Consider the following 56,144-nt stretch of genomic DNA (forward strand, 5'->3'; position numbering starts at 1 on the left):
TGGATGTGCGTGTGAAGCCGTGCGTGCAGCAGCATCAGCAGTCTTACCGAGCCGAGCGTCATCAGCGCGGCGGCGAGCGTTTCGAGCGCGTATGGCCGCGCCTGCTGTGCGTACTCGATGCTGCCTTTGTTGATCGCGAACAGGAACGCGGCGAGCAGCGCGATGCGGTCGCCGTCCGGCCCCGCACGCAGCAGCTTGCCGCTGACGGCGAGCAGCACGACGGTCAGCACGCTCGCGATTACCGACGGCATCCGCAGCGCCGCTTCGGTCGTGCCCGCGATCAGCATCCATCCGTGCAGCAACGTGTAGTAGAACGGCGGATGCGTCTCGTAGTACGGCACGTCGTGCCACAGCGTGTGCAGCGTCTGCGATGCGAACCAGAAGCTGTAGCCTTCGTCGGTCCACAACGAGCGGCTCGACAGCGTGACGAGCCGCAATGCGACCGCGAGTACCGCGATCGTCGCGACCGCCAGCCAGAACGCGACGTGACTGGACGCGGCACGTTCGCGCGGCGATGTGCGAAGCCGCTCGACGAGCGCGGCGGCGATACGATGCGACTCCGGCTCGGTCGTGTCGGTGAGGTCCATGCGTTGTCCCCGGGGGTGAGCGGTCAGCGTGTCGTCGTGTCGGCCGACACGTGTGTGGGTGGTCGTGGGTCGGAGCGTTGCCGGAACGTCCACGCTGAGTTGACGGTGTACGTCATCGCGAGCGTCAGCGCGGTCGCGATCAACTGCGCAATGAGCACGGGTACGTGCAGGCGCTGCGTCATCGCGTGCATCGCAAGCCATGTGAGCGCGACGCCGGCGAGCGCAGTGACGGCGAACTTCGGTATCGATGCGACGTGATCACGCGTGCGGTTGTGTGCTTCGCTAAACGTTACGCGATGATTGAGCCAGTAGTTGACCACCGCGCCGAGTGCGGCGCCGATGGCCGACGCGGTTGCGGGTGTCGCCCAGCCGGTCGAGGTGCCCGCGAACAGCACCGCATACTGCACGGCGGTGCCCGCCGCGCCGACCGCGACGTAGGCGGCGAACCGCTTCAGGCCGGCCGCGTCACGCATCGGAACGTTTCTGGTAGCGCGAGCGGATCAGATAGACCGGCCGCTTCTTCGACTCGGCATAGATCCGGCCGATGTATTCGCCGAGCACGCCGATGCCGACCAGCTGCACGCCGCCGAGCATCAGCACGGCGGTAAACACCGACGCATAGCCGGGTACGTCGATGCCGCGAATCCACGTGCGCAGCACCAGATAGAGCGCATAGCAGAACGCCACCGACGCGACGCCACTACCGATATACGTCCACACCCGAAGCGGCAGCGTGCTGAAACTGGTAAAGCCTTCGAGCGCGAAATTCCACAGCTTCCAGCCGGAGAATTTGCTCGTGCCGGCGATACGCGCTTCGCGCACATAGTCGATCGTCGCGGTGCGGTAGCCGACCCACGCGAACAGTCCTTTCATGAAGCGGCGCGTCTCGGGCAACTGCTTCAGCGCATCCGCGACTTCGCGCGTGAAAAGACGAAAGTCACCGACGTCCTCGGGGATCGAGATGTCGGACACCGCGTTGTGCGCGCGGTAGAACCACCTCGCGGTCTGCCGCTTCAGGTAAGAATCGGTCGAGCGGTTGGAGCGTCGCGCGAGCACGACGTCGTGACCTTCGCGCCATTTCTGCACGAGCTGCGGAATCACAGCGGGCGGGTCCTGCAGATCGGCGTCGAACGGCACGATGATCGAGCCGCTCGCTTCGTCGAGTCCGGCGGTCAGCGCGGCTTCCTTGCCGAAGTTGCGCGTGAGGTCGATCACACGGATGCGCGCATCGCGGCTCGCTTCGAGCGTCAGCAACGCGAGTGTACGGTCGCGGCTGCCGTCGTTCACGCAGACGATCTCGAACTCCGTCGACGGGATGCTTTCGAGCACCGGTATCACCGTCGAGAAGAACTGCCGGATCACGTCTTCTTCGTTGTAGAACGGCACGACCAGCGAAAGCAGGCACACGTCCCTGACTTCCCGACGCTCGTAGGGCGAATCGACCGGCAGACTCGCTTGCCCGCCTGCACCCTTGTCCGAGAAAAAAGATTCCATGCTGGCTCCCGTCGCCGTTGCGTCCGTCATTGCTTGAGACCCTCACCGCTCGTTGCCGTGCTTTTCTTGTGACGCGGTATACGTCAGATCAATGCGGACGTGGCGCGCCGCGGGCTGAACATCGCTCGTCGGATGCGATTGCTGTGGAGGTCTTTCAGGTACGTGTCAAAACTATCATCGGAACAACGATGTAGTAGGTTCGGTATCGCACGAAGCGCTTCGACGCGAGGCGTCGGCGAAGTGGTGATTGCGCTCGACCAGGGTTTAGCCCGATGAGTGCGGACGCGCACATCCGAAACTCCATCAGGTCGAACAGGAATGAGCGAACCGATGAATCATCGAACAGCAGGCCCGGGGATGCGCGGTGCAGGCGCTTCAATCCGACGTCGGAATCTACTCGGTGCGTCGTCAATTCTGCCGTCGCGTCGCCCATTGATCGAAGCGGCTGGTGGCTGCACGTCCACCGGCTCGCTTCGGGTGAATCAGTTCGACACGCCATTTCTCGCCGTGAGTGCGAGACACGACGATGGGGCGACGGTGCGTCCCGCAGCGAACGAGATCTTTTTCGATCTGCCGTTGTCCGCCGGAAACTGGACAATTCACGTCAGACAGAGAACCTGGATGGAACTCATGGCGATCGCATGGACGAGCAGGCTCGCGCATCGCAGCTGTACCATCAATTCACACGAATGCTAAAGTGACGCCGAACCCCGCCGCGATCTTCAAGCCCAGAAGGAGCCCACGTTCCATGCCCCTCACAGCCAACCCGACACTCGACGTCCTGCGCGATCTGCTCGCCGACGTCGAAGCGTTGCGCGACCGTCTGCGCAACCCAGGCGCACCGCTCGACCGCACTGCAGCCGATGACGAACTCACCACGCTCGCGCGACGCGCGCACGCGCTATGGATTACGGGTTCGCAAGACGTCGCGAGCGCTGCGTTCGACGACATGGTGACGGTCAAGGCAGCGATCCAGAACGCGACGGCCGAATGCCGGCAAGCGCTCGGCACATCCAACGTGTGACACCCATCAATCGATACCGAAGACCCGCATGAAGCTACTGAAGCACGCACTGCACGCACTAACGCTCGCGCTGACCGTCTGCGCCATCGCCGCACACGCACAGAGCACCGACTTCACACTCGACATCACCGGCAACATCTCCCACCCCACCGACGCCGCCACACACACCTACCGCTTCACGCGACAGGACCTGCTCGCGCTGCCTGCAAAAACCATCCGCACGTCGTCGAACTGGACGCCGGTCAGTGTGTGGCGCGGACCGACGTTGAAGAGTCTGCTGGAGAAGGCCGGCGCGCAGGGCAAATCGATGCGCGTCGATGCGCTCGATCATTATTCGCACGTGATTCCGGTATCGGACGCGGATCAGTACGGTGTGATCGTCGCGTACGAGCGGGACGGCAAGCCGCTGGAAGACAAGGGCTTCGGTCCGCTGATGCTGATCTATCCGCGCGACGCGCTACCCGACGACGCAAATCGCAAGGTGATCGATTCGCGCTTCGTGTGGCAGACGTACCGGATCGAGATCCAGTAGGCCGCGCAGGCAACGGCTGAATTTATACCGCGTCCTCGAACCGCACCGCGATGCTCGTTCCCACGGTAAGCCGGTTGACGCCGATCGCCCAGCCGTGCGCGATCGCAATCTCGCGGCAGATCGCGAGGCCGAGACCCGCGCCGCGATAGCGCGCACCCGGCGCGCGCCAGAAGCGCTTGAAAATGAATGGCACGTGCGCCGCGTCGATGCCTGGTCCTTCGTCGCGCACCTGGATCGACTGCGCATCGACGATCACCCGCACACTGCCGTCCGGCGGCGATACGTTGATCGCGTTCTCGACGAGATTCTTCAACAGGATGAACAGCGCGCTGCGATCCGCCCAGATCGACGACGACGCGTGCGAGCCATCCAGCTGCTCCAGATGCAGACCGACGTGCATCGTTTCGGCCTTGCGCGCGAGATACGCGAGCACGTCCTGCGCGACGTCGGTGGGGGCGATGTCGGCGAAGCTGAAATTCTGCGCCTCGCTGACTTCCGCGAGATGGAGCAGTTGCCGCACCTGCCGCGCCATCAGATCGATCTCGCGCAGCAGCGCGTCCTTGTCGTGGATATCGGGCTGCAGTTCGATCTGTCCGCGAATCAGTGTGAGCGGAGTCTGCAACTCGTGCGCCGCCGACGCGAGAAACTGCTGCTGCACGGTGAAGCCGTTTTCGAGCCGGTCGAGTGCTTCGTTGAAACCGTCGATCAGCGGACGGATTTCGTGCGGCAAGCCGTTCGGCGACAGTCGTGCGGTGAGGTTGCGCGGCGAGATCAGCGCGGCCGCTTCCGACACCTGACGCAGCGGCCTGAGCACGCGGCGCAGCATCAGCGTGAGCGACAGTCCGAAGATGATCGTCGCGATGAAGAACACCACGTTGACGATGCGCATCAACGCGCGGATCCTTTCCTGCGCGAGGATCGTCGTGAAGCGCGCGCTTGCCGCCGTCTGCACGCGCAGCGTGTGGCCTGCATGCGCGATACGCAGCGTCGCGATGTAGAACGCCCGGCCGTTCAGCGTCATTTCGCCGATCGCCGGTTTATCGATCGGGCGCAGCCGGTCGATCCACAGGCTATCGTCCGCGCCCGGCGACGCGAGCAGCACGGTGCCGTGCTCGTCGGTCACGCGGTATTTCAGTTCGGTGGGCATCGCCTCGAACATCCACGCGGTGGGGTCGTGCAACTGGACGCCGACGGGTCGGCCATCGGCATCGTAGACGAGCGCGTCGACGACGTGTCGCACGATTTCGATCTGCGAATGACGGCCCACAGCCTGCTGCGGAAACGTGTTCAACAGATGCACGCCGACGATCGCGAGCAGGCTCAGACACGCGGCAAGTGCCGCGACGCTCGTCAGCCACAGTCTTGCGGAGAGACCCTGAAACCAGCGCGGCGCGCTGCCGCGTGTCGCGACAGCACCGAAGGGACCGCAGCGACGCGGCGCGCGTTCAGACATCGACGGCATGCAGTGCGAATCCGGCGCCGCGAACGTTGACGAGCCGCGCGGGCGCACCGAGCGTCGACAGCTTCTTGCGCAGACGATGCAGCGTGACTTCGAGCGCATTCGGCGTGACTGCTTCGCCGAGACCCCATGCCGCATGTTCGAGCGCTGCGTGACGCACGGTGCGTCCCGACGCGCGGAGCAGGCACAGCATGATCTGCAGTTCGGCTGGCGCGAGCATCACCGAATCCGTGCCGCACGACAGCGCACGTTGCGCGGGATCGACGGCGAGGCCTGCGAACGACACGACCAGTTCGGTCAGCGCAGGCGGGCGGCGCATCAACGTGCGCACGCGCGCGACCAGCTCGCTGATCGCGAACGGTTTGGTCAGGTAGTCGTCGGCGCCGCTTTCCAGCCCATCGACGCGATCGTGCAACGCATCGCGTGCGGTCAGGATCAGGCATGGCGTCATGTCGCCGGCTGCGCGCAGCGTGCGCAGGAACGCGAGGCCGTCGCCGTCGGGCAAGCCACGATCGACGAGCAGCACCGCGTACGCGGCGAGGTCGAGTCCATGTCGCGCCTCGGACACGCTACGAAAATGATCGGCCTCGATGCCCGCGCCGGACAGCGCGTCGCGCACCATCGCGGCGAGTCGTTCGTGGTCTTCGATCAGGGCGACTCGCGACATGACACCGGTTTAGTTGAATCGATAGAGGTAGCCGACGATCGCGCGCGGCACGAATTTGCGGCCGACGATCGGGCTGTCGGTGATGCCGCCGCCGAGATGCGTGACGCCGACGTCGAGGGTCGCCGACTGGTGCGCGGTGAAGTTGTAGCTGACCCGCGTGCCGAGTTCGACGTCGATCGTCGACGTGCCGGTATACGCGGCACGGCTGGCGGTCGCTTCGGATTGCCGCACGCCGTAATAGTAATCGACGTAGTTGTGGCTCAACCATTCGGCGCCGATGTGCGGTTCGACCGACAGTCTGCCGAAGCCGAACGACTTGCCGAACGACAGGTGCGCCTGCTGTCCCTTGTTGCCGCCCGTCAGCACGTCGCCGGACAGCGTGCCGAAGCCGGTGTCCCACGCGAATGCCGGACCGAACCAGAACGCGCCGTGGCGGTTCTGCATGCCGTTCAGGATCGGCGCGTCGGAACCTTTGTAGCCGTCGCCGAGTGCGTACTTGCCGCGCAGCGTGACCGACACGCCGTCCCATTTGCCGACTTTCAGATCGAGCGTCGTGCCGAGCGCGTGAACCCACTTGTCGTCGAAGAAGATCAGCGGGATCGGCGTGTACCTTGTGCGGTCGCCCGAGTACTCCGACGGCGCGACGCCGGCACCGACGCCGAGTCCCCAGTGCGTGACGTTGGTCGCATTGCTCAGGATGGTGAAGCCGGAATCGTCGGTTGACGGCGCAGTGGTTTCGTCTGCGCGGGCCTGCGTGGCATGGAGACAGAGGGCAGTCGCGGCGAACAGTAGCGGCTGCAGTCGGGAAAGCGCTTTTTTCACGGGGAGTCCTGAAGTCGACGGTGCCGGCGACTGTAGGACCTCGCGACTTACCGGTCACTTACTGGCGATCGGGCGCTTAAAACGAACTGGCTTACGGACGTTTACGACATGTTGCTCAGCGCGGCGACGCAGTTCGGTCGCTCAGTTCAGTCGCTTAGATCTCCTCGGCGAATTCGTCGAGCAGGCGTCGCAGCCGTTCCTGGCGCAGCACCGCGATCCGTGCACCGGCCGCCGTTTGAAATCCCGACGCGAGCTTGAACAGCTTCGTGTGGAAGTGATCGATTGCGTAGCGCGTGTCGTCGTACGCGCGGTTGTGTGCGTGCGGGTCGGCGAAATCGTAGAGCGCGCTGCCCATGCGTCCCGCGACGTAGAAACAGCGCGCCGCGCCGACGATGCCGATCGCATCGAGCCGGTCCGCGTCCTGAAGAATTTTGGCTTCGAGCGTGAGCGGTGAGATGCCTGCTGAGTAACTGTGAGCTTCGATCGCGTGTGCGGCGGCGCGGACCTTGTCGTCCGTCCAGCCGAGCTCCGCGAGGATGCGCGATGCGGTCTGCGCGGAAAGCCGCGACGCCTGCGCGCGCAGCGGCGAATTCTTCTCGACGTTCACGCAGTCGTGCAGTACTGTCGCTGCCAGCAAGACCTGTGCATCGCCGCCTTCTTCTGCATGGATCGCCGCCGCGTTTTTCCAGACGCGCTGCAGGTGCGCGACGTCGTGCGAACCGTCGTCCGCGTTGTGGCTCACGTGATGCAGCAGCGCATCGGCGAGCGGTTCGAACGGTGCGAAAGCGGTGGACGCATGCGATGCGTTGGATGCGTTGGGTGCGGAAGAGGTTGCGGTCATGTTGGTCGGGCAGGGATGTGAAATACAACGAGGGTGGGATTATCACCCGTCGGCCACCATCGAGGGCATCACTTTAAAAAGGAATCACCATGCAGACTTTCCGGATCAGGATGCTCGTCGCATCGCTGTCGTTCGTTGCGCTTACCGCTTGCCAGGTGGCCGGTCATCCGGCGCAGTCCGGTGCAGCGACCGACGCGCAGGGCGACGCCGAAACGACCGGTGCCGCAGCGGCCACCGGTGCATCGGACGCGGCACCGACCGCGCAATCGCTGTGCGCGAAGATCAGCGGAACGAAGGAGATCACCGCCGACCTGCTGTTCGGTCGCGATGTGAAGGGACGGCGTCCGGTGTCGGACAAGGAGATCAAGCAGTTTCTCGCGGACGTCGTGACGCCGCGCTTCCCCGACGGCTTCACGACGTGGCGCACGCAGGGCCAGTGGCTCGACTCCGACACGAAGCACGTCGTGCGCGAAGACAGCTTCGTCGTGCGGATCGTCACGAACGGTGCGTCCGATACGATGGATCATCTCGGCGAAGTGCGCAGCGAGTACATCAAGCGGTTTCATCAGCAGGCAGTGGGGCTGGTGCTGACGAATGCGTGTGCGTCGTTTTGATGCTTGAGGGGTGATGTTTGAGGTGTGGCGCACCGCGATGTGCGGGCGCCGTACACAACCGCACAACGCTATTTCAACCGTGCAAGCGTGATCGCCCGTTCCGGGCACGCCGTCACGCACAACCCGCACGAGCGGCACGCGTCGGCGTTCGGCGTGTACGCGACCTTCATGCCGTGCACGCGGATCTTGAAGCGATCGAACGCGCCGAGCTGCTGGTAGTCCGTATCGTCGATGCGGCGAATCTCGAACACGTTCTCAGGGCAGACTTCTGCGCAGTCGCCCTTACCCTCACAGCGCTTCAGGTTGACGACCGGGACGATCACGCCCGCGGGTTGTTTGCAGACGGCTGGCGCGGCGTGGCTCATCAGAAGTTCTCCGGGCGATTGTCGGGCGACGGTGCGGCAGACGAAGGTGCATCGCTCGCTTGCGGCGCGTACTTCTGGAAGCGCTCGCGTTCTTCCGGCGTCATGCGTTCCCAGCGACGCGCCCATCGACGACAGTGACGGCGTTCATGCCAGCGGCCCCGACCGCGTCCGCGAAAGCCGCCGAACAGGATGCGGCTCAGCACCAGCAACCCGAACGCATGCGGCAGATCGATCGTGCGTGCGCCGACGAACAGCGCGGGCATCACCCAGTTCCATAGCGTCATCACCATCCATCCCAGCACCACGATAATCAGCAGTACCAGCACGACCTTGGCGACGCATTTCAGCCAGAATTTCATTGACCTGCTCCTTCTAGAGATCCAGTTCGTCGTACACGTCACGCAGACGCGCACGCAGATGCAGCACCGCGTACCGTTTGCGGCCGAGCAGCGTATTCACGCTCACACCGCTCGCAGCCGCGAGTTCCTTGAAACTTTGCCCTTCGAGTTCGTGCGCGACGAACACTTCGCGTTGCTCCTTCGGCAGATCGTCGAGTGCTTCCTGCAACGCCTGCAGCAGTACCGAACGCGCGTATGCGGCTTCGGGTCCCGCATCCGACGAGGGGAGTGCGAGGTCGAGACGGTAGTGTTCGTCGTCGTCTTCTGTTGCCGGCGCAAACTCGGCGACCGGTTGCTCGCGCCGTTTGCGAAAGCGATCGACGATCCGGTTGCGCGCGACGCGAAACAGCCACGCGCTGACCTGCTCGATCGGCGCGGGCAGCCGGTACGCCTGGACGAATTCGTACAGCACGTCCTGCAGGATGTCCTCGGCGTCGCCGGGGTCGCGCACGCGTCGCCCGATGAAGCGCCCGAGCCGACCGCGCTCGCGCAGCACGGCTTCGGCGATCTCGCTGTTTCGTTCCTGGCCGTGCGCCTGTTCCCGCTCCTGTTGCTGAGCGGGCAATGTGGCGTGCGGGTCCGGAGAAGTCGGCGGGTTGTGAGAGGACGGCGGTTCCATGCGTCTGAAGACGTTTGGCAGAGGGGGATATTGTGGGCGGACGAAAAAATTTGTTATGGGAAGGGTCTGCTTTGGAGTCTACGCGTGCCGCACGCGCGCAGCGAAGGAGAGCGGGAGGTGGGGAAAAGGGAGAAAGGGAGGAAGCGGGCGCGAGCGCGACCGCTGGAACGGCAGCAGTGGCGTCGAACGCGCCAAGTAGCGCGAGCGCGGAGAGTCATCGTAGTCCGAAGCGGTGAAGGTGAGAGGACGCGGAAGGGGACGGAGGGTCGCCGCCTTCACGTAGGGCGCCATGGTTATGGCGACGGCGCACGTCAATAATCAAGCGCTTACGGGTAGCCGCGCCACGAATGCTTGGGCTAGTGCGTCGAAGTTCTTGCGACCGGCCGGCGTCCGCGCCAAAGCCTTAGCATCTTTCAGATGTGATTGGCTGTAGCCGACCCTCAAGGGACGGTCGCGGTTAGCGGAAGCGGACGTTGGGGAGGAGCGCTGAAGGCCCCTGATGCTCTCGTGCCACAATGGCAGCATCTCGTACTGCCCGCGACGACGTATGACTCTCACTCAACCAGCCGTGAACACGGCCCAATTCGGTTCGTTGATAGCGGCTTTTCCGGAGGCCTTGCGCTCCGATGTGGGTGTCGTCGCGAACTTTATCGGAGGTGGCAACGCGACCGATCGTGGATTGCCGGTCGTTGTTCGAGGCGAATCGCTCAATATCCCATATCGGATTTACGACGATCCCGACGAAACGCTGTTGGCATGTCTGAATGAAACTCAAGCCATCGTATATGCGTGCTTGTTAACGAGGCACCATGATGGGCATGTACGCCAGCGCCAGATCGAACGGCTGGTAGCGTCATCTGAACCTTGGGTTGCACCATTCGTTATGCAACTCTGCGGCGACTATGTCATTGAGATTCTCGATGCGGTCGAAGCGCACTTGTCGTCCATGGATCAACGCACCTACGGGGCGTTCTTCCGAGAGAATTCGTTATTTTTCCAAAGGACGCGCGATCGAATGATCAGCTACTGGGATTGCTACTACCGTTGGCTATACAAGCGAGAAGCCGACTATGTTGGCTTCCGATTATTCGATCGGTTCCGCGAATGGAGTGCTGCCGAGTAAGCCGATCCTCCACTAGTGATCGTCAACGATTCTTGTCACAGGGACGAAAGTCCGTTCCTGGCCGACAGCGGCCCGAACAGGAGATTGGTGGTCACTACTTCGCCGGGTCTATCCATCCCGGGCGAAGTCCGCGAACGTGCTCTTCTCACACTTGCTCGATCGACTCCGAGTTGCCTAGGTCGGCCTCCATCTCGCCGACGCAACCCCAGCAGTCGCCGCCACAGTTCATCGACAAGGGGTCGTCGCGCCGATCGAGCGTTCGGTTACATATCCTACATTTCATCGCTCGGCTTCCAAGATGTGAATTCGCCAAATTGTCAGCGATTTACGCCGGTAAGTCGAACGGCCCGTTGTGGCCGACCACTGCCCGATGTGGTTGGTAGTCGCCGCCCCTTGCTGCCGGTCGGGTCGTTGCAATTCCGCTGGCAGTGAGTCATAGATCTAAAGGTACTCGACGTGCGTTCCCAAGCGTACATAGCCATAGACCTTGAAGCCCGCCTCCGTTGCCTCACCTGGAACGTGAACACGGCGGAGAATCTGCAACACAGCCTCGCGCTGAGCTGAAGAGGTTACGGCAATCTCAATCCATTCATCGTCTTCATGACGGCCGAAGAAGTGATAAAACCATTCTCGATCCCACGCGCTGACACCTCCACTCTGAAGGTTCCGAACACGGAATCGTGGTGACAGCTCCCCGAGTCCATGCATACCCATTCGCAGTTCTGCCCATTTCGTATTGTTCATGACAGGAATCATAGGTTGAACTCAAATGTCGAAAAGCCGGTTGTAGGGATTCGCGCCCGCCGCCCCCTGCTCGAATTGTTGACGATTCTCGCGTCGGCGTCGAATGACCGGTTGTGGCCGACATCTGCCTAATTGACGTTACCGAAAAATTGCTGATGCATCTTCGAGAATGCAGCAGGGGTCGGTCGGCTCCGTAACCACTCCAGAACCAACTGCGCACAATCAGAGGCGCTCGAAGACGACGTGTCCACGACGTGATCGTAGTGCCGGTTAGCATGAATGGAGTCGAATTGAGACTTGGCCGTTCCGATCTTACGGTCGCCACGGGTAAGCTCACGTGCGATCAGAATTTCGAGCGAACAAAAGACGCCGACGATGAAGACCGGGAGGCCGATCAGGTCTTCGAGCATGTAGTGCCACGCATCCGATGAAAGGACGTGATCGACGATCACAGCCTGACCGTGCCTGGAAAAGGTCGCGGCAGTGGCATTTATTGCTCTGCATAGCGCGGCCACGCGAACCTGGATCACCTGCTTCTCGACATCCCAATAGTTTGCAGGTTCCATGTTTCGGAACGCGTCCAGCTCGATGTGCAAATGATGCTCAACCAGGTTCTCGCACAAATACTTGGAAAGCGTACTTTTGCCGGTACTGCTCGGACCGTTGAGCACGACGATGGTCCCGTATGGCGGCTGCAGCATTTCGGTGATCGGCATTGAGGTACCCGTCGATGGCCTGCAAATGGATCAGTGTTTCCGCGTTGACGTCGACTTGTTGTTGCGGGGCTTTTGCACACCGGATGGCTGACCGCTGGCGACGCGGGTGCCTTTACCCGAGGCCAAAGCGCGCTGCGCTGCAGGCTTGCGTTTGCTTTCGCCGATTTGCGGCCTCTGCTTTTTGCCGGGCACCTGGATGGCGCCCGGCGCAGCTTGCGGTACCTTGGGCTTTTTGGGTTTCTTGGGTTTCCTGATGATCTCGCCCGTCGCGCTGGTTTGCGGCACGCGGTGTTCGGCTTCAAAACCCGGCTCTTCTTCACGGGGCAGCGTTTGCCGGATCAGCGCTTCGATCGCGGCCAGTTGCGGCGCTTCGTCGGCACACACAAGGGACACCGCCACGCCGCTGGCGCCCGCGCGACCGGTACGGCCAATACGGTGCACATAGTCTTGCGCCACGATCGGCAGATCGACGTTGATCACCAGCGGCAGGTCGTCGATATCCAGACCGCGCGCAGCCACATCGGTGGCTACCAGCATGTGTACTTCGCCCGTCTTGAAGCGTTCCAGCGCACGCATGCGCGCAGGTTGCGGTTTGTCGCCGTGGATAGTGTCGACCGCATAGCCCGCTTCATCCAGCATCGCGGCAAGGTAGTCCACGCCATTGCGGGTTTTGACGAACACCAGCGCGTGCTCCCACTTGTTCGCAGCCACAAGGTGCATGAAGAGATCAGGCTTGTTCTTTTTATCCACCGGCACTACCCACTGCCTGATCCTGCTGGCCGTGGCATTGGGCGGGCTGACGCTGATATTGATTGGGTCGCGCAGGATGCCCGCCGCCATGGCGCGGATGTCATCGGTAAACGTGGCAGAGAACAACAGGGTCTGGCGCTGGGCGGGCAACGCAGCAAAGACGGCATTCAGCTCGCGCGCAAAGCCCAGATCCAGCATGCGGTCGGCCTCATCCAGCACCAGCGTTTGCACCTGATCGAACTGCACTGCGTTCTGGCGATTGAGGTCCAGCAAACGGCCCGGCGTGGCGACGAGCACATCGACGCCTTTGCGCAACGCCATCATTTGAGGGTTGATACTCACACCGCCGTAGGCGGCCAGAAATCGTAAGTCGAGGCCTTTGCCGTATTCGATAAAGCTTCGCAGCACCTGTTCCGCCAGCTCACGCGTCGGCACCAGCACCAGAACACGCGCGCGGTTGCTGGACACCGCCGCGCCGTGTTGCACCAGCCGTTGCAGCAGCGGCAGCGCAAAACCCGCCGTTTTGCCCGTGCCGGTCTGTGCCGCAGCGATGACGTCCTTGCCATCGAGCACGGCAGGAATCGTCCTGGCCTGTATTGGCGTAGGTGTCTGGTAATCGAGGTCCCGCACATTACGCAGCAACGGATCGATCAGGCCAAGCGAGGCAAAAGACATGGACGTATTCGGGGCTAAAGCCGCAATTCTAGCGGTTACCGCGAGGCCCCACGTGCTAACCGGCTTGCGTCGCGCGTTACTGACGCGCCTGCGGACAAGCCTCCCGCGCAGCCTGAAGTCCCTCGGCATACGCCGCGTCAAACTTCGCACCCGTCATACTCGCACCGAATTTTGCCTGCAGCCGCTCTCGCGACCACTTGCCGTTCCCCGCCGCTGCCGCGAGCAGATCGAATGCAAGCGCCTGCGACGGATCCTGCGCGTTGAATTTCCCCGAGCTGTAGCTGGTGGCCAGCAATCCCGCAGCAAGCGGATTGCATTTTCCGGCCGCATCCTTCAGATGATCGAGCGCGTCATTCTTCCAGCGTTCGACGTCCGCGCTATCCGGGTCCGCTCCATCTGACTTAACGGAGCCCATCCCATCCGGTCCTTCCAGATAGAAATCGACCTGTGCATCGGCGTGACCGGTTCGCGCGGCCAGCTCGAGAAAATGGAGGCGCTCCTGCACTTCTGCAGGCGTTACCCCCGCGCACAGATGTGCAGGCGAAGGCGCGTGATCGCCTCGCGCGCTATCGCGTGAACCGGAATCCGGTGCACACAGCGATTCGGCCAGATAGACCTTGTACGCGGCGTCTGCATCGCCGAGACGCGCGGCACCCTGGTACTGCGCGACATACTGCGCGACCGTCTTGCCGCCGAGATCGATCACGCGTCCGCTGCTGCCGATCAGCGAAGGCGATGCATCTTTGTCACTCGCTGCCCCACCCGATTGCGGCGATTGCGAAAAAGCCGAAGCGCCGCCACGATCGGTTCGCAAGTCTCGAGCATGCACAGCGGTCGGCGCGACGGGCATCGACTCACCGGCAGTGAAATGAACAGCGGCCACGACCGTACCCGCGAATCCAGCCGCGACGAGAAGCGTGCGCGTCATGTTCATCGGGATGCTCCGGTCATGGCCTCGGGCACGGTCTACTGCCACAGATAGCAGTACGTCTCGTTGCTCTCGAGATTGTTGCCGAGCGCCGGCTGCGACAGGTCTTTCGTCCAGCCGTTCGGATCGGTCGGCGTCGGCGTGTCGCCGCAGTTCGTGTGGACCCAGTGGATGCCGACGTCGCCGCCCGTATAAAGCTCGCCGCAGAGTTCGAGTTGATCGCCGACGCGAATCTTCGTCAACGGATCGGGGATGCTGTTCTGGTTGCGGCTATAACCGTTCGCGAACACGTTATCCATCGCGACGTCGTAGGTGTTGCCATCGGTGCCGCGCAAACTCACGTGCGTGTGATCCAGATAGATGCCGTTGAGCTTCGACCCTGACTTGAACACGGGCGCCGTCAGAACGGTGCCGGTCAGCAACGTTCCGCCCTGGCAAACGTCGGCTGCGAACGCGGGAAGGGATGCAGCGGATAACGCCAGAACCAGAAGAATCTTCTTCAATTTAACTCCCCTCGAAGTTGAATGAAATATGCGAACGGGATCTCGTTGAAATCCCGCGATTCACGATACAGAAGGGACTATGAAGAAGGGATGAAATCTCCGGACGTAGAGATTCTTTGAGATTCTGATGACATGCCCTGCGCATGACGCAGCGCTGGCAGCAATTGCACGCTCGTTGTCCTTCCCGCCACGCATGATCGCGCTTCAATGGATCCTGACGCCCACGAACCTCCATCGACGAGAACCGCCATGTCCGATACCCCCGTCCGCACCGCCGGCTTTCTGCTGTATCCGAATCTCACGCAACTCGATCTGACCGGACCCTTCGAAGTGATCGGGCGATTGCCCGGCTGGAAGACGGAACTGGTCGCGGCATCGCGTGCGCCGGTGCGTTCCGATCGCGGGCTCGTGTTTCAGCCCGATACGTCGTTTGCCGAAGCCGGCGACTACGACCTGTTCGTCGTGCCCGGCGGCCCAGGCACCGACGACGCGATGCTCGATGCCGCGACCGTCGCGTTCATCCGCGAGCGCGCGCAGCGTGCACGCTACGTGTTCGGTATCTGCACCGGTTCGCTGCTGCTCGGTGCAGCCGGTGTGCTGCGCGGACGGCATGCAGGCACGCACTGGCAATCGCGCGATCTGCTCGCGAAGTTCGGCGCGATTCCGAGCGCGGCGCGTCTGACGGTGGACGGCAATCTGTTCACGTCGGGCGGCGTGACGGCGGGCATCGATATGGCGCTGCGCGTCGCAGCCGAAGTGGCCGGCGACGACGTCGCGCAGCAGATCCAGTTGTGGATCGAGTACAACCCGGAGCCGCCGTTCAACGCGGGTTCGCCGGAGACCGCGCCGCGTGCGGTCGTCGAGCAGGTGGTGGCGGCGTCGGCGCAGCGGATGGCGATTCGCAGGGCGGCGGTCGAACGTGCGGCTGCGGCGTTGGGGTAGTGAACTGTGTGCCGCGTGCGTAACGACGCACGCGAGCACGCCCCCATCAAAACCGATGCCGGATCCCCGCCACCGCGCCCAACTGATTCTCCCCCGCGACGATATTCGTACCGATCCCATCGATACCCAGGTTCGACCCGTCGCGGTTCTGCGCATACGATGCGTTCACGTAAAGGTCCGTGCGCTTCGACAGGTAGTAGTCGAGCGACAGCACATACGACGTCGGGTCCTGGCCCGTGCCGCGCACGTCGGTGTGATACGCGACCGCCGACACCTGAAGCGCCGGCGTGAAGTGCTGCGTCGCGCCGAGCCAGAACAGGTTCGCATGCGTTTGCGCAGCGCCGACGGTTTGCTGTAGCAAACGCCACGCAGCGTACAACTCGGTTTTGGCGAACTTGTAGCTCGCGCCGATGCTCAGGCGCCGCGCGGTGTCGTCGGCGCTGGCGATCGACGTGCCCTGGCGCTGGTCGTACACGAGCGCAACGTCGAACGGTCCTGCCGCATAGCGCGCACCCGCACCGTACTCGCGACCGACCTTCGTGTGGCCCGGCACCTGCGCGCCGCCCGTGATCGTCGAGTCGTAGCCGTTGCTGTACATCGCCGCGAGCGTAACGCCGCTGAATTCGACCATGTACTTGGCCGAGTTGTCGGCGCGTCCGGTGAGCACTGCGTCGTGTGCGATTGCCGAATACGACGAGCCGAAGCGCATCGGGTCGTAGCGGATGATCATGTCGTACAGCAGGTTCTGCTGACGCCCGAGCGTGACGGTGCCGTAGCGGCCCTGCAAACCGACATACGCCTGCCGTCCAAATTCTCTACCGCTCTGGCCGAGCGTACCGGTGTTCACGTTGAAGCCGTTCTCCAGCACGAAGATCGCTTTCAGTCCGCCGCCGAGATCTTCGACGCCGCGAAATCCCCAGCGCGAACCGGACAGGTTGCCCGATGCTTCGCGCACGACGGTGCCGCTGCCTTTGCTGCTGGTCGGCACGTGGTTCACGGCTTCGATGCCGACGTCGACGATGCCGTATAGCGTGACGCTCGATTGCGCGTGGGCGGCCGGCGCGGCGATCAGCAGGGTTGCGGCGGCGGGCAGGCTTAGACGGATGAGTCTCGATTTCATGGCGGTCTCTCTGCGGTTGAAATGGAAGAACTGGTGAACTTCGGACGAACGCGGTCGCCGGCCTGGGTGTGCCCAGGACGTCGGAGAAGATGCAGGGGAGTAAAGCGATAAAGCGCTAAGCCGACCGCTTGCGACGATTAAGGTCCATCGCGCACGGCCACACGATGCGACGCATCGCCCGCCATCACATCGACAAGCGTGCAGCGCGCGAGTGTTTCCGTGGAAGAACCACTACGCTGCGTTTCCGCATCGAAGTACGCACGCGGCACCGTATCGTCGGGCACGTCGCGCGTCTGCACGGTAAAGCCGTTCTCACGATCGCCGCGCAATTCGGGAACGGCTTGCAGCAACCGCTGCGTGTACGGATGACGCGGCGCGTCGAACACCGCATCGCGCGAGCCTTCCTCGACGACATGCCCGCGCAGCATCACGATCACGCGATCCGCGATCTGCTCGACGACGCCGAGATCGTGCGAGATCAGCAGACACGCGAAGCGATAACGCGCCTGCAGTGCGACGAGCATATCGAGCACCTGCTTCTGCACGGTGACGTCGAGCGCGGATACGGGTTCGTCGGCGATGATGACCGCAGGGCGACTCACCAGTGCGCGAGCAATCGCGACGCGTTGACGCTGTCCGCCCGAGAGTTCGTGCACATACCGCTTTCCGTAGCCGTCGAGGCCGACGTCGGCGAGCGCTTCGACGACCCGCGCGCGTTTCGCGGCGGCATCGAGTGTGGGATCGGGCCGCAGTCCCTCGCGCACGAGTTCGTCGACACGCATCCGTGGATCGAGCGACGAGTACGGGTCCTGAAAGACGATCTGGATCGCGCGACGCGCACGGCGCAGCGCATCGCGACCCGCATCGAGAAAAGGCTCGCCGTGCAGCAGCACGTCGCCTTCCGCACGCTCGACGAGTCCCATCAGCGCCTTCGTCACGCTCGTCTTGCCGCTACCCGACTCACCGACGATCGCGAGCGTCTGCCCCGCATGCAGCGCGAACGACAGCGGGTGCACCGCGCGCATCTGCGTCTTCGTGAACCAGCGACCCGGCACGGTGTAGTCGACGGCGAGACCGCGCACGTCGAGCACGGGCGTCTCTGCAACGGGCGTTGTCAAAGCATCGGCGACTTCATCAGAATCCGGAGCACGTCGCGGCAACGCTTCGAGCAGCTTCAGCGTGTAGTCATGCGCGGGCCGCATCAGCACACGCGCAACCAGACCGCTTTCGACAGCAACGCCACGCCGCATCACCAGTACGCGCTCGGTGTACGCGGCGACGAGCGCGAGGTTGTGGCTGATAAAAATCAGCGCGGTGCCTTCCTCGCGCGTCAGCGACAGCATCAGGTCGAGCACTTCTTTCTGGACGACGCAGTCGAGCGCGGTGGTCGGCTCGTCGGCGATCAAGAGACGCGGGCGCAGCAGCATCACTGCAGCGAGCATGATCCGTTGCCGCATGCCGCCGGAGAACTCGTGCGGATAGCGCTTCATGCAACCCTGCGGATCGCGCACACGCACGCGTTCGAGCATCGCGACGGCCTGCGTCCACGCCTGCTGTTTGGGAACGCCGCGACGCCGGACGAGCGCCTCGGTCAACTGCTCACCGACGCGAAACGCCGGGTTCAGCGACACCATCGGCTCCTGAAACACCATGCCGATGCCGGTGCCGCGCAGCGCACGCCATTGCGCAGACGTACCACCGAGCAGTTCGCGACCGTCGAAGCGCGCGCTACCGGACAGCACGCGCGCAGCATCGGGCAGTAGTCCGAGCAGCGCTTTGCCGATCATCGTCTTGCCGCTGCCCGACTCGCCGACGATCGCAAGCGTCTCGCCCGCATGCACGTCGAAGCCGACCTGCTGCACGACGGGTTGCGCATCGCCTGCGCGATTCGGGAACGCGATCGTGAGATCACGCAGTGCAAGCAACGGCGCTGAAGACGATGACGAGATCTCGACGCAAGAAGACGCAGACACTTCGACCCGGTTCATGCATTCACCCCCTTCATCCGCGGATCGAGCAGATCGCGCAACGCGTCGCCGAACAGGTTGATGCCGAGCAGCGCGAGTGAGATCGTCGCGCCCGGAAAGATCGCGAGCCAGATCGCGTGATCCATTGCGTTGCGGCTGTCGGCGAGCATGCCGCCCCACGTCGGCGACGGAGGTGGCACGCCGAGGCCCAGAAAGCTCAGCGCGCTTTCGGCGAGCAGTGCGGAGCCGAACAGCGTCGTTGCGAAGATCAACAGTGGCGCCGCGCAGTTCGGCAGCACGTGACGAAACAGCGTCCACGTCCCGCCGTTACCCATCGCCCGCGACGCGACGACGAAATCGCGTTGCCGCAGCGACAATGCACCGGCACGCGCGAGTCGCGTCACCGACGGCGTGTACGCAAGACCGAGTGCCAGCACGACGCCCCAGCGCGACGGTCCGAGCACGGTCATGATGCCGAGCGCGAGCAGCAGTCCGGGAAACGCCATCAACGCTTCGACGGCCATCATCACCAGCCGGTCGACCCAGCCGCCGACATAGCCCGACACCGTGCCGATCGTCGTGCCCGCGACGAGCGCGCACAGCACCGACAGCGCGCTCACCGCGAGGCTCACGGTCGCGCCGGCCATGATCCGCGACAGCACGTCGCGGCCGAATTCGTCGGTGCCGAACCAGTGCTGTGCGGACGGTGCGGCGAAGCGCGAGAACAGATCGACGTCGAGCGGATCGTATGGCGTATGCACGAGGCCCGCGAGCGCGAGCAGAAACAACGCGCCGACCAGCGTCGCGCCGAGTACGAGATTGATGCGTCTGAACACTCTCATCCGAGCCTCACTCGCGGATCGAACACGGGATACAGCAGATCGACAATCAGATTGACGAGCACGTACAGCAACGCGATCAGCAGCAGACAGCCCTGCACGACCGGATAGTCGCGCGCATAGATGCTCTCGACGAGCAGCCGGCCCATCCCCGGCAACGTGAACACCGTCTCGATCACGGCCGCGCCCGCCAGCAGGTGACCGAGGATCAGACCGATCACCGTGAGCGCCGGACCGAACGCATTCGGCAGCACGTGACGCAACAGCACGCGACGCTCGGACAATCCTTTCGCACGCGCATGAGCGACGTATTCGAGGCGCAGCACTTCGATGCTGCTCGCGCGCATCATCCGCGTGACGGCCGCGATCTCGGTCAGCACGATCGCGATCACCGGCAGCACGAAGTAGCGGATCGTTCCCCAGCCCGCCTGCTGGAACGTTTCGAAACCGAACGTCGGCAGCCAGTGCAGTTCGACGCCGAAAAGCCAGATCAGCAGGATGCCGACCCAGAAGCCGGGCATCGACACGAGCAGGATCGTCGTGAAGACGATCGCGAAATCGGTGCGGCGGTTTTGCGCCCACGCGGCGACGAGCCCGGCCGGAATCGCGATCAGGCACGCGAAGAACGTCGCGGTCAGCACGATCTGCGCGGTGACCGGAAAGGTCTCGCGGATCAGGTCGAGCACCGGCTGATGCCGCACGATCGACATGCCCATATCGCCGTGCATCAGATGCATCGCCCAGCGCACGAACTGCTCCGGCACCGAGTGATCGAGCCCGAGCGAGTGACGCATCTGCGCGAGCAGCGCGGGGTCGTCGATGTCGCCGAGCATCAGGCTCGCGGGGTCGCCGGGAATCGCGCGGATCATGCCGAACACCAGCAGCGCGACGATCAGCACGGTCGGGATCGCCAGCGCGATGCGCCGGAAGAGGTACGAAATCATCGGGTGCCCTCGGCGGTCGTCGCGACCTTTTTGACGTTGAAGAAGCGCACGCGCCGCAGCGGCCACGACGACACGCCCTCGAGCCGCCGGCTCACGAGCATCAGATCGGGTGAGTCGTACAGCACGATCATCGGCGTGTCGGCGAGCATCATTGCGTGCAGCGTGTCGAAGGTTTTTGCGCGCACGGCGGGATCGGTGACGCCCGAAATGCTTTGCAACGCCGTGCGTGCTGCGGGGTTTTCCCACTGCGCCATCGGCATCTTCGTCTTGTCGCCGATCACGTCCGCGTACATCTGCGCGGGGTCGAGTCGCGCGGAGTACGCGAACGCCATCATCTGGAAGTGGCCCGAGCGGAAATCGCTCAACTGCGTGGCCCATTCGACGACGTCGAGTTCGGTATGAATCCCCGCTTTCGACAGCAACGCCTGCGCGTACACGCCGAGCCGGTAGATCGGCGCATAGCGGCGGCTCACTTCGAGCTTCAGCGTCTGCCCGCGATAACCGGCCTCGGCCGCGAGCCGCTTCGCTTCGGCGACGTCGTGCGGATAACCGGTGCGATCGCCGGCGTCGTACAGCGTGTCGCTGGTCGGCACCAGCGACGGGTTGTACTCGGCGCGGCCGTTGCTCACCGCGTTCGCGAGATTCGGCAGATCGAGCGCGAGTGCGATGGCGCGGCGCATCCGTGGATCGGTGAGCAACGGATCACGCGATTGCATCAGCAGCACCAGCGGATCGGCACCATGCCCGACGACCATCTGCCAGCGCGGATCGGGCGGCGGGATGTCGTTTTCGTCGATCGTCACCGCGTCGACCTGGCCCGACAGCAGCGCGGATTTCTGCGCTGCCTGATCCGGAATCACGACGAAGCGCACCGGCGCATACGCGATCTTCGCGCCGGCCATGCCGCTCGGCGGCTCGGGTCGCGGTTTGTATTGCGCGAACGGCGTGAGCAGCACGTACTGGCCTTTACGCCATTCGCCGAACACGTAGGGGCCGGTGCCGATCGGCTTCACCCAGCGGCCCTGCGCATCGACGCTGTCCGGATGCAGCACCGCGAGCGGGCAGCGTGGATTCGCGAGCTGTGCGAGGAACAGCGCATACGGATGCTCGAGCTGAAACACGACGGTGTGCGGATCGGGCGTGCGCACCGCCAGCACTTTCACGCCGCGATTGCTGGTGTAGACCGCGCGGCACGCGAAGCCGGAGCGCGGGTTCATGAAATAGTCGAAGCTCCACTTCACTTCGGCCGACGTGACCGGCGCGCCGTTATGAAAGAGGACGCCGTCGCGCAGCCGGAACGTGTACGTGGTGCCGTCCGGCGACACGGTCCAGCTGTCCGCGAGCATCGGACCGATCGACATGTCGGCCTTCAACGCGACCAGCGATTCGACGACGTGACCGAGGATGTTGTCGGTCGACGTGTTGCGCGACTGATGGCCGGGCATCGAACTGGGCGTGTCGGAGCCGTCGGCGAAACGGATCTCGGGGTGTGATGCGGGCGCCGTTGCCGCAAGCGCCGCGCTCGCGATGCCGACGAACGCGACCCACGCGAGCGCAGCCGCATACGCGGGACGGCGCATGCGCATCACAGCGTGTACTCGACGAATTCGCGGTTCGCGTACGGCTTGCGCGCGATCCACATTGTGCGGCCCTCCGGGTCCATCAGCGTCGTCGCGACGGTCGCCGAGATGCTGTCGTGGCTCGCAGGTTTCGGCGAGCGCAACACGCTGTCGGGCGAACCGTAGTCGTCGGCGAGAATCGCTTTGACGGTAGTCCAGTCGATCTTGCCGCCGTCACGCTGCGCAGCGGCGAGCGCGACCTCCACGCGACGCTGCCGGTACAGCGTGTCGGGCCCCGACTTCAAGCCGAGATCGTCGAGCTTCGTGCGCGCGACCGGACACAGCCAGTGGTTCGCATGCACCAGCACGTCGTTCTCCGGCTGCAGCCAGAAAATTTCGTCGGGTGCGCATTCGAGATCGAACGCTTCGCCGCCCATATGCCCGAGCAGCAGATTGTTCGAGCAGAAACGCCGCGTGTTCCACACCACTTTCATCGCGGCGGCGAGACTCGGCGCTTCGAGCATCTTGCGACGCACGAGAACGAGCGGCACGTCGGCGGGACGTTGATAGTCGCGGTTCGACGTGAGGAAGTTGCCGGTCAGCGACACGCCCGCACTATTGAAACCGTGACGCGCGAGGCTGCCCGCCTCGGTGAAGGTCAGCAGATCGGGGCCGTCGCTGCGACGCATCCGCAGCACGATGCCGGTGTCCGTGCATTCCTCACGCCAGTCCCAGTTGTGCGCATGCATCAGCCGACCCGTCGCGCTCGCGGGCGGCAGCACGATGAGACCCGTGCAGCCGTCGTCGAGCGCACCGCGTGCACGCGCGAGTTCGCCGTGGCCGAACATCATCTCGGTGCGGCAGTTGATCAGGATCACGTCTTCGAGCGCCACCTGCGCGCCCGCCGCGATGCCGCGCATTTCCTCCAGATAGGCCGGCTCGAACGCAGCGATCGCGGGCGTCATCGATGCGGCGAGTTCACGCTGCCGCGCCGTCTCGACGCCGCGTCGTTCGAGCTGTCGCCGGTACAACGCGACGCTGCGGGCAACCCGTTCGGGGACCGCGCGGCCGTGGGCGGCACCGCGCTCGAACGGATTGCCGTCGACTTCGACGAAAGGAAAAGCTTCGGACGTGGACATCGCGGGGCGCTCCTGAATGACGGGTTGGTGAAAGGAGTGTACTAAAACGAAAATAAATTCAATATGCCTTCGGGTGATATCTCGGGAAAACCCCTAAATTTTGCGATTTACCCGTACTGAGAATTGGCTGGTGGTTGTTTTTGTTTTCGCTTTAGACCAAACTGATTGTACTTTTTATAGCTTGAGTACAACCATGACCCTACCCACGCAGCTCGGCTCGCCCGATCTCGAGCGTTACTGGATGCCCTTCACCGCGAATCGCCGCTTCAAGGCGGCGCGGCCGCCGCTGTTCGTCGAAGCGGACGGCATGTACTACCGTCGCGACGACGGCAAGACGGTGCTCGACGGGATCGCGGGGCTGTGGTGCGTGAACGCGGGCCATCGGCGCCGCGAGATCGTCGATGCGATCGCGTCGACGGCAGCGTCGCTCGACTACGCGTCGTCGTTCCAGATGGGGCATCCGCTCGCATTCGAATACGCAGATGCGCTACTCGACGAAGCGCCCGACGGTTTCGGTCAGGTGTTTTTTTCGAACTCGGGTTCAGAGGCGGTCGATACCGCGTTGAAGATCGCGCTCGCGTATCACCGTGCGCGCGGCGACGCGCAGCGCGTGCGCCTGATCGGTCGCGAGCGCGGGTATCACGGCGTCGGTTTCGGCGGGCTGTCGGTGTCGGGGATCGCGGGGCATCGGAAGGCGTACGGCAATCTGCTGCCGTTCGTCGATCATCTGCCGAGCACGTACGATCGCGCGCAGATGGCGTTCACGCGCGGCCAGCCGGAGTGGGGCGCGCATCTCGCCGACGAACTCACGCGTCTTGTCGCGCTGCACGACGCATCGACGATTGCTGCGGTGATCGTCGAACCGGTCGCGGGTTCGACCGGCGTGCTCGTGCCGCCGGTCGGCTATCTGCAACGACTGCGGCAGATCTGCGACGCGCACGGCATCCTGCTGATCTTCGACGAAGTGATCTGCGGTTTCGGTCGGGTCGGCGCATCGTTCGCGGCGAAGCGTTTCGGCGTGACGCCCGATCTGATCACGAGCGCGAAGGGCCTCACCAACGGCGCGGTGCCGATGGGCGCGACGTTCGTGCGCGAGCACGTGTACGACGCGCTGATGCAGGCGCCGCCCGACGCAATCGAGTTCGCGCACGGCTACACGTACTCGGGGCATCCGCTCGCGTGCGCGGCGGGGCTGGCTGCGCTTGGTGTCTATCGTCGCGAGCAGTTGTTCGAGCGTGCGAAATCGCTCGAACCGCAATGGGAGCGTGCGGCGCATGCGTTGCGCGAGTGTCCGGGTGTTCTCGACGTGCGCAACTTCGGATTGCTCGCTGCGATCGATCTCGCGCCGTTGCCCGGGGCACCGAGCGCACCAGGCAAGCGCGGTTTCGACGTGCATACGCGCTGCCTCGAACGCGGCGTGTTGATCCGCGCAGCCGGCGACACGATGCTGCTGTCGCCGCCGCTCGTCATCGAGCCTGCGCAGATCGATACGTTGTTCGGCACGCTTGCCGACGTGCTGCAGCAGATTGGTCGCGAGACCGCGCAATGAATAACGCACAGGTAGAATCCGTGGGCTGCGGCGTCACATGCCGCCTTCGTCTTCGGTCCCGATGAACGCTTCCGCTTCCTCTGATCCTTCCGATTCTTCGTCGAACTTCAGTCCGCTGCAGGTCGATCTCGCGCGCCGCATCGGCCAGCAGATCGTCAACGGCGAACTGCAGCCTGGCCAGCATTTGTCCGAGAACGCACTCGCCGATACGTTCCAGGTGTCGCGCACACCGGTTCGCAAAGCGCTGCAACTGATCGCCGAACACGGGCTCGCCGATTTCCGCGCACGTGAAGGCGTGTTCGTCACGCAGACGCCGCCCGCTGCGGTGCCGAGTTTCGGCGAGACGATCACCGGCGACGAACTGCGTCGGCGTCTGCTCGACGACTACACGCATGGCCGACTGCCTGCCGCGTGGACCGAGAAGGATGTGCTCGAACGCTACGGTGCTTCACGCGCGGTGCTGACGAAAGCGCTCGTGCGGCTCGCATCCGATGGCCTGATCGAAAAGCGCAAGGGACACGGCTGGCGTTTCCTGCCCGCGTTCAATACGCCGGACACGATGGCCGAGAGTTATCGCTTCCGTCTGATTCTCGAATGCGCGGCGATCCGCGAGCCGGGTTTCAAGGTGGATGCCGCGCAGCTCGCGCGGGTGCGCGATGCGCATCAACGGCTGGTCGACCGGCGCGGCAATCCGCCGGATGCGACCGAACTGTTCGCGTTGAACGCGGAGTTCCACGAGATGATCGCGCGCTTCTCGGGCAACCGCTTCATCGTGCAGGCGATGCAGCAGCAGAACCAGATGCGCCGACTCGACGAGTACGTCGCGCACTTCAAGGGGCCGTGGCACGTCGTGTCGTGCACCGAGCATCTGCAGATCATCGATGCGCTCGAGAAGGGCGACTTCGAATGGGCCGCTGCGCTGATGCAACGGCATCTGACCCAGGCGAGATCGCGCACGCCTGGGGCGACGTGAACGCGCGTCGTGCGTTGAAAAGCTGACGCGAAGAAGTTAACAATGCGGTACTCGCCGCGCGCTCGAATTCTCTTTCGCCGTTAGCTTCATCACACGAGCATTACCCGCACACGAAGTTTTGCCACGCGTAAAACGCGTTCGGTCGCCGCACACCTCCTATCTCAAAAGATGCATCCCGCATCACTCTCCGCCAGTCCTCCTCACGGCTCGCACAGTCACGCTCGGTGAAAACCCGCATTGTGACCGCTCCGGATCGTCATGAGAATTTCGAAACATTTTTTGTTATGTAACTATCAAGCGCCGCAGTAGCGGCCTCCTTCGCGCCGGGCGTTTTCGTCCGGCCGCGCAACCCCCACGTCAGAGAGCCCCACGTGAATATCGTCCGCAGCCTGGGTGGCATGTGTCTGCTGTTGCTGATCGCGTACGCGCTGTCGACCAATCGACGAGCGATCAGCCTGCGCACGCTGATTCCCGCGTTCGTCGCGCAACTCGCGATCGGCGCGTTCGTGCTGTTCGTGCCGATCGGCAGCCGCGCGCTCGTCGCCGCCGCCTATGGCGTCAACCAGGTGCTGCAGATGGGCGATCGCGGCGTCGAGTTCATGTTCGGCGCGCTCGTCGGCGACAAGATGTTCCAGCTGTTCGGCGGCAGCGGCTTCGTGTTCGGGCTACGCGTGTTGCCGATGATCATCTACGTGACCGCGTTGATCGCCGTGCTGTATCACCTCGGCGTGATGAAGTGGATCATCAACGGGCTCGGCGGGCTGTTCGAAAAACTGCTCGGCGTGAGCCGCATCGAAGCGTGCTCCGCGGTCGCGACGATCTTTCTCGGCCAGAGCGAAATGGCCGCGTTCGTGAAGCCGTTCATCAAGCAGATGACGGGCGCCGAACTGTTCGCGGTGATGTCGAGCGGCATGGCCGCGGTGGCGGGCTCGGTGCTCGCGGGCTATGTCGGGCTCGGCGTGAAACTCGAATATCTGCTGGCTGCATCGTTCATGGCGATCCCGGGCGGGCTGCTGTTCGCGAAGATCATTCTGCCGACCACCGAAGCGCCGCAGCCGATCCCCGAGAAGCTGAACTTCGACGAACACCGTTCGGCGAACCTGATCGAAGCAGCCGCATCGGGCACGGCGGTCGGGCTGCGGATTGCGATGAACGTCGGCGGGATGCTGATCGCGTTCATCGGCCTGATTGCGCTGCTCAACGCGATTGTCGGCGGTGTGGCGGGCTGGTTCGGCTATCCGTCGCTGACGCTGCAGATGATTCTCGGCTACGTGTTCTCGCCGCTCGCGTGGGTCATCGGCGTGCCGTGGCACGATGCGCAGATCGCGGGCAACTTCATCGGCGAGAAGCTGATCCTCAACGAGTTCGTCGCGTACGTCGACCTGTCGCCGTATCTGAAGAGCGCGCAGGAAGTCGCGGCGGCGGGGCTGCACGCGCTCGATCCGAAGACCATCGCGATCGTGTCGTTCGCGCTGTGCGGCTTCTCGAACTTCTCGTCGATCGCGATTCTTGCCGGCGGTTTTAGCGCGGTCGCGCCCGAGCGGCGCTCGGAGGTCGCGCGCTACGGGCTGCGCGTCGTCGCGGCGAGTACGCTGTCCAATCTGATGAGCGCGGCGATCGCCGGCACGTTTCTGTCGCTACACTGATAGCGTTCTTCTTCAATTTCGCATTCCCGGGCCAGGCCATCATGCTGCTCACGCAGGAAATCATCCGCAAGAAGCGCGACCGTCAACCGCTCAGCGCAGCCGAGATCGCGGCGTTCGTGCAGGGCGTCACCGACGGCAGCGTCACCGAAGGGCAGGTCGCCGCGTTCGCGATGGCAGTGTTCTTCAACGACATGAGCGTCGACGAACGCGTCGCGATGACATGCGCGCAGCGCGACTCCGGCACCGTGCTCAAGTGGCACGATCTCGATCTGCCGGGACCGGTCGTCGACAAGCATTCGACCGGTGGTGTCGGCGATCTGACGTCGCTGCTGCTCGGCCCGATGGTTGCCGCATGTGGCGGCTTCGTGCCGATGATCTCGGGCCGTGGCCTTGGTCACACCGGCGGCACGCTCGACAAGCTCGCGTCGATTCCCGGCTACGACGTGACGCCTGACATCGACGCGTTTCGCGCGACGGTGCGCGACGTCGGCGTCGCGATCATCGGTCAGACTGCGCAGCTTGCGCCCGCCGACAAACGCATCTACGCGATCCGCGACACGACCGCGACGGTCGAATCGGTTGCGATGATCACCGCGTCGATCCTGTCGAAGAAACTCGCAGCGGGCCTCGACGGTCTCGCGATGGACGTGAAGGTCGGCTCGGGCGCGTTCATGCCGAGCTACGACAAATCGGTCGAGCTGGCGCGCAGCATCGTTGCGGTCGGCAACGGTGCCGGCATGAAGACGACCGCCGTGCTTACCGACATGAATCAGCCGCTTGCGCCGTGCGCGGGCAACGCGCTCGAAGTGCGTTTCTCGATCGATTACCTGACGGGCCGCACGCAACCCGCGCGCGTGCATGACGTGACGCTCGCGCTGGCTGCGCAGATGCTCGTGTTGGGCGGGCTCGCGCGTGATGTCGCGCAGGCGCGCGATCAACTGGTCGCCGCGCTCGATTCGGGCGCTGCAGCCGAACGTTTCGCGCGGATGGTACGCACGCTCGGCGGTCCCGCCGATCTGCTCGATGCGCCGGATCGTTATCTCGGTCGTGCCGGCGTTATACGGCCAGTTGCAGCGCCGCGCGCGGGGATCGTCGCGAAGATGGACTGTCGCGCGATCGGTCTTGCGGTGGTGGGGCTGGGCGGTGGACGTCGTCGGCCCGAAGATGCGATCGACTACCAGGTGGGTCTGACCGACATCGTCGAACTGGGTGCGCGCGTCGACAAGGGGCAGCCGCTCGCCGTCGTCCATGCTCGCGACGAAGCGGCCGCACAGCGTGCCGCCGACGAGATCATCGCTGCCTGTTCGCTCGGCGACGACGCGGCGGACGTACCGCCGAGTCTGTACGACGTGATCGAGTAAGGCACCGTCATGCGCGCGATCGTTCTCGTTCTGGATTCGCTCGGCATCGGCGCGACGCCGGACGCGGTGCGCTTCAACGACGTCGGCTCCGATACGCTTGGTCATATCGCGGAGCATTGTGCTCGGGGTACCGCGAACGTCGAAAGAAGCGGACCGCTGCGAATCCCGCATCTCGAACAACTCGGCCTCGGTCTCGCGAATCGACTCGCAACCGGCACGCTTGCCGCAGGCTTTACCAGCGAGCCTGAGTTGATCGGCGCATACGGCGCGGCGCGCGAACTGTCGTCGGGCAAGGACACGCCGTCCGGTCACTGGGAAATGGCGGGCGTGCCGGTGCGGTTCGACTGGGGTTACTTCCGCGAGCCGACCCATTCGTTTCCGCCGGAATTGCTCGACGCGCTCGTGAGGCGCGCGGGGCTGCCCGGTTATCTCGGCAACTGCCACGCGTCGGGCACGACGATCCTCGATGCACTCGGCGATGAACATCGCGAGACCGGCAAGCCGATCTTCTATACATCCGCCGATTCGGTGTTCCAGATCGCGTGCCACGAAGAGACCTTCGGGCTGCAAGGTCTGTACGACCTGTGCGAGATCGCGCGCGAAGAGGTGGATCGCTACGAGATCTGCCGCGTGATCGCGCGGCCGTTCACCGGCGATGCGCAGCACGGCTTCGTGCGGACCGCGAATCGTCGCGATCTCGCGGTGCCTCCGCCGGCCGCGACCGTCCTCGAAAAACTCGCGAAGGCTGGCGGCGAGGTCGTGTCGATCGGCAAGATCGCGGACATCTACGCGCACGTCGGCGTTACGCGCAAGCTGAAGGCGAGCGGACTCGACGGACTGTGGCAGGCGACGCTTGACGCCGTGCGCGAAGCGCCCGACTTCAGCCTCGTGATGACGAACTTCGTCGACTTCGACCAGAATTACGGACACCGCCGCAACACGGCGGGCTACGCGGCGGCGCTCGAATATTTCGACAGCCGCTTGCCGGAGATTTACCCGCTGCTGGCCGACGACGATGTGCTGATCCTCACCGCCGATCACGGCTGCGACCCGACGTGGCCCGGCTCCGACCACACGCGCGAACACGTACCGGTGTTGGTGTACGGCAAGCGCGTGAAGCCGTCGAACCTCGGCGTGCGCGAGAGTTTCGCGGACATCGGGCAGAGCCTCGCCGGCTGGTTCGGACTCGAACCGTTCGCGGACGGCACGTCGTTTCTTGTGCCGAACTGATTTTCGTAAAAGGACCACGCGATGACCCCGACGTCTCATCAAGCCCTGCTCGACGAAGCCCGCGCTGCGCGCGACCGCGCGTACGCGCCGTATTCGAAGTTCCACGTCGGCGCTGCACTACGCGCGAAGGACGGCACGATCTTTCGCGGCTGCAACGTCGAGAACGCGTCATACGGGTTGTGCAATTGCGCGGAGCGCACAGCGCTGTTCGCGGCGATCGCGGCGGGCTACAAGCCCGGCGATTTCGACACGCTCGCGGTGATCGGCGATACCGACGGTCCGATTGCGCCGTGCGGTGCGTGCCGTCAGGTGATCATCGAAATCGGCAAGCCGACGTTGACGGTGGTGCTCGGCAATCTCGCCGGTGCGGTCGAGGTGACGAGCGCGGATGCGCTGCTGCCGGGGGCGTTCTTTCTGGGGTAATGCCGTGGCGTAAGGCATACCGCACATCGATCCCCCCGCTGCGGTATCCTCGCCGCTTCCCCCTTCTTTCCCTTCCTCCGCGATGTCCGATTTCCCCTTCGATGCCGTCATCTTCGATTGCGACGGCGTGCTCGTCGATTCGGAGCCGATCACGAACCGCGTGCTGTCGACGATGCTCGGCGAGCTCGGCTGGCACATCGGCGTCGAGGAGACGATGCGGATCTTCGTCGGCAAGACGGTGCGCGACGAGGCGGCGCGGATCGAAGCGAACACCGGCGTCGCGATCACGCCCGAATGGCTCGCGTCGTTTCGCGAGCGGCGCAATGCGGCGCTCGTCGATGAACTCGTCGCGATTCCCGGTGCGGTCGATGCGGTGCGCGCGCTGCATCGGACGCTCGACGGCCGGATCGCGGTCGCATCAGGCGCGGATTTGCACAAGGTCGAGATGCAGCTCGCGAAGGTCGGCTTGCTCGATCGCGTCGAGGGCCGTGTGTTCAGCGGTCACGACCTGCCGCGCAGCAAGCCGTTCCCGGACGTGTACCTCGTCGCGGCCGACGCGCTCGGCGTCGATCCCACGCGCTGCGCGGTCGTCGAAGACACGGCCACCGGTGCGACCGCGGGTGTCGCCGCAGGTGCGACGGTGTTCGGCTACAGCCCAGGCGGCCTGGGACATCACACTGCCGACGCGTTGCGCGCAGTGGGCGTGGCCACCGTGTTCGACGACATGACGCAGCTGCCCGCGTTGCTCGCGGGTTGGTCCCACGTCGCACGCAGCGCGTAGACGTCCAGCCCCGGTCGCTAGAACTAAACATCGAAAAGCCGGCGCCGCGATGCTTTCGATGCATCGCCGCGCCGGCTTTCGTTTTGCTCACTCTTCTTCCGCATGCCCGCCCACCGGGCCTGTCCAGTACGTTTAGGTATTACTACGAATATCGAACTGGATATCGAAATCGTCCGAATTTTCATTAGAACGTGATCGGGCTCGTCCGTAGACTGCATGTCTAGCCTGTGGGCGAGGCGAAGCAGGACGAAGCGGGCGGCCCCCGCACGTGCCTTCCCACAGGCGCCTGAGAGAAACAACGAGAAACAACGGCAAACGAAGTAAACAGAGCGCAGCGCATTCCCCGTCGAATCAGCCCGTAAGTAGTGGCTTCACCGTTCACCGTTCACCGGACAGGCACCCACACGACAGAACGCCTGCCCGTTTCCCCTCGCAGCACCAGGCCGTGCCGCTCCGGCGCACGGTGTCACGAAGACCTGCGAAGAATGACGAACGCCCACGAAAGACCAACGAAAACCCACGAAGAAACCAACGACATCGGAGACAGAACATGAGGCTCATCAGGAAATTCGCGATCGGCACGTTGCTTGGCGCGACGCTTACGCTGGCCGCGAGTATCGACGCGTCTGCGCAGGACAAGCACATCACGCTCGGGTTTTCGCAGGTCGGCGCGGAAAGCGCATGGCGCACGGCCAATACCGTGTCGGTGAAGAGCGCGGCGAAGGAAGCCGGCATCGAACTCAAGTTCTCCGATGCGCAGCAGAAGCAGGAAAACCAGATTCGCGCGATCCGCTCGTTTATCGCGCAGAAGGTCGACGTGATCGCGTTCTCGCCGGTCGTCGAGTCGGGCTGGGAGCCGGTGCTGACCGAGGCGAAGGCCGCGCACATTCCGGTGATCCTGACGGACCGCGCCGTCGACGTGAAGGACACGTCGCTGTACACGACGATGATCGGTTCGGACTTCCTCGAGGAAGGACGGCGCGCAGGCCGCTGGCTTGAAGAGCGCTACAAGAACGACGCCGGTCCGATCAATATCGCCGAGCTGCAGGGCACCGTCGGTTCCGCACCGGCCAACGACCGTCACGCGGGCCTGATGGAAATCATCAAGAACGATCCGAAGTTCAAGATCATCGCGTCGCAGAGCGGTGACTTCACGCTCGCCGGCGGCAAGCAGGTGATGGAAGCGTTCGCGAAAACCTACGGCAAGCAGATCAACGTCGTCTATGCGCACAACGACGACATGGCACTCGGCGCGATCCAGGCGATGGAAGAAGCGGGCATCAAGCCGGGCAAGGACCTGAGCGTCGTCTCGTTCGATGCGACGAAGGGCGGCTTCCAGGCGATGGTCGCGGGCAAGATCAACGTCGACGTGGAATGCAGCCCGCTGCTCGGGCCGCAACTGATGACGGCAGTGAAGGAAGTCGTCGCGGGCAAGCAACTGCCGAAGCGCATTGTCACAAACGAGACCGTGTTCCCGATGTCGGTCGCCGCGCAGATCATGCCGACGCGTAAGTATTGATAGTCGACGCCTGACGTTCCACGGTTGAAGCGCGCCGCCGTGCGCGCTTCTTACCGGGTGCCTCGCCTTTTGCGTGCGACGGTCGTCCCGTTCCCTCTGCCTGTCATTGGCCTATGACCCAAGCACCACTTCTCGAAATGACCGGCATCGACAAGACGTTTCCCGGCGTCAAGGCGTTGCAGCAGGTGAGCTTTCGCCTCTTTCCCGGCGAGATCCATACGTTGATGGGCCAGAACGGCGCCGGCAAATCGACGCTGATTAACGTACTGACCGGCGTGTTCGGTCATGACGCCGGCGAGATCCGGCTCGGCGGCGAAGCGGTGCGCTTCGCGACGCCGCTCGAAGCCGAAGCGGCTGGCATCCGCACGCTGTATCAGGAAGTGAACCTGTGCCCGAATTTATCGGTCGCGGAGAACATCTTCGCGGGCAGGCAGCCGGTGAAGCGCGGCGCGATCGACTGGAAGACGATTCACACGCGGGCACGCGAAGCGCTCGCGAATCTGAACATCACACTCGACGTCACGCGTTCGCTCGACGCGTATCCGATCGCCGTGCAGCAGATGGTCGCGATTGCGCGCGCGGTGTCGGTCGATGCGCGCGTGCTGATTCTCGATGAACCGACGTCGAGTCTCGATGACGGCGAAGTCGCGCGGCTGTTCGCGGTGCTGCGGCAACTGAAGGCATCGGGCATCGCGATCCTGTTCGTCACGCATTTTCTGGAGCAGACCTACGCGGTGTCGGACCGCATCACGGTGATGCGCAACGGCGAACGCGAAGGCGAATATCTTGCGCGCGATCTGCCGGTCGAGTTGCTGGTCGCGAAGATGACCGGACACGAGCGGATGACCGAGCGGCTTAAAGGCGGTGCATCCGAGGTCGCGCGTAAGGACAACGGTTTCGAGCCGTTCGTGTCGTTGCAGGGCGTCGGTCGGCGTGGCTTGATGAATCCGTTCGATCTCGATGTGCGGCCGGGGCAGATTCTCGGCCTCGCCGGGCTGCTCGGTTCAGGTCGCACCGAGACCGCACGGCTTGTGTTCGGCGCGGACCGCGCCGATACCGGCACGATCCAGGTCGATCGCAAGACCGTGAAGATCCGTTCGCCGCGCGATGCGGTGCGGCACGGCATCGCGTATTGCCCGGAGGATCGCAAGAAGGAGGGCATCGTCGCCGAGCTGTCGATCCGCGAAAACATCGTGCTCGCGCTGCAGGCGCGGCGCGGCTGGTGGCGCATGCTCGGCCGCGCACGTCAGCGCGAGATCGCCGACGACTATATCGAACGCCTCGGCATCAAGGCACGCGATGCGGAGCAACCGCTCGGGCTGCTGTCGGGCGGCAATCAGCAGAAGGTGCTGCTCGCGCGCTGGCTCGCGACCGAACCGCGAATGCTGATCCTCGACGAGCCGACTCGCGGCATCGACGTCGCCGCGAAGTTCGAGATCATGGACCGCGTGCTCGCGCTGTGCGCGAAGGGGCTGGCCATTCTGTTCATTTCATCCGAAGTCAGCGAGGTGGTGCGCGTGAGTCACCGGATAGCGGTGCTTCGCGATCGTCGGAAGGTTGCGGAGATTTCCAGCGAGGCAAACGGCGACGCGCCGCTGTCGGAAGCACAGGTGTATCGGTTGATTGCAGGAGGTGAAGCATGAACCGGCTCCGTGCGTTATTTGCTCATCAACTGATCTGGCCGTCGCTGACGCTGGTGCTGCTGTTCATCATCGACGTCGTGCATCGCTCGACCTTCCTGTCGATCACGATGCTCGACGGCCATCTGTTCGGCGCACCGATCGACATCCTGAACCGCGCGGCGCCGCTGGTGATCGTGTCGCTCGGGATGACGCTCGTCATTGCTACACGCGGCGTCGACATCTCGGTTGGTGCGATCGTCGCGATTGCCGGTGCAGCAGCCGCAACCGTGCTCGCGGCCGATCCTTCGCAGATCGGCATGGCATTGCTCGCCGCGCTCGGTGCGGGCCTGCTGGCCGGCATGTGGAACGGCCTGCTGGTCGCGTTCGTCGGCATGCAGCCGATCATCGCGACGCTGATCCTGATGGTCGCCGGACGCGGCGCCGCGCAACTGCTGACCGGCGGCCAGATCATCCCGATCGGCGCACCGGCCTATCTCATGCTCGGCGACGGTTACCTCGCGGGCGTGCCGTGTTCGGTGTGGATCGCGATCGCGGTGACGGTCGTGTTCGCGCTGCTCGTGAACCGCACCGCGCTCGGTCTGTTCATCCGCGCGATCGGTATCAATCCGTCGGCTGCGCGACTCGCGGGCCTGCGTGCCGGTGCGATCGTGTTCAGCGTCTACGCGATCTCGGGGTTGATGGCATCGGTCGCAGGGATCATCGCGAGTTCGAACGTGCGCAGTGCCGACGGCAACAACGCGGGGCTGCTGCTGGAACTCGACGCGATTCTCGCGGTGACGCTCGGCGGCACGTCGCTGGTCGGCGGACGCTTCAGTCTCGCGGGCACCGTGCTCGGCGCACTGATCATCCAGACGCTCACGTACACGACGTATTCGATCGGCGTGCCGCCCGAAGCGACGCTTGTCGTTAAAGCGGTCGTGGTGGTCGTCGTCAGCGTGATCCAGTCCGACACGGCGCGCGCGTTGCTCGTGCGGCACGTGCTGCGACTTTTCCCCTCCGCGCAGTCGCGCGCTTCCACAGGAACGACGGCATCATGAAAAAGCTGGCCGGCCGTCTGGCCGATCCCCGCACGCTGCCGATCGTCGTGACGATCGCGCTATTCGCCGCGCTGTTCTGTTTCGGCTCGGTGATGTACACCGGATTCTTCTCGATGCAGGTGCTGCTCGGCCTGTTCGTCGATAACGCATTCCTGCTGATCGTCGCGATCGGGATGACGTTCGTGATCGTGTCGGGCGGCATCGATCTGTCGGTCGGCGCGGTGGTCGCGCTGACGACGATCCTGTGCGCGGTCGGCGCGCAGTGGCTGCACTGGCCCGTGTGGGTGATCGTGCCAGTCGTGCTCGCGTTCGGCGCGCTGTACGGTGCCGCGATGGGCGCGCTGATCCACTTCTTCAAACTGCAGCCGTTCATCGTCACACTGGCAGGCATGTTTCTCGCGCGCGGCGCGTGCTTTCTGATCACCACGCAGTCGATCACGATCGACGAACCGACGTTTCATGCGATCGCGGCGTTCAACGTGTCGATCGGCGGGGGCTCGCTGAACGCGGGCGCGTTGATCGGTCTCGCGACACTCGCGATTGCGATCTATGTTGCGCACTTCACGCGCTTCGGGCGCAACGTCTATGCGGTCGGCGGCAACGAACGCTCGGCGATGCTGATGGGCTTGCCGGTCGCGCGCACGAAGGTCGGCGTGTATGCGCTGAGCGGGTTGTGCTCGGCGCTAGGCGGCGTCGTGTTCACGTTCTACGTGCTGTCGGGTTACGGCCTGCAGGCGCAGGGGATGGAACTCGACGCGATCGCGGCGACCGTGATCGGCGGAACGTTGTTGACCGGCGGTGTCGGCTACATGATCGGCTCGATGTTTGGCGTCGGGATTCTCGGCACGATCCAGACGCTGATCACGTTCGACGGTACGCTTAGTTCGTGGTGGACGCGCATCGTGATCGGCGCGCTGCTGTGCGTGTTCTGTCTGCTGCAGCGGGTGATCGAGCGGCAGGCGACGCGGCGGCGTTCGGGCGGCACGGGGTTGGGTGCGGGCAGCGAGACGCGGCCGACTGCTGCAACGCAGCCGCAGCCGCCTGCTTCGAGCATCGGCGGCGAGGCCGATCTAGCATCGATGATGTGAACCGCGCGAGTACGTGCAAACGAGGACGACGACATGCAAACAGACGCGGTGTGCGAGATTGCCGACGAACTACCGGTGCTGCGGTTTGATCAACCTGACGTGCGCGTTCCGGCGCAGCGACAGGAACCGCGCTTCATGCTCGACCTGACGCGCTTCAGCGACCGGCAGATTGTCGCCGATGCATTGCAGGCGTTGCTGCGCGAACGCTCGGACGCGTTGCATCTGGCGACGCGGATAGCCGCTGATCATCGACGTCCGCAGCCGGATCCGAACGATTATGGGTTGAGCGATATCTTGCGGTTGCGGCGGTTGATGGATTAGCAGGACGCGGCGCCTCAAGATTCGATAGACCAAGGGTGTGTGCTATTGCAGCGCGAGATGCGCGTTTTCCAGCCATGCCATGACCGGGGCAACTGCTTCGTCGGAAACGTCCTGATCCCAAAACCGGGATGCAACCAGTACATCGAGATCAAGCCCCTCGAGGGAATGCCGCACGATAACAGCCCCAATTTGCATGCGCCTCGCTCGATTGACAATGCTCCATACCTTGGCTTGCCCCGCATTGCATTGCAGCTCAATGCCGAACGCCTGTTGCAACGCGCCGTCCCTGGACTTGTCTTTCATCCAGTCGACCCGCGAAGCCAGGGCTTCATCCTGAAGGAGCACTGTCAACAGGTTCCGTGCGTCGAAACCCGACAGCGCTACGACAAGGAAACGATCGGTTTCGAATACCTGTGGGGTCGACAAAGGTTCAAGGCACAACGGGTGCTGATCTGCGCTCGCTTTCATAGGGCATATTGAGTTTCATTCGAGACTCAACATTGTTCGCCAGGCTTGAACGCCGCGAAGGCGCAAAAGCGAAGTTGCGTCCCTAAAGGCGCACTTCGGATTGCTATTTTCGCCCGCGCGCCAGGGTTCTCGACGACACGTGGAAGTTTCCCGTTGCGCAGTCCGTGAGTTAACTCGATCGACGCGGCGCAACGACAGGCGCTGCATGAATTCCCGGCAGCGTCGGTATCCGCTCCGCGAGAAACTGGAAAAAAGCGCGCGTTCTCAGCGGCTGATAGCGGCGCGACGGCAACACGAAATAGATCGGATGAGGCGACATGTCCCACCTGGGCAGCAGCCTCACGAGACGGCCCGAATCGATCAGATCCTGAACGAGCCAGCCCGGCGCGGCACCCACGCAGGAGCCCTCCAGATAGCACTCGCGCAACGCGAGCGAACTGTTCACGCGATACTGGCCGCGAGGCCGCACGACGATTCTCTGCGCGCCGCGCGTGAATTCCAGTTCCGCGCCGATGTGCGAGCGCGCGTAGCCGACGTATCGATGGGCGAGCAGGTCTTCCGGCTTGCGGATTGTCGGCGTGCGTGCGACGTATTCCGGCGTTGCGATCAGCACGCGCGGCGACGACGCGATCATGCGGGCCACGGCGTTGGGCGGCAGATCGCCACCGATCCGGATTGCGACGTCGACACCTTCCTCAACCAGATCGATCACGCGATCGGTCAGATTCAACTCGACGTCGATCTCCGGGTACATCGACAGGAACTCCAGCATCAGCGCATTCAGCCGCAATTCGCCGAGTCCCATCGGCGCGGTCACGATCAGCGTGCCGACCGGTCGTTGCGTTTGTCCGCGCACGTCCGCGACTGCATCGACATATTCTTCGACGACCCGCTTGCAGCGTTCGTAGAAACGTCGACCTTCGTCGGTTGGCGTGAGGCTTGTCGTCGTGCGGTCGAGCAAGCGCACGCCGAGGTCTTTTTCCAGCGCGGAGATGATCTTGCTCATCGTCGGCTGGGTGATTTTTTCTTCGCGGGCGACGGCGGAAAAACTGCCGAGTTCGACCGCGCGCGCATACAGTCGCATCGATTGAAGAGAATCCAAGTCATTCCTCCGTGGCATGGCCTATATGCAATTCTTGCGCATTCTGCTGTGATTTGGAATGACGTAACGTTCATCCGTCTTCACTTTTTTGACGGGGAACATATGAATATCGGAACGCAATCGTCGCTGGATGGCGCGCAGGTCGTCGTGTTCGGTGGGAGTTCGGGGATCGGTCTCGCTGCTGCGGCCGCGGCGAAAGCGCGCGGCGCGGAGATTACGCTGGTAGGGCGTACGCGGGAGAGGCTCGACGTCGCCGCGCGGTCGGTCGGCGGTGCGCGCACGGCTGTTGCGGACATCGCGGACCGGCAGTCGGTCGAAGCGGTGTTCGGCGGCATTGCGCGTGTCGATCACCTCGTGATCACTGCGGGCAGCTTCGTCGCGGGCAAGCTCGCCGACTCGGACCCGGAGCACCTGCTCAAGGCGCTGCAGGAGCGCATCGCGGGCGCCGTCTACGCGATCAAGGCCGCGTTGCCGCTGATGCCGTCCACCGCGTCGATCGTGCTGATGAGCGGACAGCTCGCCGATCGTCCGTCGGGCAACGGGACGTCGGTGCTCGGCGCGGCGGTGAGCGGTATCGAGACGCTGGCGCGCTCGCTCGCGCTCGAACTGAAACCGATTCGCGTGAACGTGGTTGCGCCGGGGTTTGTCGATACGCCGTTGTTCGACACGTTCGATGCGGACACGCGTGCGGCGCTGCTTGGGCAGGCTGCGGCGGCGTTGCCAGGCGGCCGTATCGGGCGCGCGGATGAGATCGGCGAAGCGATCGCGTTTTTGTTGGGGAATGGGTATGTGAATGCCGAGGTTTTACATCTCGACGGGGGCGGACGGTTTGTTTGAGCGTGCTTGGGTGTTGTGTCGCACGTCGGCTTGTTCATGTCGAGCGTGCGAATTTTGCTTAGCAAGCGAACGGGGCGGCGTCGAGCAGACGCCGCCCTAAAAGATCATCAAGACTTCGCGTTCCCCGCATCGTGCGCAGCACACAGGCGCCACGCAGCCTTCGACTTCGCGACAGGCTCTGCCACATTGCGCCACCAGCGCTCGCCACCATGCGGCGCAGTCAGATCGAGCCGCTCGCCCATGCGCGGCGTCGACAGCGCAACACCACGCTCGACGGCCAGGGCCGTCACCCGTTCGAACGGTTCCTGCCACGGGTGCATCGAAAGATCGAACGTGCCGTTGTGAATCGGCACGAACCAGCGGCCGCGCAGATCGATGTGGGCCTGCACCGTTTCTTCGGGGTGCATGTGAACGTACGGCCATTGCGCGTTGTACGCGCCGGTCTCGACGAGCGTCACATCGAAGGGTCCGAAACGTTCGCCAATCGCCTTGAAGCCGTCGAAGTAGCCGCCGTCGCCGCTGAAGAACACACGCAGATCGTCGTCGACGATGACCCACGATGCCCACAACGTGCTGTTGCCGTCGAACAGACTGCGCCCGGAAAAATGCTGCGCGGGCGTCGCGGTGAACTGCACGCCGTCGACCTCGGTGCCTTGCCACCAGTCGAACTGCCGCACCTTCGATGCGTCGATACCCCATTCGATCAACCGGTCACCGACGCCGAGCGGCGTCAGAAACACGCCCGTGGTCTGCGCAAGCGCGAGCACGGTTTCGCGGTCCAGATGATCGTAGTGATCGTGCGAAAGAATCACGCCACGCAGTGGCGGCAGATCGGCGAGTGCGATCGGCGGCGCGTGAAAGCGCTTCGGACCGAAGTGGCGGAACGGCGATGCGCGCTCGGCGAACACCGGGTCGGTCAGCCAGAACTGGCCGCGCAGTTTCAGCAGCATCGTCGAATGGCCGAGCCGGTAGAGGCTGCGGTCAGGTGCGGCGTCGAGTTGCGCACGCGTCAGCGTATCGACCGGCAGGCTGGCTGCCGGCACCGTACCGCCCGGCTTGTTGACCAACATGTCCCACGCGATGCCGAGCATCTTGCCCACGCCTTCGACCGGACGCGGCTTGACGTTATGGAAGCGTTCGCCGTCGTGCTGCGGCGACGAACTCGACCGCTCGCGACCGCGTCGCGCGGCGGTGAAACCCAGTACACGGCTGAATAAAGCGGGTAGCGACGTCATGAGAGAGGTGATCCGGAGATGAATGTACACTCGGCAGTGTAGTTTATTTTTCAGAAAAGTAAACTACCCGGTGTAACATTCGGTTATGGACTCGAGCCCATCCCCTAATCGTCTGACCGACCGCAAGCGCGTTGCCATCGTGAGTGCCGCGATCGAGGAATTTCTTGCTGCCGGCTACGACGCGACCAGCATGGATCGCATCGCCGCCCGGGCGAGCGTGTCGAAGCGCACGGTGTACAACCACTTCGCGAGCAAGGAAGCGCTGTTCGCGGCGATCCTGCATCAACTGTGGGACGCGAGCCAGACGGATAGCGCGCTCGTCTATCGGGCCGACCAGCCGCTGCGTGCACAGTTGCTCGAGCTTTTGAGTCATCGAATGCAGCTTCTGAATAACGATGTCTTTCTGTCGCTCGCACGCGTGGCGATTTCGGCTGGCCTGCATTCGCCGGAACGCGCGCGCGAGATGGTCGCTCGCATGGGCGAACGCGAGGAGGACGTGAGCGTGTGGGTGCGTGCAGCGGCCGCTGATGGTCGTTTGAAGACCGACGATCCGCCGTTCGCGGCTTTTCAGTTGCAGGCGCTGATCAAGGGGTTCGCGTTCTGGCCACAGGTTGCAATGGGTCAGGCGCGCCTGAGCAAGCGCGAGCAGAAGCGGATCGCGGAATCGGCGGCGGATATGTTTCTTGCGTGGTATGCGTGAGAGGAAGTGGCGCGGCGCAGCGCAGCTTTGCGCCGCAGTAGTTGAGACAGTCCTGACTGTCGTACTTTTTGAATCCGCTGCGGCTCGTCCCTCTTCGTTTTAGCCGCGCTTTTCTCAAGAGCGACGCGTGCTCTTGCCCATCGCCGGTCGATCCAGGAGACAACCTCAGGACACTCGCCGCTATCGTCTTGCCGGATCGGCGTAGGGCGGTTTCGGATCACGATCCGCTTCTGCATCGGCCGGATTGGATGGATTGACATAGACGTCGGTGACGTCGCCGAGTCGAGGCACGCTGCCCGGAAAGTAGGACTGGCGGAAAACTGTCTCGTGGAACTGGCCGTCATGCGCGAGGTAGCGTACGCGGCATCTGATTTTTACGAGGTTACTGCTGCGCGACAGTTTGGGAATGTTCTGGACAGCGACCACGGTTCCCACCTCGACGTTGCCGGTCTTGCGCAACGTGCGTCGATGAAAGAAGTGATAGACGCCTGTGCCCCATCTGTAGACAGCCCAGAGGAGCAACGCGACTACAACGATGCGAAAGAGAAGCGTCTCTGTATTCACGGATATTTGCGGCAAGTTTCCAGAAGCTTGTACGCGGACGCTCTCTCACTCCGCTATCGAACGAATCACCCTGGCCGGATTCCCGCCGACGAGCGTATTCGGCGGCACGTCCCGCGTAACGACCGATCCCGCCGCGACAACCGAATTCTCGCCTACTGTGACGCCACCGATAATCGTCGCGCCGGCTGCGATCCACACGTTTTTCCCGATCACGATGGGCTTTGCGATGACACCGTTGCGTCGCTGCGAAGGTTCGATCGGATGACCCGACGTGATGAGACTCACGTTAGGCCCGATCATCACGTCGTCGCCGATGTCGAGGCCGCCCAGGTCGTAGAACGTGCAATTCTGGTTGATGAAGACATTGCGCCCGACCCGGATGTCGAGCCCGCCGGTTGTGTAGAACGGCGGTGCCAATACAAAACTGTCGTCCACCTTCCTGCCGATGAGATCGCTGAACAGGGCCCGGACTTCATCCGCGTCGTTGAAGGTCAACCGGTTGAGCGAGGCGGTGATCGCCATCGCGCGTTTGACGTTGGCCACCATGGCCGCCGATTCCGGCGTTTTCCGATGAATTACCGTGGTGCGATCGTCGTTCGGCATTTCTTTGTTTTTTCGGTTGCTGTTTCGTGAGCGGCCGATCGCATTCAGGTGTAGCGCCACTCTTCAGCGATGTCGTTCGCAAGGGCTACTTTCTTCCGGACAGTCTCGGCGAGGTCCGCTTGCACGTGGTCCGTCCTGTCCAGTTGCCGGAACAGGAATTTCAGCGCGGCGGAATTGATCGGACGCAACACGCGACCGTCGATGGCCGACATCCGTCGTACGTTGCGCTTCGCTTCGCCGAGCAGATCGCGCGTCGCACTGAGGTCCGGGACGAGCCCCGTGCCGGCGCGAAATTGCGCGGCAAGCTCGGACGCATGATCCGGTGACTGTCCCAGCAGATCCGTATCGACGACGACATCCGCGCTCTGTAGCGTTCTCCAGACGCAAAGAATCCAGAGGGCGATAAACGCTCGATAGGCCTCGCTACCCTCGACCGTTTGCGCGTAGCGATCGCAGGCGGCCGCGTACGCATCGTATGAGGTCGGCGAAACAGGCGGCAACTTCACGCCGCATTCCGCGATGACCTGCCTCACCATCGGCTCGCTGTGTTGAAGACCGAGTACACGAAACGGCGCTGCCACGAAGAACGCGTTGCGCCACTGCTGCCTGAGTAACCAGCCCGATGCAAATTGCGAAGCCGGGTTGCGCAGAATCCCGACATGCATCACGTCGGGAAAGGCTTCCTTAAGCCACGGCATGCGCCCCTGAGATCGGCAGAACTTGAGAACCGCGACTTTGCCCTGCCGAGACGAGGTCTCGCAAAGGTCGTTCAGATACGTTTGTAGCGCCGGAAAATCTGCATCCGGTTGCGTGCCGAACTGATCGACCGCGAAGCTTTTTCGATAGCCACGCACGCCGCGCTCGGTCGATTGCAGCAACGGCCGGTATTCGTCGAAGTAGGCTTTACTCATCGACGGGTGGCCGGAATTGGACGTGGGGCGAATATCGCCTATATCGGCCGCGCTTAGCTCGCCGATAACCGAACTCAGTGGCTCATAGAACGCATCGACCGATTCCAGCGCACGGAATCGCGACCACAGCCACGTTCCTGCGGTTCGCCATCCGGCGTGCAAAAAGATGCCCCGCATCGGCTGCGTGTTCGCGCCGATGGCGCCTGGCTGATCGGGCAGCGCCGTTACGGTATTCGCCGGGTCGGCTGCGGAACCGGATGGACTCGAATGCGTGGTGGTCATCGTCTTCTACGAAATCGCCATGAAAAAGCGGGTGTTCCAGCAGGACAGCATTCTGCGCGCGCATGTCGGAAATTGCCGCATGGTTTTGCAAAATACCGTCCGCATCTTTCATTTTCCTTCGCGTGTGTACGGGAACCTGCAGTGGCATTTTTGTTCAACAGCTAACCGCCGCTACCCTGTGTACGATGCGAGATGGCGGCACAGCGCGTAGCGAGGCCACCAGAGCATGTCCGTGCAAACCCTCCAGAGAGGATCGCGATGGCATCTGTGACAACGTTGTTTCATAACGGCGCGCTGCTCGACCCGACGCAGCCGGAACTGCTGCCCGGCCACGACGTACTGATCGAAAACGGCATGGTGCGCGAGGTATCCGACAAGCCGATCAAGAGCAGCAGTGCGCGCGTGATCGACTTGAAGGGCAAGACGATCATGCCCGGCCTCATCGATCTGCACGTGCATGTCGTCGCGATCGAATTCAATCTGCCGTGTGTCGCACTGCAACCGAACGTGCTCGTCACGCTGCGCGCCGTGCCGCTGATGCGCGCAATGCTGCGGCGCGGTTTCACGACGGTACGCGATGCGGGCGGGGCCGGTTATCCGTTCAAGCAGGCCGTCGAAAGCGGGCTCGCGCAGGGGCCGCGTCTGTTCGTGTCCGGCCGCGCGCTCAGCCAGACCGGCGGTCACGGCGACGTCCGCACGCGTAACGATTTCATCGCGCCCGACATGCCGTGCGGTTGCTGTGTGCGCGTCGGTGCGCTGTCGCGTGTTGCGGACGGTGTCGACGGCGTGCGCCAGGCCGTGCGCGAAGAACTGCAGATGGGCGCGGACCAGATCAAGATCATGGCGTCCGGCGGTGTTGCGTCGCCGACCGATCCGGTCGGCGCATGGGGCTACTCGGAAGACGAAATCCGCGCGATCGTCGCGGAGGCTCGCGCGCGTCACACGTACGTACTCGCGCATGCGTACACGCCCGACGCGATCGCGCGCGCGGTGCGCTGCGGCGTGCGCACGATCGAGCACGGCAATCTGATCGACGATGCCACCGCGCGCGTCGTCGCCGAACACGATGCGTTCGTCGTGCCGACGCTCGTCACCTACGATGCACTTGCCAGCGAAGGCGCGAAGTACGGACTACCGGAAGCGAGCCTCGCGAAAGTCGCGGACGTCCACGAAGCGGGGCTGCGTTCGCTCGATGTGCTCAAGCGCGCAGGCGTGCGGATGGGTTTCGGCACTGATCTGCTCGGCGAGGCGCAGCGTCTGCAGAGCGACGAATTCCGGCTGCGCACGCAGGTGCTCACGCCAGCGGAAGTGATCGCGAGCGCGACGCTCGTCGGCGCGCAGGTGCTCGGGATGACGGACAAGCTCGGCCGTCTCGTGCCGGGCGCGTTCGCCGACGTGCTGGTGGTCGACGGCAATCCGCTCAAATCGATCGACTGCCTGCTCGGGCAGGGCGACCACATTCCGCTCGTGATGAAGGGCGGCGAGATCCAGTTCGACGAACTCGAACACGCGTGATCAAGCGCGTGCGCGCGTGAAAACGCAAACGCACGCGACACCTTAGCCACCGTCTGACCGGAGCCGCCGCGATGACTTCGATTTCCGCCCGCATCGAGCGCATGCCGTTCGCGCGCTTTCACCGTCGCCTGCTGTTGATGGGTGGTCTCGGCTATACGTTCGACGCGATGGACGCCGCCGTCCTCGCGTTCCTGCTGCCGGTGCTGCGACGCGACTGGGCGCTGACAAGCGTGCAGACCGGCGTGCTCGGCAGCGGCACGTTCATCGGTTACTTCGTCGGCGCGATGCTCGCGGGGATGCTTGGCGATCTGATCGGCCGGCGCCGCGTGATGATGTATGCACTGGTGATCTACTGCTTTGCGTCGCTCGCGAGCGCGGTCGCGCACGACTGGACGTTCTTCCTCGCGACGCGCATCGTCGCCGGACTCGGCACCGGCGCGGAAAGCGCGATCGTCGCGCCATTCCTGTCGGAGTTCGTCGCGCGGCGTTATCGTGGCGCGTTCACCGGCAGTCTCGCGGGCTTCTTCTCGTTCGGTTTCGTCGCGGCTGCATTGCTTGGCTATTTCGTGATTCCGCTCGCACCGCAGGCGTGGCGCATCGTGATGGTGATCACCGCGCTGCCGATCGTGATGCTGCTGTGGTGGCGCCGGTCGCTGCCCGAATCGCCGCGCTGGCTCGAAGCGCGCGGCCGGCGCGCGGAAGCCGAGGCGATTATCGCCGCCGCCGAAGCCGAACTGCGCGCCGACGGCGTGCAGCTCGACCCATTGCCACCCGATGCGGATGCCGACGTGCCGGTTGCGGCGGGGCGCGCATCGGTGGTCGCGAACGTGAAGGCGCTGTGGTCGCGCAGCCTCGCGCGCATCACCGCGATGACGTGGTTGATGTGGCTGTCGATCACGTTCAGCTACTACGCGTTTTTCACGTGGATTCCGGGGCTGCTGGTGCAAAGCGGGATGACGATCACGCGCAGCTTCTCGTACTCGCTCGTGATGTACCTCGCGCAGATTCCCGGCTATTTCTCGGGCGCGTGGCTCAACGAAAAAATCGGCCGGCAGGCGACGATCGCGAGCTACATGGTGCTCGGCGGCGTGTCGGCGCTCGGGCTCGCGCTGACGCGCAGCGACGCGGGGATCATGGCGTCGGGGGTGCTGCTGTCGTTTTTCATGAACGGCACGTACGCGGGCGTCTACGCGTACACGCCCGAAGTGTTCCCGACCGACGTGCGCGCGACCGGCGTGGGGCTGGCCTCGTCGATCGGACGGCTTGGCGCGATTGCGGCGCCGATTCTCGTCGGGTATCTGTATCCGGTGTTCGGCTTCGCCGGCGTGTTTGGCGCGACGACGACGGTGCTGCTGATCGGTGCGCTCGCGGTCGTGCTAATGGGCGTGCAGACGCGCGGGCGCTCGCTGGAGGATATTGCGGCGGAGCAACTGCATCGCTGATGCGTGTTTGCCTGGAGGGCCGGGGTGACAGGTAGTGACGATACCGGGATCGCGTATGAACTGGTTGTGCCCGTCGAACGGCTATAGCATCGGGAGACTGGGCTTCCATCGCAGGCCCGCATCACGCAAGGGCCTTTCATGACGCGCCACACCTCCACCGCACCCGCTCCATCCGCATCCGCCGATGCGGACGGCGGAACGCCGCACTGGCAACGCAATCTCGCTGTGTGTGTGTTCGGTTCGTTCACGACGATCGTTGCGATGACGCTGCTGTTGCCGTTCCTGCCGCTGTACGTCGAGCATCTGGGTGTGTCGGATCACGCGGCTATCGTGCAGTGGTCGGGTATCGCGTTCGGTGCGACGTTTTTTAGTGCTGCGCTGGTTGCGCCGCTGTGGGGTCGGTTGGCCGATCTGTACGGGCGCAAGTTGATGCTGATTCGGTCGAGTCTCGGGATGGCCGTCGCGATGTCGTTGATCGGCATGGCGCACGACGTGTGGCAGCTTGTTGCGTTGCGGTTGCTTGCGGGGTTGCTTGGCGGTTATGCGTCGGGTTCTACCGTGCTTGTTGCGACGCAGACGCCTAAGGCACGGACCGGTTGGGCGCTTGGTGTTTTGGCGTCTGGGATTATGGCTGGCAATCTGGTTGGGCCGCTGATCGGTGGCGTGCTGCCGCCGTTGATCGGTATCCGTCAGACGTTCTTTGCCGCGGGCGGTACGATTTTTATCGCGTTTCTCGCTACGCTGTTTTTGATTCGTGAAGAGCCGCGTCCTTCGCGTTCAGCTAAGCAAAAGCAGCCCGGTGCCTGGTCGCTCGTTACGGATCCGCGGCCAGCTGTTGCGATGCTGGTTACGGGGCTGCTGCTGATGGTCGCGAATATGTCGATCGAGCCGATCATCACTGTGTATGTTGCGCAGCTCGTCGATGTGCGGCATGTGACGATGGTTTCGGGGCTTGTGATGTCAGGTGCGGCGCTTGGGAGCATTTTGTCGGCTTCGCGGCTTGGCAAGCTTGCCGATCGTGTGGGGCACTGGAATGTGATTGTGGGTTGTCTGTCGGTGGCTGCCTTGTTGCTGATTCCGCAGGCTTACGTTACTGCTGCCTGGCAGTTGATCGTGTTGCGGTTTTTGATGGGGCTTGCGCTTGGTGGTTTGCTGCCGTGTATCGCTAGCGTGATTCGTCACAACGTGCCTGAAGGCGTCGCGGGTACGTTGCTTGGGTACTCGACTTCGTCGCAGTACGCGGGGCAGGTGGCTGGGCCCGTTATCGGTGGGTTCGTCGGGGGGCACTTTGGGATGCGAGCGGTGTTTCTTGGGACCTGCGTGTTGATGGCGGCGGGGGCGGTGTTTAATCGGGTTGTGCAGCGGGGAAGGGGGGAGGTGCGGGTGCTGGATGGGCGGTGAGATTTCGTTTGCGCTGTGTGGATCAGGGCGTGTAGGCCGCATCTGAAGCGCGGATTGGTTGGAGCGTGAGATTGGCACACGTTGCGAAAGGGTAAGCGCAGTCAAAAACGGCTACCGGGAAGTGGGTCCATTTATACTTCAGACCTACCAGAAACTGCAGAATTGGCGAGGGTCGAATGCTTAAGGTATGGGGCCGACGTAATTCCTTCAACGTTCAAAAGGTATTGTGGCTAGTCGGAGAGTTGGGTCTTCCGCACGAGCATATACCTGCTGGCGGCAGTTTCGGAATCAAGGATACGCCCGAGTTTCTGGCGATGAATCCACATGGCCGGGTTCCTGTGATCGACGACGACGGAACCATCGTTTGGGAGTCGCACAGTATTTTGAGGTATCTGGCTGCGCGCTATGGATGCCCGGCCTTTTGGAATGAAGATCCACGGCGCCAGTCAAATGCGGATCGCTGGATGGACTGGTCTCAGACAAGCCTGCAACCCACGTTTCTGACTGGCGTGTTTTGGGGCTTCTACCGGACTCCGCCCGAGCTACAGAATCAGGCAGCAATCGAGAAAAGCATCGGACTGTGTTCTCAATGCTTCCAGCTTCTCGACCGGGTACTCTCAGATCAACCTTTTCTTGCTGGCGACAGCCTCACCCTGGCGGATGTACCCGCAGGGACGAACCTGTATCGATATTTTGAGCTGGATATCAAAAGACCTCACGTGCCGAACGTTGAGGCATGGTATGAACGGCTCAAACAGCGCGCCGCATATCGAGAGCACGTGATGATTCCCTTCGATGAGTTGCGCGGCCGACTCGACTACTAGGGAAGAAGAAGGATATCGATTCGTCTGCGCCCAACCCCCTCACCTCCAATCCGTCGCCACATCCTCCGGATCAATCAACGTAACCCCCGAAGCCGGCAACGGCAACGCGGTTTTATAGCGCACCTGCTTGAGCGCAAAACTCGACCGAATATTCGACACCCCAGGAATCTTGGTCAGCTGCTCGAGAATAAAGCGCTCCAGCGAAGACATATCCGGCACGACAACCCGCAACAGATAGTCAGCATCGCCGGTCATCAAATAACACTCCATCACCTCCGGCCGCTCGCTGATCGCCTGCTCGAACCGCTTCAACGCATCCTCCCTCTGCTTCTCGAGACTCACCTGAATAAACACGTTGATCTTCAGCCCAAGCGGCTCGGGATTCAGCAGCGTGACCTGCTGCTTGAACAACCCGAGCTTCTCAAGCGCCCGTACGCGGTTGAAGCAAGGCGTCGGCGACAGATTCACCGCACGCGCAAGATCCGCGTTCGTGATGCGCGCGTTCTGCTGCAACTGGCTGAGGATGGCGATATCGATCCGATCGAGACGGCGCGGCGTGCTCATGATAAATATTCTGAAAATTGGAAAATAACAGGAATAAATACACTATCAGGAGAGAATCTGACAAGCAAATCAGACGCCTATTCTGCGATCCGGCGGGTAGCATGTTTTGAACGATTGATGGTTCGAACGCGCCTTTTCGCGGAGCAGACGATGACCGATTTATCCAGTGGCAGCGGCCCGATACAACGCATCGGCAGCGCGCACGAAGACACCGATCCCGCCGAGACCGGCGAGTGGCTCGACGCGCTCGAAGGCGTAATCGCGCATGTCGGCGTCGAGCGCGCGCAGTATCTGTTCGATCGTCTCGCCGCGCATGCGCACGGGCTCGGTGTGCGCGCGTCGCGCAGCGGTTCGACGCCCTACGTGAACACGATCGCCCCCGAGCGGCAACCGCCGTATCCGGGCGATCTCGCGCTCGAAGAAAAACTCTCGGCGGCGCTGCGCTGGAACGCGCTCGCGATGGTCGTGCGCGCGAATCGCGCGTACGGCGAACTGGGTGGGCACATCGCGAGCTATGCGTCGGCGGCCGATCTGTTCGAGACGGGCTTCAATCATTTCTTCCGCGCGGCCGTGCCCGGTGGCGACGGTCGCGACGGCGGCGATCTGGTGTACTTCCAGCCGCATTCGTCGCCGGGCGTGTATGCGCGTGCGTACCTCGAAGGCTTTCTCGACGAGGAGCAGTTGCGGCACTACCGTCGCGAGATCGCGGGGCCGGGGCTGTGTTCGTATCCGCATCCGTGGCTGATGCCGGATTTCTGGCAGTTCCCGACCGGCTCGATGGGCATCGGTCCGATCAACTCGATCTACCAGGCGCGCTTCATGCGCTATCTGCAGAATCGCGGACTCGCACGCACCGAAGGCCGTACCGTGTGGGGCTTTTTCGGCGACGGCGAGATGGACGAGCCGGAGTCGCTGGCCGCGTTGTCGCTCGCATCGCGCGAGCGGCTCGACAACCTGGTGTTCGTGATCAACTGCAATCTGCAACGGCTCGATGGGCCGGTGCGCGGCAACGGTCGCATCGTCGACGAACTCGAAGCGCAGTTCGTCGGCGCGGGCTGGAACGTGATCAAGGTGGTGTGGGGATCGGACTGGGACGCGCTGTTCGAGCGCGATCGCAGCGGCGCGCTGCTGCGCGCGTTCGCGCGCACGGTCGATGGTCAGTTCCAGACCTTCTCTGCAAACGACGGCGCGTACAACCGCGCGCGCTTCTTCGGCCAGAACCCGGAACTGGAGGCACTCGCTGCGCAACTCGGCGACGACGACATCGACCGCTTGCGGCGCGGCGGTCACGACGTGCGCAAGCTGCACGCGGCGTACGCGCAGGCGCTCGCGCATCGCGGTCAGCCGACGGTCGTGCTCGCGAAGACGATGAAGGGTTTCGGCATGGGCACGGCGGGGCAGGGCCGCATGACGACGCATCAACAGAAGAAGCTCGATTTCGACGATCTGAAGGCGTTCCGCGACCGCTTCCGGTTGCCGCTGTCGGACGACGACGTCGAGCAGGTGAAGTTCTACAAGCCAGCGGAAGACAGCCCGGAGATGCAATACCTGCACGCGCGCCGGGCTGCCCTGGGAGGCTTTCTGCCCAGAAGGCGGAGAGCGGCGTCGAAGGGGCTGACCGTGCCTTCGATGTCGTCCTGGGGGCAATTCGCGCTGGACGCTGGCGACCGTTCGATGTCGACGACGATGGCGCTCGTGCGCATGCTCACGGCGTTGCTGAAGGACGCGGAGATCGGTCGACGTGTCGTGCCGATCGTCGCCGACGAAGCGCGCACGTTCGGCATGGCGAATATGTTCAGGCAGGTCGGCATCTATTCGCCGCTCGGGCAACTGTACGAGCCGGAAGATCTCGGCTCGATGCTGTACTACCGCGAGGACACCGGCGGACAGATTCTCGAGGAAGGCATTTCGGAGGCGGGCGCGGTGTCGTCGTGGATCGCGGCGGCGACCGCGTACAGCGTGCACGATCTGCCGATGCTGCCGTTCTACGTGTACTACTCGATGTTCGGTTTTCAGCGCGTCGGCGATCTGATCTGGGCAGCCGCCGATCAGCGGGCACGCGGTTTCCTGATCGGCGCGACGTCGGGCAAGACGACGTTGGGCGGCGAAGGGCTGCAGCATCAGGACGGCACGAGCCATCTCGCTGCATCGACGATTCCGAACTGCCGCGCGTACGATCCGGCGTTCGCGTACGAACTCGCGGCGATCGTCGATGAGGGGATGCGCGAGATGGTCGAGCGGCAACGCGACGTGTTCTATTACGTGACCGTCGGCAATGAGAACTATGCGCAGCCTTCGGTGCCCGGTGGCGATCTGTCCGTGCTGCGTGATGGGATTCTTAAGGGGATGTATCCGTTGGGTGCTGCTAACGCAGCGCAGGTTCAACTGCTTGGCTCTGGCGCGATTCTCGGCGAAGTGCTGGCCGCGCAGCAGATGCTGAAAGAAGACTGGTCGATCGATGCGGCCGTTTGGAGCGTGACGAGTTTCACCGAACTGCATCGCGACGGCAGCGCAGCCGAACGGCGCGCGCGGCTCGGTGGTCCGACTGACGAGCAAGCTTATGTCGCGACTGCACTCGCCGCATCCACCGGCCCCGTAGTCGCCGCGACCGACTACGTGCGCGCATTGCCCGAACTGATCCGCGCCTACGTGCCGCGCCGCTACGTGACGCTCGGCACCGACGGCTTCGGTCGCAGCGACACGCGCAGCGCTTTGCGTGCGTTCTTCGAAGTCGACCGCACGGCAATCGTGATCGCAGCGCTGCGCGCGCTCGCCGACGAAGGCACGATCGACGCGCACATCGCAAGTGATGCATTGCGTCGTTATCGCGGCGATGCAGAGCCAGGGCCTGCGTCGTGGGAGTGCTGACCAGTCGTACCTAAGACCCACCTAAGACGCGTCGTTGATCTGACCGGAGATAGAACTGCCGTCGCGGCACGCGCCGGCAGCGCTGTTTTTCCGGAGGCGATGCACGGCGACCATGCCGATGACACTTCATCGGACCGATGCGGTGCGCTGCCCGTGATCGACGAGGGTCGATCAGCTTCATCCGCGATTTTCCACGCGCCCTATGCTCAATCGGCGCATTAATCGACGCGCACACCGCTTCCATTCTCTCCCGGCCCCGTCGTCGTGTAAGCTTGATGCCGCTGCCGTCCGGCGCGCTAGCGCGGACGGCACCGCGCCATTCAACACACACATCAAGGCACTCGCTATGGACCGCTTCGAAGCAATGGAGATCTTTACTCGCGTCGTCGAGGCGAATAGTTTTTCCAAGGTTTCGGAACTGCTGGATCTGCCGCGCGCGAAAGTCAGCCGGACCATTCAGGCGCTGGAAGAACACGTCGGCGTCCGGCTGCTGAACCGTTCGACGCGTCAGGTCAGCGTGACCGAAGACGGCGCGCTGTTCTACGAGCGCTGCGTGCGGATTCTCGCCGAGGTCGCGGACGCGGAATCGTCGCTGTCGAGCAAGCGCGATAACCCGACGGGCACGGTGCGCGTCGATACGTCGGGTACGCTGGCGCGCGCGCTGCTGCTGCCCGCACTCGACGATTTCTACCGGAAGTTTCCGGGCATCGACGTGCGGCTCGGTCTCGCGGACCGCAACATCGATCTGATCCAGGACGGCGTGGATTGCGTGATCCGGATGGGCGCGCTCGACGAATCGAGTCTCGTCGCGCGGCGCATCGGCGATGCGCGGATCGTCACGTGTGCGTCGCCCGCGTACCTGGAGCGCAACGGCGTGCCGGACACACTCGAAGACCTCGAGCGACATCACGCGGTGAACTACGTGTCGGCGCGCAGCGGCCGGACGTTTCCGTTCGAGTTCGAAGCCGAGGGGGAGACGGAGAAGGTGCACATGAACGGCATGCTCGCAGTGAACGACGGCAGCGCGTACATCGAGGCGGCCGTGCGCGGCTACGGGATCATCCAGCCGTCGCGTTTCATGGTCGCTGAACTGATTGCGCAGGGCGATCTGCGCGAAATTCTCACGACGTATCGCTGCCCGTCGACGCCGCTGTCGATTCTCTATCCGCACCGGCGCAATCTGAGCTCACGGCTGCGCGCATTCGTCGACTGGATCAGCGAACTCGCGAAGAGCAATCCGGATCTGAAACTGGAGCACGGCTGAACGCGTCAGTGCGTTTGAGCGCATGACGTTCAACGCGCAGCGACACCGCTAGCGGCGGCGGAAATGTCCGCTGATGGGATCGACGAAGAAAGCGAACGCGACGAGTGCCGCGATGCCGATCGGCGATGCGATCAAAACTGTGGTCATCATTTTTCTACCCCGTACTTTTTACCTGCTGTTACCCCTCAATTTGTACGATACATGATGTCGCCGAATGGTGCTCATCACCATAGGGACCGCTCATTACGTAGATTCCCTGCGGCTCTCCGGGCAGCAGTGCGTTAGCGCGAGAAGCCGGTCATTCTTGCCGTTACCTGGGTGCGCAAGAGTCTCAGCAGCACGAGCAGCCCGCGCGATGACGCATCCCGTACGATCCCGATCCCTCGCTGTCCGAATCGCCGCCGCCCGAGGTGGCCAGCATCGGCGTGCCGGTGTGAATGCGTTCGACCGCGTCGCCGCAGCGCGGACAGTCGACCGGCGCGTCGCGCTCCGCGATCTTGCGCATCGTTTCGAAAGTGCCGCAGCTGGCGCACTCGTAGTCGTACATCGGCATGACGTCCTCGCTGATCCGGGTAGCTTCTTCTCTCGACTTTCCATTCTATCGACGCATGCGCCGTTCCGCAGCGCTACGCGGCTTCCTCCGCAGACGTAGCTTCCGTCTCGTCCGCCCCGCGCGCTGCACGTCGGATCACCTGCGGCGGTTGCCCGAACGCGCGCAGAAACGCGCGCCGCATCCGCTCGCGATCGCCGAAGCCGGTGTCGCGCGCGATCACATCGATCGGATGACGGCCCGATTCGAGCATCAGGCGTGCGGCTTCGATCCGCAGATGCTCGATCGCCTTCGCCGGCGACTGCCCCGTCTCCGCGCGAAACGCACGGCTGAACTGTCGCGCGCTCAAGTGCGCGGCTTCGGCGAGCTGTTCGACCGATAGCTCGGTGTGCAGATTCTGCTTCGCGTAGTCGAGCGCGGTCTGGATGCGATCGGAGCGCGGTTCGAGTTCGAGCAGCGCGGAAAACTGCGACTGACCGCCCGCGCGACGGTGATAGACCACGAGCTTTTTCGCGACCTCGCGTGCGAGTTCGGCGCCCATGTCCTTCTCGACGAGCGCGAGCGCGAGATCGATGCACGCGGTCATACCAGCCGACGTCCACACCGGCCCGTCGATGATGAAAATCCGATCCTCTTCGAGCTTCACGTTCGGATACGCGCCGCGAAACTGCGGCGCGAAGAGCCAGTGCGTGGTCGCGCGACGGCCCTCGAGCAGGCCCGCGTGCGCGAGATTGAATGCGCCGGTGCAGGTCGAGCCGATGCGCCGCGCGGTTTGCGCCGAGCGCTGCAGGAAGCCGGGCAGTTCGGGCGGCGGCTCGCACAGGTTGTTGTCGCCGACGACCAGCACTGTGTCGAAGCGGCTGTCGTCGAACGGCTGGGTATCGACTGCGATACCCGACGAACTCTGCACCAGCCCGCCATGCGCCGACAGCAGCACCACGTCGTACAGCGGCTTGCCGTCGATGATGCCGGCCACCTCGAATACCGTCGTCACCGACAGGTTCAGGACCTGGAAGCCGGGATAAAGCACGATTCCGATGCGCAGCATGGCGATTCTCCGAGGGGTTTTCAGCGATGTCCTGAAAAGTGGCATCTATGACATTTGCGTCGCCAGATTATGCCTCTATTCTCCGATCCATGCAGACCGATATCGGCATGCACCCACTGGAGAAACACCATGAGCGGCACTACCAACACCAAGGCACATCAAGGCACGGCGCTGATTACGGGCGCATCGTCGGGCATCGGCGCGGTCTACGCGGACCGCCTCGCACGACGCGGTTACGACCTGATCCTGGTCGCACGCAACCGTGAGCGGCTCGACCGCCTCGCGAGCCGTCTGACCGACGAAACCGGCCGTTCGGTCGAAGTCGTTCCCGCCGATCTCGGCAAGCGCGACGACGTCCGCCGTATCGAGGAAATCCTGCGGACCGATTCGAGCATCACGATGCTGATCAACAACGCGGGCTTCGGCGGCGCGGGCACCGTGCTGCAGGCCGACCCGGACCGGATGGAAGCAATGATCGATCTCAACGTCACCGCGCTCACGCGGCTCACGTATGCGGCGGCACCGAAGTTCGTCGAGCGCGGCAATGGCGCGATCATCAACATCGCGTCGATCGTCGCGGTCGCGCCGCAACTGCTGAACGGCGTCTACGGCGGCACGAAGGCATTCGTGCTCGCGTTCAGCCAGTCGCTGCATCACGATCTCGGCGCGCAGGGCGTGCGCGTGCAGGCAGTGCTGCCGGGCGCGACGCGTACGGAGTTCTGGGACGTCGTCGGTCATCCGGTCGACACCGTCCTGCCGGAGAACATGGTGATGACCGTCGAAAAGCTGGTCGACTCGGCACTCGCCGGCTTCGATCAGGGCGAACTGGCGACCGTGCCGTCGCTGCCTGGCGCCGACTGGGATGCGTTCGAATCGGCGCGCGCGGCGTTGCTGCCGAACCTGTCGCGTAGCGAACCGGATGCGCGTTATGGAGTGCGTGTAGCGGCTTGATGCTTCAGGCTGATGACGTGGCGGGCGACGAGGTTGGTCGCCCGCTTTGTGCATTTTGCGCGGCTTGCTGGTC

57 protein-coding genes (1 of these 57 running past the window's edge) are annotated in these 56,144 nt (G+C 63.5%); 27 read left to right on the forward strand and 30 right to left on the reverse strand.

Features of this window, described 5'->3' with window-relative positions; translation table 11 throughout:
* The 3 genes in view from E1748_RS27640 to E1748_RS27650 are tightly spaced (at most 23 nt apart) and all read right to left on the reverse strand, a layout consistent with a single transcriptional unit that may run on beyond the window.
* Positions 1-587, reverse strand: partial view of a glycosyltransferase family 39 protein gene (locus tag E1748_RS27640; protein WP_166653641.1) — the 5' end (the start) only. The gene continues 1,060 nt to the left of window position 1, outside the view; the window shows 587 of its 1,647 coding nt (coding positions 1-587); the start codon lies at positions 585-587; its stop codon lies off the left edge, out of view.
* Positions 588-610: 23 nt separating this feature from the next.
* Positions 611-1,060, reverse strand: a complete 450-nt coding sequence (locus E1748_RS27645) for a GtrA family protein (protein WP_133650422.1) — start codon at positions 1,058-1,060, stop codon at positions 611-613.
* On the reverse strand, positions 1,053-2,081 hold the full coding sequence (locus E1748_RS27650) for a glycosyltransferase family 2 protein (protein ID WP_133650423.1): 1,029 nt from the start codon (positions 2,079-2,081) through the stop codon (positions 1,053-1,055). Before E1748_RS27650 ends, E1748_RS27645 begins: the two co-directional genes overlap by 8 nt.
* 748 nt (positions 2,082-2,829) lie before the next feature.
* Here E1748_RS27650 and E1748_RS27655 point away from each other — a divergent pair.
* Positions 2,830-3,105: a hypothetical protein gene (locus E1748_RS27655; RefSeq protein ID WP_133650424.1), complete on the forward strand. Its 276-nt coding sequence runs from the start codon at positions 2,830-2,832 to the stop codon at positions 3,103-3,105.
* A 28-nt stretch (positions 3,106-3,133) separates the two neighbouring features.
* The gene (locus tag E1748_RS27660; RefSeq protein ID WP_133650425.1) at positions 3,134-3,637 is read left to right on the forward strand and encodes a putative pterin-binding protein; all 504 of its coding nucleotides are present in this window, start codon (positions 3,134-3,136) and stop codon (positions 3,635-3,637) included.
* A gap of 22 nt (positions 3,638-3,659) precedes the next feature.
* Here the strand turns inward: E1748_RS27660 and E1748_RS27665 are convergent, their stop codons facing one another.
* The 4 genes from E1748_RS27665 to E1748_RS27680 all read right to left on the reverse strand — a co-directional run bounded on the left by E1748_RS27665 (position 3,660) and on the right by E1748_RS27680 (position 7,426).
* Complete coding sequence (locus E1748_RS27665) at positions 3,660-5,099, reverse strand: sensor histidine kinase (protein ID WP_240766819.1); 1,440 nt, start codon at positions 5,097-5,099, stop codon at positions 3,660-3,662.
* Positions 5,083-5,763, reverse strand: coding sequence for a response regulator transcription factor (locus E1748_RS27670; RefSeq protein WP_133650426.1), 681 nt, complete (start codon positions 5,761-5,763; stop codon positions 5,083-5,085). Before E1748_RS27670 ends, E1748_RS27665 begins: the two co-directional genes overlap by 17 nt.
* Before the next feature lie 9 nt (positions 5,764-5,772).
* Complete coding sequence (locus E1748_RS27675) at positions 5,773-6,585, reverse strand: MipA/OmpV family protein (protein ID WP_133650427.1); 813 nt, start codon at positions 6,583-6,585, stop codon at positions 5,773-5,775.
* A gap of 154 nt (positions 6,586-6,739) precedes the next feature.
* Entirely contained in the window at positions 6,740-7,426 is a 687-nt protein-coding gene (locus E1748_RS27680) for an HD domain-containing protein (protein ID WP_133650428.1), read from the reverse strand.
* An 89-nt stretch (positions 7,427-7,515) separates the two neighbouring features.
* Here E1748_RS27680 and E1748_RS27685 point away from each other — a divergent pair, with 89 nt between their 5' ends.
* Positions 7,516-8,040 (forward strand): DUF3574 domain-containing protein, encoded by a 525-nt coding sequence (locus E1748_RS27685; RefSeq protein WP_240766820.1) that lies wholly within the window; start codon positions 7,516-7,518, stop codon positions 8,038-8,040.
* A 68-nt stretch (positions 8,041-8,108) separates the two neighbouring features.
* Here the strand turns inward: E1748_RS27685 and E1748_RS27690 are convergent, their stop codons facing one another.
* The 3 genes from E1748_RS27690 to E1748_RS27700 are packed head-to-tail and all read right to left on the reverse strand — an operon-like array spanning position 8,109 to position 9,422.
* A complete protein-coding gene (locus E1748_RS27690) occupies positions 8,109-8,405 on the reverse strand; it encodes a 4Fe-4S dicluster domain-containing protein (protein ID WP_133650429.1) in 297 nt (98 codons plus the stop codon).
* Complete coding sequence (locus E1748_RS27695; protein ID WP_133650430.1) at positions 8,405-8,764, reverse strand: hypothetical protein; 360 nt, start codon at positions 8,762-8,764, stop codon at positions 8,405-8,407. The genes E1748_RS27690 and E1748_RS27695 overlap by 1 nt, the downstream gene beginning before the upstream one ends.
* Before the next feature lie 13 nt (positions 8,765-8,777).
* Positions 8,778-9,422, reverse strand: coding sequence for an RNA polymerase sigma factor (locus E1748_RS27700; protein ID WP_133650431.1), 645 nt, complete (start codon positions 9,420-9,422; stop codon positions 8,778-8,780).
* A 547-nt stretch (positions 9,423-9,969) separates the two neighbouring features.
* Between E1748_RS27700 and E1748_RS27705 the strand changes: the two genes are divergently transcribed.
* On the forward strand, positions 9,970-10,545 hold the full coding sequence (locus tag E1748_RS27705; protein ID WP_240766821.1) for a hypothetical protein: 576 nt from the start codon (positions 9,970-9,972) through the stop codon (positions 10,543-10,545).
* Positions 10,546-10,986: 441 nt separating this feature from the next.
* Here the strand turns inward: E1748_RS27705 and E1748_RS27710 are convergent, their stop codons facing one another.
* The 5 genes from E1748_RS27710 to E1748_RS27730 form a co-directional block, all read right to left on the reverse strand.
* Positions 10,987-11,289: a DUF6678 family protein gene (locus E1748_RS27710; RefSeq protein ID WP_240766822.1), complete on the reverse strand. Its 303-nt coding sequence runs from the start codon at positions 11,287-11,289 to the stop codon at positions 10,987-10,989.
* A gap of 128 nt (positions 11,290-11,417) precedes the next feature.
* On the reverse strand, positions 11,418-12,005 hold the full coding sequence (locus E1748_RS27715; protein ID WP_133650433.1) for a chloramphenicol phosphotransferase CPT family protein: 588 nt from the start codon (positions 12,003-12,005) through the stop codon (positions 11,418-11,420).
* A gap of 30 nt (positions 12,006-12,035) precedes the next feature.
* The gene (locus E1748_RS27720; protein WP_133650434.1) at positions 12,036-13,430 is read right to left on the reverse strand and encodes a DEAD/DEAH box helicase; all 1,395 of its coding nucleotides are present in this window, start codon (positions 13,428-13,430) and stop codon (positions 12,036-12,038) included.
* Between the two features lie 76 nt (positions 13,431-13,506).
* Positions 13,507-14,364, reverse strand: a complete 858-nt coding sequence (locus tag E1748_RS27725; protein ID WP_133650435.1) for a hypothetical protein — start codon at positions 14,362-14,364, stop codon at positions 13,507-13,509.
* Positions 14,365-14,396: 32 nt separating this feature from the next.
* On the reverse strand, positions 14,397-14,861 hold the full coding sequence (locus tag E1748_RS27730) for a hypothetical protein (protein ID WP_240766823.1): 465 nt from the start codon (positions 14,859-14,861) through the stop codon (positions 14,397-14,399).
* A 249-nt stretch (positions 14,862-15,110) separates the two neighbouring features.
* On the opposite strand from E1748_RS27730, the gene E1748_RS27735 reads away from it, so the two are divergent.
* Positions 15,111-15,803 (forward strand): DJ-1/PfpI family protein, encoded by a 693-nt coding sequence (locus E1748_RS27735; RefSeq protein WP_133650436.1) that lies wholly within the window; start codon positions 15,111-15,113, stop codon positions 15,801-15,803.
* 46 nt (positions 15,804-15,849) lie between these two features.
* Here the strand turns inward: E1748_RS27735 and E1748_RS27740 are convergent, their stop codons facing one another.
* From E1748_RS27740 to E1748_RS27765, 6 genes are all read right to left on the reverse strand, one after another.
* Positions 15,850-16,923, reverse strand: coding sequence for a porin (locus tag E1748_RS27740; protein ID WP_133650437.1), 1,074 nt, complete (start codon positions 16,921-16,923; stop codon positions 15,850-15,852).
* Between the two features lie 137 nt (positions 16,924-17,060).
* Entirely contained in the window at positions 17,061-18,911 is a 1,851-nt protein-coding gene (locus E1748_RS27745; protein ID WP_133650438.1) for a dipeptide ABC transporter ATP-binding protein, read from the reverse strand.
* Positions 18,908-19,732 carry an ABC transporter permease gene (locus E1748_RS27750; protein ID WP_133650439.1) on the reverse strand — a complete coding sequence of 275 codons (825 nt, stop codon included), beginning with the start codon at positions 19,730-19,732 and terminating at the stop codon, positions 18,908-18,910. Before E1748_RS27750 ends, E1748_RS27745 begins: the two co-directional genes overlap by 4 nt.
* On the reverse strand, positions 19,729-20,673 hold the full coding sequence (locus E1748_RS27755; RefSeq protein ID WP_133650440.1) for an ABC transporter permease: 945 nt from the start codon (positions 20,671-20,673) through the stop codon (positions 19,729-19,731). Before E1748_RS27755 ends, E1748_RS27750 begins: the two co-directional genes overlap by 4 nt.
* Positions 20,670-22,259, reverse strand: coding sequence for an ABC transporter substrate-binding protein (locus E1748_RS27760; RefSeq protein WP_205965304.1), 1,590 nt, complete (start codon positions 22,257-22,259; stop codon positions 20,670-20,672). The genes E1748_RS27755 and E1748_RS27760 overlap by 4 nt, the downstream gene beginning before the upstream one ends.
* Complete coding sequence (locus E1748_RS27765) at positions 22,259-23,371, reverse strand: C45 family autoproteolytic acyltransferase/hydrolase (RefSeq protein WP_133650441.1); 1,113 nt, start codon at positions 23,369-23,371, stop codon at positions 22,259-22,261. Before E1748_RS27765 ends, E1748_RS27760 begins: the two co-directional genes overlap by 1 nt.
* Positions 23,372-23,564: 193 nt before the next feature.
* On the opposite strand from E1748_RS27765, the gene aptA reads away from it, so the two are divergent.
* The 12 genes from aptA (at position 23,565) to E1748_RS27825 (ending at position 36,942) form a co-directional block, all read left to right on the forward strand.
* Positions 23,565-24,920, forward strand: a complete 1,356-nt coding sequence (gene aptA / locus E1748_RS27770; RefSeq protein WP_133650442.1) for an omega-aminotransferase AptA — start codon at positions 23,565-23,567, stop codon at positions 24,918-24,920.
* Positions 24,921-24,981: 61 nt separating this feature from the next.
* The gene (locus E1748_RS27775; protein ID WP_133650443.1) at positions 24,982-25,893 is read left to right on the forward strand and encodes a GntR family transcriptional regulator; all 912 of its coding nucleotides are present in this window, start codon (positions 24,982-24,984) and stop codon (positions 25,891-25,893) included.
* A 371-nt stretch (positions 25,894-26,264) separates the two neighbouring features.
* A complete protein-coding gene (locus E1748_RS27780) occupies positions 26,265-27,539 on the forward strand; it encodes a NupC/NupG family nucleoside CNT transporter (protein ID WP_133650444.1) in 1,275 nt (424 codons plus the stop codon).
* Between the two features lie 41 nt (positions 27,540-27,580).
* Positions 27,581-28,900, forward strand: a complete 1,320-nt coding sequence (gene deoA / locus E1748_RS27785; protein WP_133650445.1) for a thymidine phosphorylase — start codon at positions 27,581-27,583, stop codon at positions 28,898-28,900.
* 9 nt (positions 28,901-28,909) lie between these two features.
* Positions 28,910-30,130, forward strand: coding sequence for a phosphopentomutase (locus E1748_RS27790; protein ID WP_133650446.1), 1,221 nt, complete (start codon positions 28,910-28,912; stop codon positions 30,128-30,130).
* Between the two features lie 21 nt (positions 30,131-30,151).
* Positions 30,152-30,553 carry a cytidine deaminase gene (locus E1748_RS27795; RefSeq protein WP_133650447.1) on the forward strand — a complete coding sequence of 134 codons (402 nt, stop codon included), beginning with the start codon at positions 30,152-30,154 and terminating at the stop codon, positions 30,551-30,553.
* Between the two features lie 82 nt (positions 30,554-30,635).
* On the forward strand, positions 30,636-31,334 hold the full coding sequence (locus E1748_RS27800) for an HAD family hydrolase (RefSeq protein ID WP_133650448.1): 699 nt from the start codon (positions 30,636-30,638) through the stop codon (positions 31,332-31,334).
* A 550-nt stretch (positions 31,335-31,884) separates the two neighbouring features.
* Positions 31,885-32,853 carry an ABC transporter substrate-binding protein gene (locus E1748_RS27805; RefSeq protein WP_133650449.1) on the forward strand — a complete coding sequence of 323 codons (969 nt, stop codon included), beginning with the start codon at positions 31,885-31,887 and terminating at the stop codon, positions 32,851-32,853.
* A gap of 113 nt (positions 32,854-32,966) precedes the next feature.
* Complete coding sequence (locus tag E1748_RS27810; RefSeq protein ID WP_133650450.1) at positions 32,967-34,496, forward strand: sugar ABC transporter ATP-binding protein; 1,530 nt, start codon at positions 32,967-32,969, stop codon at positions 34,494-34,496.
* Complete coding sequence (locus E1748_RS27815; RefSeq protein WP_133650451.1) at positions 34,493-35,533, forward strand: ABC transporter permease; 1,041 nt, start codon at positions 34,493-34,495, stop codon at positions 35,531-35,533. Before E1748_RS27810 ends, E1748_RS27815 begins: the two co-directional genes overlap by 4 nt.
* Positions 35,530-36,621: a galactofuranose ABC transporter, permease protein YjfF gene (gene yjfF / locus E1748_RS27820; RefSeq protein WP_133650452.1), complete on the forward strand. Its 1,092-nt coding sequence runs from the start codon at positions 35,530-35,532 to the stop codon at positions 36,619-36,621. The genes E1748_RS27815 and yjfF overlap by 4 nt, the downstream gene beginning before the upstream one ends.
* A gap of 33 nt (positions 36,622-36,654) precedes the next feature.
* Positions 36,655-36,942, forward strand: coding sequence for a hypothetical protein (locus tag E1748_RS27825; RefSeq protein WP_133650453.1), 288 nt, complete (start codon positions 36,655-36,657; stop codon positions 36,940-36,942).
* A gap of 42 nt (positions 36,943-36,984) precedes the next feature.
* Here E1748_RS27825 and E1748_RS27830 read toward each other — a convergent pair whose 3' ends face one another.
* Together E1748_RS27830 and E1748_RS27835 are read right to left on the reverse strand one after the other, a co-directional pair.
* Positions 36,985-37,410, reverse strand: coding sequence for a hypothetical protein (locus E1748_RS27830; protein ID WP_133650454.1), 426 nt, complete (start codon positions 37,408-37,410; stop codon positions 36,985-36,987).
* Positions 37,411-37,579: 169 nt separating this feature from the next.
* Positions 37,580-38,512, reverse strand: a complete 933-nt coding sequence (locus E1748_RS27835; protein WP_133650455.1) for a LysR family transcriptional regulator — start codon at positions 38,510-38,512, stop codon at positions 37,580-37,582.
* A gap of 102 nt (positions 38,513-38,614) precedes the next feature.
* Here E1748_RS27835 and E1748_RS27840 point away from each other — a divergent pair, with 102 nt between their 5' ends.
* Complete coding sequence (locus tag E1748_RS27840) at positions 38,615-39,349, forward strand: SDR family oxidoreductase (protein WP_133650456.1); 735 nt, start codon at positions 38,615-38,617, stop codon at positions 39,347-39,349.
* A gap of 107 nt (positions 39,350-39,456) precedes the next feature.
* Here E1748_RS27840 and E1748_RS27845 read toward each other — a convergent pair whose 3' ends face one another.
* Positions 39,457-40,584 carry an MBL fold metallo-hydrolase gene (locus tag E1748_RS27845; RefSeq protein ID WP_133650457.1) on the reverse strand — a complete coding sequence of 376 codons (1,128 nt, stop codon included), beginning with the start codon at positions 40,582-40,584 and terminating at the stop codon, positions 39,457-39,459.
* Positions 40,585-40,669: 85 nt separating this feature from the next.
* Between E1748_RS27845 and E1748_RS27850 the strand changes: the two genes are divergently transcribed.
* Complete coding sequence (locus E1748_RS27850; RefSeq protein ID WP_133650458.1) at positions 40,670-41,284, forward strand: TetR/AcrR family transcriptional regulator; 615 nt, start codon at positions 40,670-40,672, stop codon at positions 41,282-41,284.
* 180 nt (positions 41,285-41,464) lie between these two features.
* Here E1748_RS27850 and E1748_RS27855 read toward each other — a convergent pair whose 3' ends face one another.
* Genes E1748_RS27855 through E1748_RS27865 form a run of 3 tightly spaced genes read right to left on the reverse strand, consistent with a single transcriptional unit; the run spans position 41,465 to position 43,644 of the window.
* Positions 41,465-41,848 carry a DUF3592 domain-containing protein gene (locus tag E1748_RS27855; protein WP_133650459.1) on the reverse strand — a complete coding sequence of 128 codons (384 nt, stop codon included), beginning with the start codon at positions 41,846-41,848 and terminating at the stop codon, positions 41,465-41,467.
* 45 nt (positions 41,849-41,893) lie between these two features.
* On the reverse strand, positions 41,894-42,451 hold the full coding sequence (locus E1748_RS27860) for a sugar O-acetyltransferase (protein ID WP_133650558.1): 558 nt from the start codon (positions 42,449-42,451) through the stop codon (positions 41,894-41,896).
* Positions 42,452-42,495: 44 nt separating this feature from the next.
* The gene (locus E1748_RS27865) at positions 42,496-43,644 is read right to left on the reverse strand and encodes a hypothetical protein (protein WP_338119604.1); all 1,149 of its coding nucleotides are present in this window, start codon (positions 43,642-43,644) and stop codon (positions 42,496-42,498) included.
* On the opposite strand from E1748_RS27865, the gene E1748_RS27870 reads away from it, so the two are divergent.
* From E1748_RS27870 to E1748_RS27890, 5 genes are all read left to right on the forward strand, one after another.
* On the forward strand, positions 43,634-43,855 hold the full coding sequence (locus tag E1748_RS27870) for a hypothetical protein (RefSeq protein WP_133650460.1): 222 nt from the start codon (positions 43,634-43,636) through the stop codon (positions 43,853-43,855). The genes E1748_RS27865 and E1748_RS27870 overlap by 11 nt on opposite strands.
* A gap of 47 nt (positions 43,856-43,902) precedes the next feature.
* A complete protein-coding gene (locus E1748_RS27875; protein WP_133650461.1) occupies positions 43,903-45,159 on the forward strand; it encodes a metal-dependent hydrolase family protein in 1,257 nt (418 codons plus the stop codon).
* Between the two features lie 71 nt (positions 45,160-45,230).
* The gene (locus tag E1748_RS27880) at positions 45,231-46,601 is read left to right on the forward strand and encodes an MFS transporter (RefSeq protein ID WP_133650462.1); all 1,371 of its coding nucleotides are present in this window, start codon (positions 45,231-45,233) and stop codon (positions 46,599-46,601) included.
* Positions 46,602-46,739: 138 nt separating this feature from the next.
* The gene (locus tag E1748_RS27885) at positions 46,740-48,002 is read left to right on the forward strand and encodes an MFS transporter (protein WP_133650463.1); all 1,263 of its coding nucleotides are present in this window, start codon (positions 46,740-46,742) and stop codon (positions 48,000-48,002) included.
* 176 nt (positions 48,003-48,178) lie between these two features.
* On the forward strand, positions 48,179-48,826 hold the full coding sequence (locus tag E1748_RS27890) for a glutathione S-transferase family protein (RefSeq protein WP_133650464.1): 648 nt from the start codon (positions 48,179-48,181) through the stop codon (positions 48,824-48,826).
* Positions 48,827-48,865: 39 nt separating this feature from the next.
* On the opposite strand, the gene E1748_RS27895 is transcribed toward E1748_RS27890, so the two are convergent.
* Positions 48,866-49,390, reverse strand: a complete 525-nt coding sequence (locus E1748_RS27895; protein WP_133650465.1) for an Lrp/AsnC family transcriptional regulator — start codon at positions 49,388-49,390, stop codon at positions 48,866-48,868.
* Positions 49,391-49,540: 150 nt separating this feature from the next.
* On the opposite strand from E1748_RS27895, the gene mdeB reads away from it, so the two are divergent.
* Both mdeB and E1748_RS27905 read left to right on the forward strand, forming a co-directional pair.
* On the forward strand, positions 49,541-52,258 hold the full coding sequence (gene mdeB, locus E1748_RS27900) for an alpha-ketoglutarate dehydrogenase (protein WP_133650466.1): 2,718 nt from the start codon (positions 49,541-49,543) through the stop codon (positions 52,256-52,258).
* A gap of 346 nt (positions 52,259-52,604) precedes the next feature.
* On the forward strand, positions 52,605-53,522 hold the full coding sequence (locus E1748_RS27905) for a LysR family transcriptional regulator (protein ID WP_133650467.1): 918 nt from the start codon (positions 52,605-52,607) through the stop codon (positions 53,520-53,522).
* Between the two features lie 331 nt (positions 53,523-53,853).
* On the opposite strand, the gene E1748_RS27910 is transcribed toward E1748_RS27905, so the two are convergent.
* On the reverse strand, positions 53,854-54,075 hold the full coding sequence (locus E1748_RS27910) for an FmdB family zinc ribbon protein (protein WP_133650468.1): 222 nt from the start codon (positions 54,073-54,075) through the stop codon (positions 53,854-53,856).
* A 73-nt stretch (positions 54,076-54,148) separates the two neighbouring features.
* The gene (locus E1748_RS27915) at positions 54,149-55,120 is read right to left on the reverse strand and encodes a GlxA family transcriptional regulator (protein WP_133650469.1); all 972 of its coding nucleotides are present in this window, start codon (positions 55,118-55,120) and stop codon (positions 54,149-54,151) included.
* Between the two features lie 129 nt (positions 55,121-55,249).
* Here E1748_RS27915 and E1748_RS27920 point away from each other — a divergent pair, with 129 nt between their 5' ends.
* Positions 55,250-56,071, forward strand: a complete 822-nt coding sequence (locus E1748_RS27920) for an SDR family NAD(P)-dependent oxidoreductase (protein ID WP_133650470.1) — start codon at positions 55,250-55,252, stop codon at positions 56,069-56,071.
* Positions 56,072-56,144 lie beyond the last annotated feature (73 nt).

The sequence above is a fragment of the Paraburkholderia flava genome (genome assembly GCF_004359985.1).
GTDB lineage: Bacteria > Pseudomonadota > Gammaproteobacteria > Burkholderiales > Burkholderiaceae > Paraburkholderia > Paraburkholderia flava.

Excerpts from the sequence above, each read along its gene's own strand:
- E1748_RS27865 (WP_338119604.1), bottom strand. The coding sequence starts at position 43,644 with ATGACCACCACGCATTCGAGTCCATCCGGTTCCGCAGCCGACCCGGCG.
- E1748_RS27680 (WP_133650428.1), bottom strand. The coding sequence starts at position 7,426 with ATGACCGCAACCTCTTCCGCACCCAACGCATCCAACGCATCGCATGCG.
- E1748_RS27720 (WP_133650434.1), bottom strand. The coding sequence starts at position 13,430 with ATGTCTTTTGCCTCGCTTGGCCTGATCGATCCGTTGCTGCGTAATGTG.
- E1748_RS27750 (WP_133650439.1), bottom strand. The coding sequence starts at position 19,732 with ATGAGAGTGTTCAGACGCATCAATCTCGTACTCGGCGCGACGCTGGTC.
- E1748_RS27915 (WP_133650469.1), bottom strand. The coding sequence starts at position 55,120 with ATGCTGCGCATCGGAATCGTGCTTTATCCCGGCTTCCAGGTCCTGAAC.
- E1748_RS27725 (WP_133650435.1), bottom strand. The coding sequence starts at position 14,364 with ATGAACATGACGCGCACGCTTCTCGTCGCGGCTGGATTCGCGGGTACG.
- E1748_RS27660 (WP_133650425.1), top strand. The coding sequence starts at position 3,134 with ATGAAGCTACTGAAGCACGCACTGCACGCACTAACGCTCGCGCTGACC.
- E1748_RS27740 (WP_133650437.1), bottom strand. The coding sequence starts at position 16,923 with ATGAAATCGAGACTCATCCGTCTAAGCCTGCCCGCCGCCGCAACCCTG.
- E1748_RS27815 (WP_133650451.1), top strand. The coding sequence starts at position 34,493 with ATGAACCGGCTCCGTGCGTTATTTGCTCATCAACTGATCTGGCCGTCG.
- E1748_RS27710 (WP_240766822.1), bottom strand. The coding sequence starts at position 11,289 with ATGAACAATACGAAATGGGCAGAACTGCGAATGGGTATGCATGGACTC.
- E1748_RS27810 (WP_133650450.1), top strand. The coding sequence starts at position 32,967 with ATGACCCAAGCACCACTTCTCGAAATGACCGGCATCGACAAGACGTTT.
- E1748_RS27735 (WP_133650436.1), top strand. The coding sequence starts at position 15,111 with ATGTCCGATACCCCCGTCCGCACCGCCGGCTTTCTGCTGTATCCGAAT.
- E1748_RS27700 (WP_133650431.1), bottom strand. The coding sequence starts at position 9,422 with ATGGAACCGCCGTCCTCTCACAACCCGCCGACTTCTCCGGACCCGCAC.
- E1748_RS27800 (WP_133650448.1), top strand. The coding sequence starts at position 30,636 with ATGTCCGATTTCCCCTTCGATGCCGTCATCTTCGATTGCGACGGCGTG.
- E1748_RS27910 (WP_133650468.1), bottom strand. The coding sequence starts at position 54,075 with ATGCCGATGTACGACTACGAGTGCGCCAGCTGCGGCACTTTCGAAACG.
- E1748_RS27645 (WP_133650422.1), bottom strand. The coding sequence starts at position 1,060 with ATGCGTGACGCGGCCGGCCTGAAGCGGTTCGCCGCCTACGTCGCGGTC.
- E1748_RS27685 (WP_240766820.1), top strand. The coding sequence starts at position 7,516 with ATGCAGACTTTCCGGATCAGGATGCTCGTCGCATCGCTGTCGTTCGTT.
- E1748_RS27790 (WP_133650446.1), top strand. The coding sequence starts at position 28,910 with ATGCGCGCGATCGTTCTCGTTCTGGATTCGCTCGGCATCGGCGCGACG.
- E1748_RS27845 (WP_133650457.1), bottom strand. The coding sequence starts at position 40,584 with ATGACGTCGCTACCCGCTTTATTCAGCCGTGTACTGGGTTTCACCGCC.
- E1748_RS27825 (WP_133650453.1), top strand. The coding sequence starts at position 36,655 with ATGCAAACAGACGCGGTGTGCGAGATTGCCGACGAACTACCGGTGCTG.
- E1748_RS27875 (WP_133650461.1), top strand. The coding sequence starts at position 43,903 with ATGGCATCTGTGACAACGTTGTTTCATAACGGCGCGCTGCTCGACCCG.
- E1748_RS27860 (WP_133650558.1), bottom strand. The coding sequence starts at position 42,451 with ATGCCGAACGACGATCGCACCACGGTAATTCATCGGAAAACGCCGGAA.
- E1748_RS27775 (WP_133650443.1), top strand. The coding sequence starts at position 24,982 with ATGAACGCTTCCGCTTCCTCTGATCCTTCCGATTCTTCGTCGAACTTC.
- E1748_RS27885 (WP_133650463.1), top strand. The coding sequence starts at position 46,740 with ATGACGCGCCACACCTCCACCGCACCCGCTCCATCCGCATCCGCCGAT.
- E1748_RS27755 (WP_133650440.1), bottom strand. The coding sequence starts at position 20,673 with ATGATTTCGTACCTCTTCCGGCGCATCGCGCTGGCGATCCCGACCGTG.
- aptA (WP_133650442.1), top strand. The coding sequence starts at position 23,565 with ATGACCCTACCCACGCAGCTCGGCTCGCCCGATCTCGAGCGTTACTGG.
- E1748_RS27655 (WP_133650424.1), top strand. The coding sequence starts at position 2,830 with ATGCCCCTCACAGCCAACCCGACACTCGACGTCCTGCGCGATCTGCTC.
- deoA (WP_133650445.1), top strand. The coding sequence starts at position 27,581 with ATGCTGCTCACGCAGGAAATCATCCGCAAGAAGCGCGACCGTCAACCG.
- E1748_RS27905 (WP_133650467.1), top strand. The coding sequence starts at position 52,605 with ATGGACCGCTTCGAAGCAATGGAGATCTTTACTCGCGTCGTCGAGGCG.
- E1748_RS27760 (WP_205965304.1), bottom strand. The coding sequence starts at position 22,259 with ATGCGCATGCGCCGTCCCGCGTATGCGGCTGCGCTCGCGTGGGTCGCG.
- E1748_RS27795 (WP_133650447.1), top strand. The coding sequence starts at position 30,152 with ATGACCCCGACGTCTCATCAAGCCCTGCTCGACGAAGCCCGCGCTGCG.
- E1748_RS27650 (WP_133650423.1), bottom strand. The coding sequence starts at position 2,081 with ATGGAATCTTTTTTCTCGGACAAGGGTGCAGGCGGGCAAGCGAGTCTG.
- E1748_RS27765 (WP_133650441.1), bottom strand. The coding sequence starts at position 23,371 with ATGTCCACGTCCGAAGCTTTTCCTTTCGTCGAAGTCGACGGCAATCCG.
- E1748_RS27665 (WP_240766819.1), bottom strand. The coding sequence starts at position 5,099 with ATGCCGTCGATGTCTGAACGCGCGCCGCGTCGCTGCGGTCCCTTCGGT.
- E1748_RS27705 (WP_240766821.1), top strand. The coding sequence starts at position 9,970 with ATGACTCTCACTCAACCAGCCGTGAACACGGCCCAATTCGGTTCGTTG.
- E1748_RS27745 (WP_133650438.1), bottom strand. The coding sequence starts at position 18,911 with ATGAACCGGGTCGAAGTGTCTGCGTCTTCTTGCGTCGAGATCTCGTCA.
- E1748_RS27920 (WP_133650470.1), top strand. The coding sequence starts at position 55,250 with ATGAGCGGCACTACCAACACCAAGGCACATCAAGGCACGGCGCTGATT.
- E1748_RS27830 (WP_133650454.1), bottom strand. The coding sequence starts at position 37,410 with ATGAAAGCGAGCGCAGATCAGCACCCGTTGTGCCTTGAACCTTTGTCG.
- mdeB (WP_133650466.1), top strand. The coding sequence starts at position 49,541 with ATGACCGATTTATCCAGTGGCAGCGGCCCGATACAACGCATCGGCAGC.
- E1748_RS27695 (WP_133650430.1), bottom strand. The coding sequence starts at position 8,764 with ATGAAATTCTGGCTGAAATGCGTCGCCAAGGTCGTGCTGGTACTGCTG.
- E1748_RS27880 (WP_133650462.1), top strand. The coding sequence starts at position 45,231 with ATGACTTCGATTTCCGCCCGCATCGAGCGCATGCCGTTCGCGCGCTTT.
- E1748_RS27805 (WP_133650449.1), top strand. The coding sequence starts at position 31,885 with ATGAGGCTCATCAGGAAATTCGCGATCGGCACGTTGCTTGGCGCGACG.
- E1748_RS27690 (WP_133650429.1), bottom strand. The coding sequence starts at position 8,405 with ATGAGCCACGCCGCGCCAGCCGTCTGCAAACAACCCGCGGGCGTGATC.
- yjfF (WP_133650452.1), top strand. The coding sequence starts at position 35,530 with ATGAAAAAGCTGGCCGGCCGTCTGGCCGATCCCCGCACGCTGCCGATC.
- E1748_RS27895 (WP_133650465.1), bottom strand. The coding sequence starts at position 49,390 with ATGAGCACGCCGCGCCGTCTCGATCGGATCGATATCGCCATCCTCAGC.
- E1748_RS27670 (WP_133650426.1), bottom strand. The coding sequence starts at position 5,763 with ATGTCGCGAGTCGCCCTGATCGAAGACCACGAACGACTCGCCGCGATG.
- E1748_RS27890 (WP_133650464.1), top strand. The coding sequence starts at position 48,179 with ATGCTTAAGGTATGGGGCCGACGTAATTCCTTCAACGTTCAAAAGGTA.
- E1748_RS27850 (WP_133650458.1), top strand. The coding sequence starts at position 40,670 with ATGGACTCGAGCCCATCCCCTAATCGTCTGACCGACCGCAAGCGCGTT.
- E1748_RS27840 (WP_133650456.1), top strand. The coding sequence starts at position 38,615 with ATGAATATCGGAACGCAATCGTCGCTGGATGGCGCGCAGGTCGTCGTG.
- E1748_RS27715 (WP_133650433.1), bottom strand. The coding sequence starts at position 12,005 with ATGCCGATCACCGAAATGCTGCAGCCGCCATACGGGACCATCGTCGTG.